Source organism: Bradyrhizobium sp. WSM4874, assembly GCF_055811835.1.
Genome location: NZ_JBVVPR010000049.1, coordinates 1 through 53,280 on the forward strand (window position 1 = coordinate 1; position 53,280 = coordinate 53,280).

52 protein-coding genes, 2 tRNA genes and 1 pseudogene are annotated in these 53,280 nt (G+C 64.3%); 29 read left to right on the forward strand and 26 right to left on the reverse strand.

What is annotated here, in order from left to right; translation table 11 throughout:
• Positions 1–199: 199 nt before the first annotated feature.
• The 3 genes from rpsA to aroA all read right to left on the reverse strand — a co-directional run bounded on the left by rpsA (position 200) and on the right by aroA (position 4,205).
• A complete protein-coding gene (gene rpsA, locus AC0L3P_RS33245; RefSeq protein WP_027566167.1) occupies positions 200–1,906 on the reverse strand; it encodes a 30S ribosomal protein S1 in 1,707 nt (568 codons plus the stop codon).
• 266 nt (positions 1,907–2,172) lie between these two features.
• Complete coding sequence (gene cmk / locus AC0L3P_RS33250; RefSeq protein ID WP_027514724.1) at positions 2,173–2,811, reverse strand: (d)CMP kinase; 639 nt, start codon at positions 2,809–2,811, stop codon at positions 2,173–2,175.
• Positions 2,808–4,205 (reverse strand): 3-phosphoshikimate 1-carboxyvinyltransferase, encoded by a 1,398-nt coding sequence (gene aroA / locus AC0L3P_RS33255; RefSeq protein WP_473308532.1) that lies wholly within the window; start codon positions 4,203–4,205, stop codon positions 2,808–2,810. The genes cmk and aroA overlap by 4 nt, the downstream gene beginning before the upstream one ends.
• A 112-nt stretch (positions 4,206–4,317) precedes the next feature.
• On the opposite strand from aroA, the gene AC0L3P_RS33260 reads away from it, so the two are divergent.
• The 3 genes from AC0L3P_RS33260 to AC0L3P_RS33270 all read left to right on the forward strand — a co-directional run bounded on the left by AC0L3P_RS33260 (position 4,318) and on the right by AC0L3P_RS33270 (position 5,261).
• Complete coding sequence (locus AC0L3P_RS33260) at positions 4,318–4,728, forward strand: TIGR02300 family protein (RefSeq protein ID WP_007598417.1); 411 nt, start codon at positions 4,318–4,320, stop codon at positions 4,726–4,728.
• A 66-nt stretch (positions 4,729–4,794) separates the two neighbouring features.
• Positions 4,795–4,870: transfer RNA gene (locus AC0L3P_RS33265), tRNA-Ala, on the forward strand.
• Between the two features lie 154 nt (positions 4,871–5,024).
• A complete protein-coding gene (locus tag AC0L3P_RS33270) occupies positions 5,025–5,261 on the forward strand; it encodes a GIY-YIG nuclease family protein (protein ID WP_275168852.1) in 237 nt (78 codons plus the stop codon).
• Positions 5,262–5,275: 14 nt separating this feature from the next.
• Here AC0L3P_RS33270 and AC0L3P_RS33275 read toward each other — a convergent pair whose 3' ends face one another.
• On the reverse strand, positions 5,276–5,737 hold the full coding sequence (locus AC0L3P_RS33275) for a MarR family winged helix-turn-helix transcriptional regulator (protein ID WP_473308535.1): 462 nt from the start codon (positions 5,735–5,737) through the stop codon (positions 5,276–5,278).
• A 152-nt stretch (positions 5,738–5,889) separates the two neighbouring features.
• Between AC0L3P_RS33275 and AC0L3P_RS33280 the strand changes: the two genes are divergently transcribed.
• From AC0L3P_RS33280 to AC0L3P_RS33315, 8 genes are all read left to right on the forward strand, one after another.
• A complete protein-coding gene (locus AC0L3P_RS33280; RefSeq protein WP_007598424.1) occupies positions 5,890–6,315 on the forward strand; it encodes an organic hydroperoxide resistance protein in 426 nt (141 codons plus the stop codon).
• A gap of 173 nt (positions 6,316–6,488) precedes the next feature.
• The gene (locus AC0L3P_RS33285) at positions 6,489–7,706 is read left to right on the forward strand and encodes a CaiB/BaiF CoA transferase family protein (RefSeq protein WP_473308537.1); all 1,218 of its coding nucleotides are present in this window, start codon (positions 6,489–6,491) and stop codon (positions 7,704–7,706) included.
• A 217-nt stretch (positions 7,707–7,923) separates the two neighbouring features.
• Positions 7,924–9,240, forward strand: a complete 1,317-nt coding sequence (gene ugpB / locus AC0L3P_RS33290; protein WP_275168859.1) for a sn-glycerol-3-phosphate ABC transporter substrate-binding protein UgpB — start codon at positions 7,924–7,926, stop codon at positions 9,238–9,240.
• Between the two features lie 47 nt (positions 9,241–9,287).
• Positions 9,288–10,169, forward strand: coding sequence for a sn-glycerol-3-phosphate ABC transporter permease UgpA (gene ugpA, locus AC0L3P_RS33295; protein ID WP_027566174.1), 882 nt, complete (start codon positions 9,288–9,290; stop codon positions 10,167–10,169).
• The gene (ugpE, locus tag AC0L3P_RS33300; protein WP_007598587.1) at positions 10,169–11,017 is read left to right on the forward strand and encodes a sn-glycerol-3-phosphate ABC transporter permease UgpE; all 849 of its coding nucleotides are present in this window, start codon (positions 10,169–10,171) and stop codon (positions 11,015–11,017) included. Before ugpA ends, ugpE begins: the two co-directional genes overlap by 1 nt.
• Positions 11,018–11,022: 5 nt before the next feature.
• Complete coding sequence (locus AC0L3P_RS33305; RefSeq protein WP_473308540.1) at positions 11,023–12,111, forward strand: sn-glycerol-3-phosphate import ATP-binding protein UgpC; 1,089 nt, start codon at positions 11,023–11,025, stop codon at positions 12,109–12,111.
• Positions 12,112–12,407: 296 nt separating this feature from the next.
• Positions 12,408–12,833 (forward strand): Hsp20 family protein, encoded by a 426-nt coding sequence (locus tag AC0L3P_RS33310; protein WP_007598583.1) that lies wholly within the window; start codon positions 12,408–12,410, stop codon positions 12,831–12,833.
• A 51-nt stretch (positions 12,834–12,884) separates the two neighbouring features.
• The gene (locus tag AC0L3P_RS33315) at positions 12,885–13,157 is read left to right on the forward strand and encodes a BQ00720 family protein (RefSeq protein WP_007598581.1); all 273 of its coding nucleotides are present in this window, start codon (positions 12,885–12,887) and stop codon (positions 13,155–13,157) included.
• Between the two features lie 233 nt (positions 13,158–13,390).
• Here the strand turns inward: AC0L3P_RS33315 and ptsN are convergent, their stop codons facing one another.
• From ptsN to AC0L3P_RS33360, 9 genes are all read right to left on the reverse strand, one after another.
• Positions 13,391–13,852: a PTS IIA-like nitrogen regulatory protein PtsN gene (ptsN, locus tag AC0L3P_RS33320; RefSeq protein ID WP_027514736.1), complete on the reverse strand. Its 462-nt coding sequence runs from the start codon at positions 13,850–13,852 to the stop codon at positions 13,391–13,393.
• Between the two features lie 238 nt (positions 13,853–14,090).
• Positions 14,091–14,705 (reverse strand): ribosome hibernation-promoting factor, HPF/YfiA family, encoded by a 615-nt coding sequence (gene hpf, locus AC0L3P_RS33325; protein ID WP_275168865.1) that lies wholly within the window; start codon positions 14,703–14,705, stop codon positions 14,091–14,093.
• A gap of 81 nt (positions 14,706–14,786) precedes the next feature.
• The gene (rpoN, locus tag AC0L3P_RS33330) at positions 14,787–16,400 is read right to left on the reverse strand and encodes an RNA polymerase factor sigma-54 (RefSeq protein ID WP_473308542.1); all 1,614 of its coding nucleotides are present in this window, start codon (positions 16,398–16,400) and stop codon (positions 14,787–14,789) included.
• A 91-nt stretch (positions 16,401–16,491) separates the two neighbouring features.
• Positions 16,492–17,490, reverse strand: coding sequence for an LPS export ABC transporter ATP-binding protein (lptB, locus tag AC0L3P_RS33335; RefSeq protein ID WP_354064309.1), 999 nt, complete (start codon positions 17,488–17,490; stop codon positions 16,492–16,494).
• A 265-nt stretch (positions 17,491–17,755) separates the two neighbouring features.
• Entirely contained in the window at positions 17,756–18,466 is a 711-nt protein-coding gene (locus tag AC0L3P_RS33340) for an LptA/OstA family protein (protein ID WP_354064307.1), read from the reverse strand.
• A gap of 5 nt (positions 18,467–18,471) precedes the next feature.
• The gene (gene lptC / locus AC0L3P_RS33345; RefSeq protein ID WP_473308545.1) at positions 18,472–19,200 is read right to left on the reverse strand and encodes an LPS export ABC transporter periplasmic protein LptC; all 729 of its coding nucleotides are present in this window, start codon (positions 19,198–19,200) and stop codon (positions 18,472–18,474) included.
• Between the two features lie 143 nt (positions 19,201–19,343).
• On the reverse strand, positions 19,344–19,958 hold the full coding sequence (locus AC0L3P_RS33350; protein WP_007603964.1) for a ribonuclease D: 615 nt from the start codon (positions 19,956–19,958) through the stop codon (positions 19,344–19,346).
• A gap of 119 nt (positions 19,959–20,077) precedes the next feature.
• Positions 20,078–21,511, reverse strand: coding sequence for a glycosyltransferase family protein (locus tag AC0L3P_RS33355; protein WP_473308547.1), 1,434 nt, complete (start codon positions 21,509–21,511; stop codon positions 20,078–20,080).
• Between the two features lie 83 nt (positions 21,512–21,594).
• Positions 21,595–23,118, reverse strand: a complete 1,524-nt coding sequence (locus tag AC0L3P_RS33360; RefSeq protein ID WP_473308549.1) for a hypothetical protein — start codon at positions 23,116–23,118, stop codon at positions 21,595–21,597.
• A 637-nt stretch (positions 23,119–23,755) separates the two neighbouring features.
• Here AC0L3P_RS33360 and AC0L3P_RS33365 point away from each other — a divergent pair.
• Entirely contained in the window at positions 23,756–24,217 is a 462-nt protein-coding gene (locus tag AC0L3P_RS33365) for a lysozyme inhibitor LprI family protein (RefSeq protein ID WP_473308551.1), read from the forward strand.
• A 220-nt stretch (positions 24,218–24,437) separates the two neighbouring features.
• Here AC0L3P_RS33365 and AC0L3P_RS33370 read toward each other — a convergent pair.
• A tRNA-Leu gene (locus AC0L3P_RS33370) sits at positions 24,438–24,524 on the reverse strand.
• A gap of 163 nt (positions 24,525–24,687) precedes the next feature.
• Between AC0L3P_RS33370 and AC0L3P_RS33375 the strand changes: the two genes are divergently transcribed.
• A complete protein-coding gene (locus AC0L3P_RS33375; RefSeq protein ID WP_275168881.1) occupies positions 24,688–25,653 on the forward strand; it encodes a complex I NDUFA9 subunit family protein in 966 nt (321 codons plus the stop codon).
• Between the two features lie 69 nt (positions 25,654–25,722).
• On the opposite strand, the gene AC0L3P_RS33380 is transcribed toward AC0L3P_RS33375, so the two are convergent.
• Positions 25,723–26,529 carry an undecaprenyl-diphosphate phosphatase gene (locus AC0L3P_RS33380; RefSeq protein ID WP_275168882.1) on the reverse strand — a complete coding sequence of 269 codons (807 nt, stop codon included), beginning with the start codon at positions 26,527–26,529 and terminating at the stop codon, positions 25,723–25,725.
• Between the two features lie 169 nt (positions 26,530–26,698).
• On the opposite strand from AC0L3P_RS33380, the gene AC0L3P_RS33385 reads away from it, so the two are divergent.
• From AC0L3P_RS33385 to AC0L3P_RS33395, 3 genes are all read left to right on the forward strand, one after another.
• Positions 26,699–27,391: a glutathione S-transferase family protein gene (locus tag AC0L3P_RS33385; protein ID WP_275168884.1), complete on the forward strand. Its 693-nt coding sequence runs from the start codon at positions 26,699–26,701 to the stop codon at positions 27,389–27,391.
• Positions 27,392–27,502: 111 nt separating this feature from the next.
• Complete coding sequence (gene queG / locus AC0L3P_RS33390; protein ID WP_275168886.1) at positions 27,503–28,654, forward strand: tRNA epoxyqueuosine(34) reductase QueG; 1,152 nt, start codon at positions 27,503–27,505, stop codon at positions 28,652–28,654.
• Between the two features lie 262 nt (positions 28,655–28,916).
• Positions 28,917–29,714, forward strand: a complete 798-nt coding sequence (locus AC0L3P_RS33395) for an acyl-CoA thioesterase domain-containing protein (RefSeq protein WP_473308554.1) — start codon at positions 28,917–28,919, stop codon at positions 29,712–29,714.
• A 16-nt stretch (positions 29,715–29,730) separates the two neighbouring features.
• Here AC0L3P_RS33395 and AC0L3P_RS33400 read toward each other — a convergent pair whose 3' ends face one another.
• Both AC0L3P_RS33400 and AC0L3P_RS33405 read right to left on the reverse strand, forming a co-directional pair.
• The gene (locus AC0L3P_RS33400; protein ID WP_275168890.1) at positions 29,731–30,198 is read right to left on the reverse strand and encodes a nuclear transport factor 2 family protein; all 468 of its coding nucleotides are present in this window, start codon (positions 30,196–30,198) and stop codon (positions 29,731–29,733) included.
• Between the two features lie 147 nt (positions 30,199–30,345).
• Positions 30,346–31,158 carry an alpha/beta hydrolase gene (locus AC0L3P_RS33405; RefSeq protein WP_275168892.1) on the reverse strand — a complete coding sequence of 271 codons (813 nt, stop codon included), beginning with the start codon at positions 31,156–31,158 and terminating at the stop codon, positions 30,346–30,348.
• Positions 31,159–31,405: 247 nt separating this feature from the next.
• On the opposite strand from AC0L3P_RS33405, the gene infC reads away from it, so the two are divergent.
• A complete protein-coding gene (gene infC / locus AC0L3P_RS33410) occupies positions 31,406–31,945 on the forward strand; it encodes a translation initiation factor IF-3 (protein ID WP_085349942.1) in 540 nt (179 codons plus the stop codon).
• A gap of 92 nt (positions 31,946–32,037) precedes the next feature.
• On the opposite strand, the gene AC0L3P_RS33415 is transcribed toward infC, so the two are convergent.
• A complete protein-coding gene (locus AC0L3P_RS33415) occupies positions 32,038–32,442 on the reverse strand; it encodes a hypothetical protein (RefSeq protein WP_473308557.1) in 405 nt (134 codons plus the stop codon).
• 270 nt (positions 32,443–32,712) lie between these two features.
• On the opposite strand from AC0L3P_RS33415, the gene rpmI reads away from it, so the two are divergent.
• Together rpmI and rplT are read left to right on the forward strand one after the other, a co-directional pair.
• Positions 32,713–32,913, forward strand: a complete 201-nt coding sequence (gene rpmI, locus AC0L3P_RS33420; RefSeq protein ID WP_007598540.1) for a 50S ribosomal protein L35 — start codon at positions 32,713–32,715, stop codon at positions 32,911–32,913.
• Between the two features lie 81 nt (positions 32,914–32,994).
• On the forward strand, positions 32,995–33,354 hold the full coding sequence (gene rplT / locus AC0L3P_RS33425; RefSeq protein ID WP_007598538.1) for a 50S ribosomal protein L20: 360 nt from the start codon (positions 32,995–32,997) through the stop codon (positions 33,352–33,354).
• A gap of 3 nt (positions 33,355–33,357) precedes the next feature.
• On the opposite strand, the gene AC0L3P_RS33430 is transcribed toward rplT, so the two are convergent.
• Complete coding sequence (locus AC0L3P_RS33430) at positions 33,358–33,768, reverse strand: hypothetical protein (protein ID WP_473308558.1); 411 nt, start codon at positions 33,766–33,768, stop codon at positions 33,358–33,360.
• A gap of 150 nt (positions 33,769–33,918) precedes the next feature.
• Between AC0L3P_RS33430 and pheS the strand changes: the two genes are divergently transcribed.
• The 4 genes from pheS to AC0L3P_RS33450 all read left to right on the forward strand — a co-directional run bounded on the left by pheS (position 33,919) and on the right by AC0L3P_RS33450 (position 38,862).
• Positions 33,919–35,001 carry a phenylalanine--tRNA ligase subunit alpha gene (gene pheS, locus AC0L3P_RS33435; protein WP_354064281.1) on the forward strand — a complete coding sequence of 361 codons (1,083 nt, stop codon included), beginning with the start codon at positions 33,919–33,921 and terminating at the stop codon, positions 34,999–35,001.
• Between the two features lie 215 nt (positions 35,002–35,216).
• On the forward strand, positions 35,217–35,663 hold the full coding sequence (locus tag AC0L3P_RS33440; RefSeq protein WP_473308559.1) for an endonuclease domain-containing protein: 447 nt from the start codon (positions 35,217–35,219) through the stop codon (positions 35,661–35,663).
• The gene (gene pheT, locus AC0L3P_RS33445) at positions 35,660–38,068 is read left to right on the forward strand and encodes a phenylalanine--tRNA ligase subunit beta (RefSeq protein WP_473308560.1); all 2,409 of its coding nucleotides are present in this window, start codon (positions 35,660–35,662) and stop codon (positions 38,066–38,068) included. Before AC0L3P_RS33440 ends, pheT begins: the two co-directional genes overlap by 4 nt.
• Positions 38,069–38,091: 23 nt before the next feature.
• Positions 38,092–38,862 (forward strand): sulfite exporter TauE/SafE family protein, encoded by a 771-nt coding sequence (locus AC0L3P_RS33450; protein WP_473308561.1) that lies wholly within the window; start codon positions 38,092–38,094, stop codon positions 38,860–38,862.
• 139 nt (positions 38,863–39,001) lie between these two features.
• Here AC0L3P_RS33450 and AC0L3P_RS33455 read toward each other — a convergent pair whose 3' ends face one another.
• The gene (locus AC0L3P_RS33455; RefSeq protein WP_473308562.1) at positions 39,002–40,390 is read right to left on the reverse strand and encodes a flavin monoamine oxidase family protein; all 1,389 of its coding nucleotides are present in this window, start codon (positions 40,388–40,390) and stop codon (positions 39,002–39,004) included.
• A 192-nt stretch (positions 40,391–40,582) separates the two neighbouring features.
• Here AC0L3P_RS33455 and AC0L3P_RS33460 point away from each other — a divergent pair, with 192 nt between their 5' ends.
• Positions 40,583–41,551, forward strand: a complete 969-nt coding sequence (locus AC0L3P_RS33460) for a C40 family peptidase (protein ID WP_275168903.1) — start codon at positions 40,583–40,585, stop codon at positions 41,549–41,551.
• Between the two features lie 106 nt (positions 41,552–41,657).
• Here AC0L3P_RS33460 and AC0L3P_RS33465 read toward each other — a convergent pair whose 3' ends face one another.
• Positions 41,658–41,933, reverse strand: coding sequence for a metal-sensitive transcriptional regulator (locus AC0L3P_RS33465; protein WP_354064271.1), 276 nt, complete (start codon positions 41,931–41,933; stop codon positions 41,658–41,660).
• A 50-nt stretch (positions 41,934–41,983) separates the two neighbouring features.
• Between AC0L3P_RS33465 and AC0L3P_RS33470 the strand changes: the two genes are divergently transcribed.
• Together AC0L3P_RS33470 and nikR are read left to right on the forward strand one after the other, a co-directional pair.
• On the forward strand, positions 41,984–44,419 hold the full coding sequence (locus AC0L3P_RS33470) for a heavy metal translocating P-type ATPase (protein ID WP_473308563.1): 2,436 nt from the start codon (positions 41,984–41,986) through the stop codon (positions 44,417–44,419).
• A gap of 51 nt (positions 44,420–44,470) precedes the next feature.
• A pseudogene (gene nikR / locus AC0L3P_RS33475) lies at positions 44,471–44,916 on the forward strand (nickel-responsive transcriptional regulator NikR).
• 45 nt (positions 44,917–44,961) lie between these two features.
• Here the strand turns inward: nikR and AC0L3P_RS33480 are convergent.
• Both AC0L3P_RS33480 and AC0L3P_RS33485 read right to left on the reverse strand, forming a co-directional pair.
• Positions 44,962–45,906, reverse strand: coding sequence for a beta/alpha barrel domain-containing protein (locus AC0L3P_RS33480; protein WP_473308564.1), 945 nt, complete (start codon positions 45,904–45,906; stop codon positions 44,962–44,964).
• Complete coding sequence (locus tag AC0L3P_RS33485) at positions 45,903–47,096, reverse strand: CaiB/BaiF CoA transferase family protein (protein WP_473308565.1); 1,194 nt, start codon at positions 47,094–47,096, stop codon at positions 45,903–45,905. The genes AC0L3P_RS33480 and AC0L3P_RS33485 overlap by 4 nt, the downstream gene beginning before the upstream one ends.
• A gap of 194 nt (positions 47,097–47,290) precedes the next feature.
• Here AC0L3P_RS33485 and AC0L3P_RS33490 point away from each other — a divergent pair, with 194 nt between their 5' ends.
• Positions 47,291–48,031: a sulfate transporter family protein gene (locus tag AC0L3P_RS33490; protein ID WP_473308566.1), complete on the forward strand. Its 741-nt coding sequence runs from the start codon at positions 47,291–47,293 to the stop codon at positions 48,029–48,031.
• Positions 48,032–48,037: 6 nt separating this feature from the next.
• On the opposite strand, the gene AC0L3P_RS33495 is transcribed toward AC0L3P_RS33490, so the two are convergent.
• The 3 genes from AC0L3P_RS33495 to nth are packed head-to-tail and all read right to left on the reverse strand — an operon-like array spanning position 48,038 to position 51,576.
• Positions 48,038–49,666 (reverse strand): MFS transporter, encoded by a 1,629-nt coding sequence (locus AC0L3P_RS33495; protein ID WP_473308567.1) that lies wholly within the window; start codon positions 49,664–49,666, stop codon positions 48,038–48,040.
• On the reverse strand, positions 49,653–50,789 hold the full coding sequence (locus AC0L3P_RS33500) for an HlyD family secretion protein (RefSeq protein ID WP_473308568.1): 1,137 nt from the start codon (positions 50,787–50,789) through the stop codon (positions 49,653–49,655). Before AC0L3P_RS33500 ends, AC0L3P_RS33495 begins: the two co-directional genes overlap by 14 nt.
• 34 nt (positions 50,790–50,823) lie before the next feature.
• Positions 50,824–51,576, reverse strand: a complete 753-nt coding sequence (gene nth / locus AC0L3P_RS33505) for an endonuclease III (RefSeq protein WP_473308569.1) — start codon at positions 51,574–51,576, stop codon at positions 50,824–50,826.
• 22 nt (positions 51,577–51,598) lie between these two features.
• Between nth and AC0L3P_RS33510 the strand changes: the two genes are divergently transcribed.
• The gene (locus AC0L3P_RS33510; RefSeq protein ID WP_473308570.1) at positions 51,599–52,132 is read left to right on the forward strand and encodes a DUF2244 domain-containing protein; all 534 of its coding nucleotides are present in this window, start codon (positions 51,599–51,601) and stop codon (positions 52,130–52,132) included.
• 56 nt (positions 52,133–52,188) lie between these two features.
• The gene (locus tag AC0L3P_RS33515) at positions 52,189–53,085 is read left to right on the forward strand and encodes a methylated-DNA--[protein]-cysteine S-methyltransferase (protein WP_473308571.1); all 897 of its coding nucleotides are present in this window, start codon (positions 52,189–52,191) and stop codon (positions 53,083–53,085) included.
• The last annotated feature ends 195 nt before the right edge of the window (positions 53,086–53,280 follow it).

The window sequence follows — 53,280 nt, forward strand, 5'->3', positions numbered from 1 at the left end:
CCCCCCCCCCCCCCCCCCCCCCCCCCCCCCCCCCCCCCCCCCCCCCCCCCCCCCCCCCCCCCCCCCCCCCCCGGCCCGCCCCCCCCCCCCCCCCCCCCCCCCCCCCCCCCCCCCCCCCCCCCCCCCCCCCCCCCCACGATAGCAACAAAAAAGCCCCGGCTCGCGCCAGGGCTTTGATGCAGTGAAACCTGCGTTTCGCTTACTTGGTGTCGCGGTTCTTGAGCGCGGTGCCGAGGATGTCGCCGAGCGTCGCTCCCGAATCGGAGGAGCCGTATTGCGCGATGGCTTCCTTCTCTTCGGCGACTTCGAGCGCCTTGATCGACACCTGGACCTTGCGGGCCTTCTTGTCGAACTGGATCACGCGGGCATCGACCTTCTCGCCGACAGCGAAGCGTTCGGCGCGCTGATCGTTGCGGTCACGGGCGAGCTCCGAGCGCTTCACGAACGTGGTGAAGTCGGTACCGGTGATCTTCACCTCGATGCCGCTCTCCTTCACTTCGATCACTTCGCAGGTCACGACCGCGCCCTTCTTGACATCGCCCGGCTCGGCGAAGGGGTCGCCTTCAAGCTGTTTGATTCCAAGAGAAATGCGCTCCTTCTCGACGTCCACATCGAGCACCACGGCCTTGACCATGTCGCCCTTCTTGTAGTTGTCGATCACCTGCTCGCCCGGCTGCTTCCAGTCGAGGTCGGAGAGATGGACCATGCCGTCGACGTCGCCCTCGAGGCCCAGGAACAGACCAAACTCGGTCTTGTTCTTGACCTCGCCTTCGACCGTCGAACCGGTCGGGTGACCTTCGACGAAGACCTCCCACGGGTTGCGCATGGTCTGCTTGAGGCCGAGCGAGATGCGGCGCTTGACGGAATCGACTTCCAGCACCTGCACTTCGACTTCCTGCGAGGTCGAAACGATCTTGCCGGGGTGCATGTTCTTCTTGGTCCACGACATCTCGGAGACGTGGATCAGGCCTTCGATGCCCGGCTCGAGCTCGACGAACGCGCCGTAGTCGGTGATGTTGGTGACGCGACCGGTGAAGCGGGCACCCAGCGGGTACTTGGCTTCGATGCCCTGCCACGGATCGTCCAACAGCTGCTTCATGCCCAACGAGATGCGGTGCGTCTCGTGGTTGATCTTGATGATCTTGACCTTCACGGTCTGGCCGATCGAGAGCACCTCGGTCGGATGGTTGACGCGGCGCCACGCGATATCGGTGACGTGCAGCAGACCGTCGATGCCGCCGAGATCAACGAACGCACCGTAATCGGTGATGTTCTTGACCACGCCGTCGATGACCTGACCCTCTTCGAGGTTCTGCACCAGCTCCTGACGCTGCTCGGCGCGGGTCTCTTCGAGAACCGTGCGGCGGGACACGACGATGTTGCCGCGGCGACGGTCCATCTTGAGGATCTGGAACGGCTGCGAGTTGTTCATCAGCGGCGCAACGTCGCGGATCGGACGGATGTCGACCTGCGAACGCGGCAGGAAGGCCACGGCACCGTCGAGGTCGACGGTGAAGCCGCCCTTGACCTGGTTGAAGATGACGCCGTTGACCTTCTCGTTGTTCTGGAAGGCCTTCTCGAGCTTGCCCCAGCTCTCTTCGCGGCGCGCCTTGTCGCGCGACAGCACGGCTTCGCCGAGGGCGTTCTCGATCCGGTCGAGGAACACTTCCACCTCGTCGCCGACCTTGAGCTCGCTGTCACGGCCGGGGCCGGAAAATTCGCGCAGGGCAACGCGGCCCTCGGTCTTCAGGCCGACGTCGATGACGGCCATGTCCTTTTCGATTGCAACAACCTTGCCCTTGATGACGGAGCTTTCCTGCAGGTTGCCGCCTGCGAAGGACTCGTCGAGCATCGCGGCGAAATCGTCGCGCGACGGGCTATAGGTATCAGCAGAAGTCGAAGCCATTTGTTCTCCAGTTGCGGATGTCGTGCCGGCCGTTGGGTTCTTGGGCGCATCGTACGCGCAGTGTCGGAAGGTCCGCAGAACCTTCGAGCGACCGCTCGCTGCTCCGACCTGGAGGCGGAACAGCGGGAGCGGGCCGGCTGAGGCCCGCGCGTTCGATACGTGGAAATCTTTTGTCCGGAGCCTGGATCGCGTCGGCCCCAAGCAGGGACCGAGAGTATCGACCTCAAAGAGCGGGAGCGGGCGCTTCCTCCAATGACGGCAGCGGCTTAACCCCGCGACCGGCCCGCTCGGACGGCCTCGATAATGTCGATGGCGGCCCGGACGCCGCCTTCTATATCCAGTTGGGAGTTATCTAGCAAGTAAGCATCCGCGGCCGGCTTCAGGGGCGCGATCGCCCGGTTCTTGTCGCGTTCGTCGCGCTGGATGATGTCGGCGAGCACGGCCGCCTCGTCAGCCTCCTCGCCCCGCGCCTTGGCCTCCATGGTCCGGCGGCGGGCGCGGACCTTGGGGTCGGCGACGACGAAGATTTTCACGTCGGCATGGGGGCAGATCACGGTTCCAATATCCCGGCCATCGAGCACGGCGCCGGGCGGGTCGGCGGCGAATTGCCGCTGAAAACTGACCAGGGCCTCGCGCACCCTGGGGATCGCCGAGACGATGGAGGCGCCCTCGCCGGCCTTCTGGGTCTTCAGGGCGGGATTGCCGAACTTTTCGGGATCGAGTTCCAGCGCCGCGGCGACCGCCGCCGCCTCGTCCCGGAGATCATGCCCGGACTGCATCAGGGAATAGGCCACCGCGCGATAGATCACGCCGGTATCAAGATGACGGTAGCCGTAATGATGGGCAAGACGCTTGCCGAGCGTGCCCTTGCCCGACGCCGCGGGCCCGTCGATAGCGATGATCATGAAAACTCGGCCCCAAGCGAACGCATCATCGGGATGAAATCCGGAAAACTGGTGGCGATGAAGGCGGTGTCATCGACGGTCACGGGCTGGTCAGAGGCGCAGCCCATCACCAGCGCGGACATCGCGATGCGATGGTCCATGTGGGTGGCCACAACGCCGCCGCCGGGCACATGGCCGCGGCCTTCGACGATCAAATCATCGCCGGAGACCTCGACCTTGACGCCGTTGACCCGGAGCATCGCGGCAGTAGCTTCGAGACGGTCGGATTCCTTGACGCGCAGCTCCTGGAGGCCGCGCATGATGGTCGTGCCCTCGGCGTAGGCGGCCGCCACCGCCAGCACCAGATATTCGTCGATCATCGACGGTGCGCGCTCTGGCGGCACCTCGACACCGCGCAGTTTCGAGGCGCGTACGCGCAGCTTCGCCATCGGCTCGCCGGCGTCGCCGCGAACTTCGCTTTCCTCGATCGAGGCACCCATTTCGCGCAGCGTGGTGAAAAGACCGGTCCGCAGCGGATTGGTCATGACATCGGACAGGACGATTTCGGAGCCTTCGACGATCAGCGCAGCAACCATGGGGAACGCCGCCGACGAGGGATCGGCGGGCACGATGACATTGGCGCCATGCAACTCAGGCTGGCCCACGAGCGTGATACGGCGGCCGTGCTGACCTTCCTGCACCGAGGTGATCTCGGCGCCGAAATGCTTGAGCATCAGCTCGGTGTGGTCGCGACTGGCCTCGGTCTCGATGACCGTGGTGATGCCGGGCGCGGCCAGGCCCGCGAGCAGCACGGCGGATTTGATCTGGGCCGAGGCGACAGGCGTCTTGTATGTAATCGGGAGCGGATCGCGCGCACCCTGGACAGTCAGCGGCAAACGGCCGCCCTCGCCGCCGGAGACGACCTTCGCACCCATCTTTTCCAGAGGGTCCAGAATCCGGCGCATGGGCCGGCTCCGCAGCGAGGCATCGCCGTCGAAAATCGCAGAGATCGGGCAGCCCGCGACGGCGCCCATGACGAGCCGGCAGCCGGTGCCGGAGTTGCCGAAATCCAGCGGCGCTTTGGGCTCCGCGAAGCCCGCGACACCCACGCCGTTCACCTTCCAGGCGAAATCTCCGGTGCGCTCGACCCTGGCGCCAAGCGCCTGCATGGATTTGGCGGTGTTAAGGACGTCTTCGCCCTCCAGGAGGCCCGAAATCCGCGTCTCTCCCACCGCGAGCGCGCCGAGGATGAGGGCGCGGTGGGAGATCGACTTGTCTCCGGGCACCCGTACTTTCCCGGTCAGGGGACCGCTGGCGCGCGACTGAAGCGGCGTCGGCTTGTCGGAATCGGTCAAGTTTGTGTCCTTGGATAGGCACGAGACGTCCCTGCGGGACTCGCGGGGCAGGTACCACATGGTCTCCCCGCCGTCACGGGCATGTCGTTCTCCCGCAATGCGCTATTGACAGCGGGCCGCCAACTAGCCAAGTGAAGCACCGCTTTTCAGACATTTCCAGGATTCCTCTGCCGTGGCCAAGTCCGAACTCGGAACTAAACGTATTTGCCCGACCACGGGCAAAAAGTTCTATGACCTCAACAAGAATCCGGTGATCTCGCCCTATACCGGTGAAGTCGTGCCGATCGCGCCCATCGCGCCGGCTCGCGCGCCCCGTGGCGCCGAAGCTCGCCACGCAGCCGCTGCCGCCGACGCCACGCCGGAGCCGGCGGAGGTCGAGGAGGTCTCGCTCGAGGAGGCCGATGCCGAGGAGAACACCGGCAAGGTCAAGGCCGTTGTGCCCGAATCCGAGGACGACATCGAAGTCGATGAGACCATCGAGGACGACGACGACGATGATTCGACCTTTATCGCCGACGACGAAGAGGGCGATGAGGACGTCACCGACATCATTGGTGATGTCGGCGGTGACGAAGAGACTTGAGATAATTCCAGAACTGTGGTTCTGGGTCTTTCCCGACGCGTCGCCCAAGGCGCGTCGGACGGTTAAGGGGCCATAGCTCAGCTGGGAGAGCGCTTGCATGGCATGCAAGAGGTCGGCGGTTCGATCCCGCCTGGCTCCACCAGCCTTCGCAGGCTGCGCCTGCTTCGGCTAGGCAAGCCCCCTCGTAGCGAAGGCTGCCCCGCCATAGCCCGCAAGGGCGGAGGCGGGCCTGGGCAAATTCCCAATCGCGTCGATAGACTGGTTTTGTATCCTGTCCTCGTTGGGGGGTATGGGCCATGAAATACGTCTACATTCTCGAAAGTCTCGACCACGAGCACTTCTATGTCGGCATCACCGACGACCTGCGGGCTCGTTTGACGAAACATAACGCTGGCGAGGTGCCGCACACCTCAAAATATGGACCTTGGCGAATTCGCACCTATTTCGCGTTCGATGACGCCGCGCGCGCCCTCGCGTTCGAGCGCTATCTCAAATCTGGCTCTGGGCGCGCGTTCGCGAAGAAACATTTTTGAGGGCCGAACTCCCCCTACTCCCCTATCACCGCATTCAACCGATCGCGCAACGCCACAATCTCGTCCTTCATCGCGACCAGTTCCGCGACCGAGCAATCCGACGCCGCCAGGATCGATTGCGGCACGGCGCGGGCCTTGTCCTTCAGGGCCTGGCCCTGCGCGGTCAATGCGATCAGCACCTGACGCTCGTCTTCGCTCGAGCGCGTGCGCTTGACGAGGTGGGCTGCCTCGAGGCGCTTGAGCAGCGGCGTCAGCGTGCCCGAATCCAGGTGCAGCTTTTCGCCGATGCTTTTGACCGGCACGTCGTCGCGCTCCCACAGCACCAGCATCACCAGATATTGCGGATAGGTCAGGCCGAGCCGGTCCAGCAGCGGCTTGTAGACGCGGTTGAAGGCATGCGCGGCCGAATAGACCGCGAAGCAGATCTGGTTGTCGAGGCGCAGCGGCGCGTCGGCTGCTGAATGTTTCCGGGGCATCGAGAATCTCACAGGACCAGCTCCATTCTGGGGCCGGCCGGCGCCACATTCAATTGCGAACAATTAAATGTGAGACGCCATAATTTCAATTGTGCGCAATCTAATTGTTTGCGATAAGGATCGCGCCCCACCCGAAACACAGGGAGACCAAAATGTCAGTGAATGTCCTCTACAAGACCAGCGCAAAGGCCACCGGCGGCCGCGACGGCCATGCTGCGACCCTCGACGGCGCGCTCGACGTCAAGCTCACCACGCCGAAGGAGCTCGGCGGCGGAGGCGGCGCCGGCAACAATCCCGAGCAGCTGTTTGCGGCGGGCTATGCCGCTTGCTTCATCGGCGCGATGAAGTTCGTATCCTCGCAGGGCGGGCCGAAGGTTCCGGCCGACGCCTCCGTGACCTCCACCGTCGGTATCGGCCCGCGCGCGGCCGGCGGATTCGGTCTCGATATCGACCTTGCCGTCTCGCTGCCGGGCCTCGCCCGCGCGGAAGCCGAGGCGCTGGTCGAGAAGGCGCACCAGGTGTGCCCGTATTCCAACGCGACGCGCGGCAATGTCGACGTTCGCCTGACGGTCGTCTGATCAGTTACGCGAAGCGGTTGGCCCGGGATCCCCTCGGGCCGGCCGCTTCCCTTGATTTGCCATCCCGCGGGATTGCGGCCACCCGCTGCATGACCCTCTACCCGGGAAGCCATTGCCGGCTCGGACGAACCTCGTTAGGCCTGTGATCACATCGACACAGGGGACGCGAAGGCATGACTGAAGCCGTCAGTTCTGGAGCTGCCACGGGCGCAATGAGCGGCCTGCGCGTCATCGATCTCACGCGCGTGCTCGGCGGTCCCTATTGCACCCAGATCCTCGCCGACCATGGCGCCGACGTGATCAAGGTCGAGCCGCCCGCAGGCGACGAGGTGCGCGACTGGGGCCCTCCCTTCCACGAGGAAGACGCGGCCTATTTCATCGGCATCAACCGCAACAAGCGCTCGATCGGCCTCGACCTCGCCTCCGAGGGCGGCCGGACCGTGCTGCTCAAGATGCTGGAGAGCGCCGACGTCCTGATCGAGAACTTCAAGCCGGGCACGCTGGAGAAATGGGGCATCGGCAACGAGGTGTTGCGCGAAAAATTCCCGCGCCTCGTGCATTGCCGGATCTGCGGCTTCGGCGCCGACGGCCCGCGCGGCGGCAATCCCGGCTATGACGCCATCATCCAGGCCATGACCGGCATGATCGCGGCGACCGGCTCGCCCGAGAGCGGACCGATGCGGATCGGCGTGCCGCTGGTCGATATCGGCACCGGCCTCTATGCGGCGATCGGCATCTTGATGGCGCTGGCGGAGCGGCAACGCTCGGGCCAGGGCCAGTTCTTGGAAACCACGCTGTACGAGACCGGTCTCGCCATCATGCATCCGCACACCGCGAATTATTTCATGCATGGCAAGCCGCCGTCGCTCACCGGCAACGAGCATCCCAACCTCGTGCCCTATGCGATCTTCCCGACCAAGACCGACAATATCTTCATCGGCGTCGGCAACGACGGCACCTTCCGCAAGCTCGCCAAGGAGATCGGCAAGCCCGAGCTCGGCACCGATCCGCGCTTTGCGCGCAACAAGGATCGCATCGCCAATCGCGAAGCGTTGCGCGCCGAACTCGCCGCCGTGTTCAGCCAGCACGAGGCCGAGCCGCTGTGCAATCGCCTGCTTGCCGCCGGCCTGCCCGAAGGGCCCGTGCAGAAGATCGACCAGGCGTTGACCAACCCGCACACAATCGCGCGCGGCGATATTATCGAGAAGGACTGGTACAAGGGCGTGGCGTCGCCGATCCGGCTCGATCGCAGCAAGCCGAGCCTGCGTCGCCTGCCGCCGAAATTCAGCGAGCACGCCGCCGAGGTGCTGGGCGAGTTCGGCTACTCCAGGTCCGAGATCGACGCGATGGTCGAGCAGGGCACGGTCTGCGGACCCGAGCGCAAGCGGTAGGGCCCTCCCCTCCAAATCCGACGGCAATGCCGCACTGCGGCGCGGGCGCTCTGTGCACCGCGAACGGAGGACGCTGCGCGCGCGGCATTCGCCTATTTGACGGCTTCCCTTTTGCCGCGCTTGCCGCTTTCGTTTCGGCCGCTTACACAGTCATGTGAACGTCATATGGCGCTGCTAGCGCAAGCGATCTTTTTGACGGCCAAGGGAGGTTTACTTGATGGCTCTTCGACACTTTGGAGCGGCTGCCGCTATTGCACTCACGGTTGGACTCTCGGCCTCGCCGGCCTTGGCCGCGACCGAAATCCAGTGGTGGCACGCGATGACCGGCGCCAACAACGACGTCATCGTCAAGCTCGCCACCGACTTCAACGCGTCGCAGAGCGACTACAAGGTGATCCCGACCTACAAGGGCAACTATCCCGATACGATGAACGCCGGCATCGCGGCATTCCGCGCCGGCAACGCCCCGCACATCATGCAGGTGTTCGAAGTCGGCACCGCGACCATGATGGCCGCGACCGGCGCCGTGAAGCCCGTCTACAAGCTGATGGCCGACGCCGGCGAGAAGTTCGATCCCAAGATCTACCTGCCCGCCATCACCGGCTACTATTCGACGTCGAAGGGCGAAATGCTGTCCTTCCCCTTCAACTCGTCCTCGACCGTGATGTGGGTGAACCTCGACGAGCTGAAGAAGGCGAACGTCGAGATCCCGAAGACCTGGCCCGAAACGTTCGAGGCTGCCAAGAAGCTGAAGGCTGCCGGTCATGACACCTGCGGCTTCTCCGGTTCCTGGGTCACCTGGGTCAATCTCGAGCAGCTCTCCGCCTGGCACAACGTGCCGCTCGCCAGCAAGGCCAATGGCCTCGACGGCTTCGACACCGTGCTCGAGTTCAACGGACCGCTTCAGGTCAAGCATCTCGAAACCCTGGTCGAGCTGCAGAAGACCAAGACGTATGATTACGCCGGCCGCACCAACACCGGCGAGGGTCGCTTCACCTCCGGCGAGTGCCCGATCTACCTGACCTCGTCGGCGTTCTTCGGTAACGTCAAGGCGCAGGCCAAGTTCGCCTTCACCGCCGTGCCGATGCCGTATTATCCGGACGTCAAGGGCGCACCGCAGAACTCGATCATCGGCGGCGCTTCGCTGTGGGTGATGGGCGGCAAGTCGGCCGAGGAATACAAGGGCGTCGCGAAGTTCCTGACCTTCCTCTCGGACACCGATCGCCAGGTCTATATCCACAAGGCCTCGGGCTATCTGCCGATCACCAAGGCTGCTTATGAGAAGGCCAAGGCCGAGGGCTTCTACAAGGATCAGCCCTATCTCGAAACCCCGCTGCTCGAGCTGACCAACAAGGAGCCGACCGAGAATTCGCGCGGTCTGCGCCTCGGCAACATGGTTCAGCTGCGTGACGTCTGGTCGGAAGAGATCGAGCAGGCGCTGGCCGGCAAGAAGACCGCCAAGCAGGCGCTGGATGCCGCCGTCGAGCGCGGCAACACGATGCTGCGGCAGTTCGAAAAGACCGCCGTCAAGTGAGGCAATGAGCGGCAGGCCGCGACCCGGCCTGCCGCTCTGCTGGCATCATGCAAAAGCAAGCCATTTTCCAGTCAAGGCTGTTGCCGTACGCGCTGGTTGCGCCGCAGCTCGCGATCGTCCTGATTTTCTTCTATTGGCCGGCCCTGCAGGCGGTGATCCAGTCCTTCCTGCTCCAGGATGCGTTCGGTCTGTCGACCACCTTTGTCTGGTTCGAGAATTACGTCGAGCTGTTCAAGGACGCAGCCTATTTCGAGGCGATCGTCCGAACGTTCTTGTTCTCATTCGCCATCGCCGTCTCGTCGCTGTCCTTCGCGCTGCTGCTCGCCGTGATGGCGGACAAGCCGCTGCGTGGCTCGATGCTCTACCGCACGCTCCTGATCTGGCCCTATGCGGTGGCGCCGCCCGTGGTTGGCGTGCTCTGGATCTTCATGCTGCATCCCTCGCTCGGCGTGCTCTCGCGCTATCTACGCAACATGGGCATCGACTGGAATCCGCTGCTCGATGGCGACCAGGCCGCGGCGTTGATCATCCTCGCCGCCGCCTGGAAACAGATCTCCTATAATTTCCTGTTCTTCCTCGCCGGCCTGCAGGCGATCCCGAAGAGCGTGTTCGAGGCCGCCGCGATCGACGGCGCCCGTCCGATGCGGCGGTTCTGGACCGTGACCTTCCCGCTGCTGTCCCCGACCATCTTCTTCCTGCTGGTGGTCAACATCGTCTACGCCTTCTTCGACACGTTCGGCATCATCGACACCATGACCCGCGGCGGTCCGGGAACGTCGACGGTCACGCTGGTCTACAAGGTCTATTCCGACGGCTTGCTCGGCGGCAATCTCGGCAGCTCGGCGGCGCAGTCGGTGATCCTGATGGTCATGGTCATCGTGCTCACCGGAATCCAGTTCCGGTTCGTCGAACGCAAGGTGACCTACTGATGGTCGAGGAAGAGGGCTTCCGGCGCTACATCGCCCATATCATCCTCTGGATCGGGATCGCGATCGTCGCCTTCCCGGTCTACATCGCGTTCGTTGCCTCGACCCAGGACAACGCGCTGATCGCCAACGGGCAGATGTCGCTGCTGCCGGGCGGTCATTTCTTCGAGGTCTACTACCAGACCATTTTCGTCGGCACGAGCGGCTCGACCCGCGAGCCCGTCGGCAACATGATGCTGAACTCGCTGGTGATGGCGCTGCTGATCGCGGTCGGCAAGATCGCGATCTCGATCATCTCGGCCTATGCGATCGTCTATTTTCGCTTTCCGTTCCGGATGCCGATCTTCTGGATCATCTTCATCACCCTGATGCTGCCGGTCGAGGTGCGCATCTATCCGACCTACAAGATCGTCGCGGATCTGCACATGCTCGACAGCTATGCGGGCCTGTCGCTGCCGCTGATCGCCTCGGCCACCGCGACGCTGCTGTTCCGCCAATTCTTCATGACCGTGCCGGACGAGCTGCTGGAGGCCTCGCGCATCGACGGCGCCGGTCCCCTGCGCTTCTTTTGGGATACGCTGCTGCCGCTGTCGCGCACCAACATGGCGGCGCTGTTCGTGATCCTCTTCATCCTCGGCTGGAATCAGTATCTCTGGCCGCTGCTGATCACCACCCGCGACGACATGCAGACCATCCAGGTCGGCATCCGCAAGATGATCACCACCACCGACGCGCTGACCGAATGGCCGATCGTGATGGCGACCGCCGTGCTCGCGATGCTGCCGCCGGTGTTCGTCGTCGTCGTGATGCAGAAACTGTTCGTGCGCGGACTCGTGGAGACGGAAAAGTAAATCCCATGGCTAACGTCACCCTGCGCAACGTCCGCAAGACCTATCCCGGCGGCTTCGAGGCCATCAAGGGCGTCAATGTCGATGTCGGCGACGGACAATTCTGCGTGCTGGTCGGTCCCTCCGGCTGCGGCAAGTCGACATTGCTGCGCATGGTCGCGGGCCTCGAGACCGTCACCGGCGGCGAGATCGACATCGGCGGCCGCATCGTCAACCAGATCGAGCCCGCCGACCGCGACATCGCGATGGTGTTCCAGAACTACGCGCTCTATCCGCATATGAGCGTCTTCAACAACATGGCCTATGGCCTGCGCAACCGCGGCATGAAGGAGGCCGAGGTCAAGACCCGCGTCGACGAAGCCGCGCGCGTGCTCGAGCTCACCTCGATGCTGGAGCGCAAGCCGCGCCAGCTCTCCGGCGGCCAGCGCCAGCGCGTCGCCATGGGCCGCGCCATCGTGCGCCAGCCGAAAGTGTTTCTGTTCGACGAGCCGCTGTCCAACCTCGACGCCAAACTCCGCATCGCGATGCGGGTCGAGATCCGCAAATTGCAGCGCCGGCTCAACACCACGTCGATCTACGTCACCCACGACCAGCTGGAGGCGATGACGCTTGCCGACATTCTCGTGGTGATGAACGGCGGCCAGGTCGAGCAGGTCGGCAATCCCTTGGCGATCTACGAGAAGCCGGCGACGACTTTCGTCGCCTCCTTCATCGGCGCGCCGCCGATGAATCTGATGTCGACGCGGCCCGAGGAGATCCGGTCGCAGCTCGCCGGCAGCGGCGCGGCTGACGCCGGAATCCTCGGCATTCGCCCGGAGGATTTCGTCATCACCGACCAGACCCCCGCCGACGGCGTCGTGTTGCCGCTGACCGTGGAAGCGATCGAGCGCGTCGGCGCCGAAACCTTCGTCTACGGCACGCGGGCCCAGGACGAGCAGCGCATCGCCGCCAACCCCGGCGAGCTGCCCCCTGGCGAGGTCATCGTCCGCATTCCCGGCTCAGAGGCGCCGCCGATCGGCGAGAAGATCCGCGTCGCAGCAATGCGCCAAAAGCTGCATCTTTTCAGCGGCGACGGCCGGACGCGGATCGAGGCCTGACCCGGTTCCGCGGGCCGTCGATTAAAAACCGCGAAAACAACCCCATGCACAGTAGAAGGGGGGGTCTGTTTTCGTTGAGAAAAATCGCGCCGCGATTTCGTCGTGCCGGGCTTGTCGCAGGCGTTTCGCGCCATGACGATAAGTCAGCCTTCGTGCATGGCAGAGTGGGTGAGCTGGCAATCCACAGCCTCCGCTACGTCCTTGAACCCACACGCGGATATGCCCATATTGCTGGTCAAGGGGCGCCTGTACGGGCCCTGATGCACCAAAGTCGCTTCGAGAGGACTTTGTAAACTATGTCTCGTGTTCCCACGCTTTCCAGTCCGTTCCTTCTGGGCTTCGACGAGATCGAGCGCGTGCTCGATCGGGTCGTCAAAGGCGCCGACGGTTACCCTCCCTACAACATCGAGAGGTGCGACCGATCGGAGGGCCAGCCCGAGCGTTTGCGAATCACGCTGGCGGTCGCCGGATTCACCCGCGACCAACTCGATGTAACCATTGAAGAAAACCAGCTCGTCATTCGCGGACGGCAGCAGGACGACAAGACCCGGCAATACATTCATCGCGGCATCGCCGCGCGCCACTTCCAGCGCACTTTCGTGCTGGCGGAGGGGATGCTGGTGCTGGGTGCGGATCTGAAGAACGGATTGCTGGCGATCGATCTTGCCCGACCGGAACCGGAGAGGATCGTTAAGACAATCGCTATCAATGAGCACGAATAATGGAACGAGTAGCGGACTCGACCGCTTAGTTTCTGTGAAGGAGTCGAGACCATGAGTGAAGGTCACGTTGCGTTCGAATACGAAGCCAAGAACGTCTCGCCAGAGACGCTGGCAACCCTCGGCGAAGGCCATATCGCCTATGTGAAGCAGATCCGCTCCGAGGATGTGCCGGGCCTGTTTCCCGAAGCGCCGAAGATCGCGCCGGGCCTCAAGCTCTTCGCGCTCCACGCCGCCGACGGCACGCCGATCATGCTGACCGACAGCCGCGAAGCCGCGATCGCCAACGCCTGGAGCAACGAGCTGCAAGCGGTGAGCGTGCACTGAGAACGCGCACGTCGCACGAATAGAGTTCTAAGCGGGCATGCCTTCGAAGGGAGGCGTGCCCGTTTTTATTTCGACGACGGATCGCTGCAATCTCCACGTCATTGCGAGCGAAGCGAAGCAATCCAGAATCTCTCCGCGGAGACATTCTGGATTGCTTCGTCGCTTTGCTCCTCGCAATGACGGAGTGTGAAGCTAAGGCGTGCCTAGCACTCGTGTCCCGGAAGCGGAGACGCTTACGCCGCGGTCGCCGGCGGCAGCGCGAGCACCGAATAGATCGCCTGGGCGTCGCGCGAGGCGCGGAGTTTTTTCGCGATATCCTGATCGCGCAGCAGGCGGGCGATGCGGGCCAGTGCCTTGAGATGATCGGCGCCGGCGCCTTCGGGGGCGAGCAGCAGGAAGACGAGATCGACCGGCTGGCCGTCCATCGATTCGAAATCGATCGGACGATCGAGGCGCGCGAACAGGCCGAAAATCTTTTCCAGCTTGGGCAGCTTGCCGTGGGGGATGGCGACGCCGTAGCCGACCGCGGTGGTGCCGAGCTTCTCGCGTTGCAGGAGCACCTCGAACACGGAACGCTCGTTCTGCCCGGTCAGCTCGGCGGCCTTGGCCGCGAGTTCCTGAAGCGCCTGCTTCTTGCTGTTGACCTTCAATGCCGGGAGAATCGCCTCGGGCGCGACCAGATCGGTAATCGGCATGGAAGTCTTCCGAGGTGAATGAAAACGTCAGGTTCCGAATTGGCCAGCCTGGACAAAGAACCTGGGCGGGCCGACGTCGAGAAGTTGAAGCAGGAAGCGGACTTAGCTCGCCCCTGATGTGGGGGGCTTCTACTCCAACGCAATCCCGGTGCCAACTCCCGCGTGCAGCTTTGCCCCGGTCATTGTTAAGGCCGAAAGGGGCCCCGGCGCGGAGCCCCAGGGGCGTCGCCCGACAGCCTCAGGCCTTGCCGTCCTTGCCGTCCGCCTTGGTGCCCGGGGGGTCGATCCAGCCGACATTGCCGTCCGCCCGGCGGTAAATGATGTTCACCCGACCCGAGGAACCGTGCTGAAACACCAGGCAAGGCGCCCCGCTGAGGTCGAGTTCCATGACCGCTTCGCTGACGGACAGCGGCTTCAGCGAGGTGGTGGCCTCGGCGATGATGACGGGGCTGTAGCCGGTGATCTCGTCCTCGTCCTCACCCTCGCCCGGTGCCTCCAGCACATAGCTGGTGGCATCCATGGCGGCCAGCGCCGCGGAGGCGACATGGGCCTTGCGGGCGGAGCGGTCCTTGAGCCGGCTCTTGTAGCGCTTGAGCCGCTTCTCGATCATCAGCAGCGCCTGGTCGGCACTGGCATAAGCGTCCGGTGCGTTCGAATCGGCCTCGAGCGTAATTCCCGAATCAAGATGCAGCGCACAGTCGGTGCGGAAGCCGAAGCCGTCCTTGCTCAGCGTGATGTGACCGGAGTAATTGCCGTCGAAATATTTGCGCAGAACCTCTTCAGTCCGGTCGGTGACGCGGCCGCGCAGGGCCTCGCCGACATTGACGCTCTTTCCCGAGATGCGGAGAGTCATGTGAACCTCGCTTGGTTCGTGCCTGGCCTGGATTTGGGCCCGATAGCAGATCGAGAGTAGCGCGATTTGGCGCCGGCGCAATCAGGCCGGTTCGGGATTGCGGGAGCGATCGGCCATGGCGGTGGAGAGGACGTTACCAAGAGCGCTCTGCTTGTCGCGACGGCGTTGCACCGAGGAAGGAATGCGCATGGCTTCGCGGTACTTCGCGACCGTGCGGCGGGCGATATCAATGCCCGAGCCGCGCAAGCGTTCCACGATGGTGTCGTCGGACAGGATCGCGGACGGCGCCTCCGCATCGATCAGCTGCTTGATGTGATGGCGCACGGCTTCGGCCGAATGCGCCTCGCCGCCATCGGCCGAAGCGATCGAGGCCGTGAAGAAATATTTCAGCTCGAACGTGCCGCGATTGGTCGCCATGTATTTGTTGGCGGTGACGCGCGACACCGTGGATTCATGCATCTGGATGGCGTCGGCGACGGCCTTCAGATTCAGCGGTCGCAGATGCGCCACGCCATGGGTAAAGAAGCCGTCCTGCTGGCGCACGATCTCGGTTGCGACTTTCAGGATGGTGCGGGCACGCTGGTCGAGCGCGCGCACCAGCCAAGTCGCGTTCTGAAGCGCGTCGGTGAAATAGGATTTGTCGCCGTCCTTGCCGATCTTCTTCGAGAGCTGCGAATAGTAGGTCTGGTTGACCAGCACGCGCGGCAAGGTGTCGCTGTTGAGCTCGACATGCCAGCCGCCGTCGGGACCCGGCCGGACATAGACATCGGGCACCATGGTCTGCAGCCGGGCCGAGCCGAACTTCATGCCGGGCTTGGGATTGAGCCGGCGGATCTCGCCGATCATGTCGGCAATGTCCTCGTCGTCGACGCCGCAGACCTTGCGCAAGGCTCCGATGTCGCGCTTGGCGAGGAGGTCGAGATGCTCGACCAGGGCCTGCATCGCGGGATCGTAGCGGTCGAGCTCGCGGAGCTGGATCGCCAGGCATTCGCTCAAATTGCGCGCGCAGACGCCGGGAGGATCGAATTTCTGCAGCACGGCAAGAACGCTCTCGACGTCCTGTTGCGACGCGCCCAGCCGTTCGGCGGCCTGGCCGAGATCCGGGGGCAGATAGCCGGCCTCGTCGACGAGGTTGATCAAATACTGGCCGATCATGCGCTGCGCGGCCCCGGTGAAGGCGACCGAGAGCTGCTCGGCGAGATGGTCGCCGAGCGTGATCTCGGCAGCGACGAAGGCTTCGAGATTGTAGTCCTCGTCACCGGAGGCGCCGCCGCCCCATTCGGTATAGGTGGTCGGCGCCGCATCCTGGGCGTTGCGGGCAGCCGCCTCGGCGGGTTCCTCGGAGAAGACGTTGTCCAGACCGGTGTCCATGGTCTGCTCGATCTCGGCGCGGGTGCCGAGATCCTTGCTCATCCACTCTTCCTGGCCGGGCTCGAAGGCTTCGCCCGGGCCGCCGCCGGGCTCGTCGTTGTGGCCGCCGTCGCTATCGTTGAACTGCCCGGTCTCGGCCGGGCCCTCGCCGGCGGGCGGCTCGTCATTAGCCCGTTCCAGCAGCGGGTTACGCTCGAGTTCCTCTTCGACGAACGTCGTGAGATCGAGATTGGACAATTGCAGCAGCTTGATCGCCTGCATCAACTGCGGCGTCATGACCAGCGACTGCGATTGCCGGAACTCTAATCTCTGCGAAAGCGCCATGAAGCAAGAACCGATCCCAAAAAGTTGGTCCGATTTTTGCTTATCCTAGTCCAAGCCCGATGTACACGTCTTGACGAAATGGAAAAACGGGCTAGAGGCGGAATTCCTCGCCAAGGTAAAGGCGGCGCACGTCCGGATCGGCGACGATCTCATCCGGGCTCCCCTCGGTGAGGATTTCACCGGCATAGACGATGTAGGCGCGATCGGTAAGGCCAAGCGTCTCGCGCACATTGTGGTCGGTGATCAGCACGCCGATGCCGCGGTTGGTGAGGTGGCGGACGAGGTCCTGGATATCGCCGACCGCGATCGGATCGATGCCGGCAAAGGGCTCGTCGAGCAGCATGTAGTTCGGGCGCGTCGCCAGCGCGCGCGCGATCTCGACGCGGCGCCGCTCGCCGCCGGACAGCGCGATCGACGGCGATTTCCGCAGGCGCGTGATGTTGAATTCGTCGAGCAGCGAGTCGAGCTGCTGCTCGCGCTTCTTGCGCGAGGGCTCGACCACTTCGAGCACGGCGCGGATGTTCTGCTCGACGGTAAGGCCACGGAAGATCGAGGCTTCCTGCGGCAGATAGCCGATGCCGAGCCGCGCACGCTGATACATCGGCAGCTTGGTGACGTCGTGGCCGTCGAGCTCGATCGCACCGCGATCGGCCTTGATCAGGCCGGTGATCATGTAGAACACGGTGGTCTTGCCGGCGCCGTTGGGGCCGAGCAGGCCGACCGCTTCGCCGCGGCGCACATAGATGCTGACGCCGCGCACGACCTGGCGGCTGCCAAAACTCTTTTCCACGCTATGCACAGCCAGGAAGCCCGGCCGCTTCAAGAGCTGAGGCCCGCCCGCGCCGTTGGGCCTGCCGGCGGCCCTCACGGGGTGAACCGCCTGGGCCCGGGGCTGCTCGGCCTGATAGTCGCCTTGGAACTGATCGGGTGCATGCATCGGCTGGTTACGGGCGATCGGCGGCGCGTCCCGTACGGGACTGGCCACGAGACCACCGACGCTGTCACCGAGTGCGGTGATGTCCTGGCGCGCAAATCCTGGCCGGCCGCGTTTGGCGGGGCGCCGACGGAACATGCTGAAGAGATCGACCATCCCCGCCTTCTAGCCTTTCGCGACGATCCTGCGCGGTCTTCGCGCGATCTGCCGCGCCGGCCTCAGGATTCGCCGACGCAGCATGAATGAAGGGATGTCTCATGCCCAGTGAAACACGCCCGAAGAGCGGCGGACCCCGCTTCGAAAGCCCTTCGCGCTAGATACAGTCTCGGCGGGCAAGCTTCAACCTCGGATCGGCAGCGCTCAACCCAACCGTCTGAAATCATTCTTCAAATTTACTTTGACTGGCTTGGGTTACTCTGACTCATTTGGGCTTAGTTGCGCCAGGCAATTGCAGAGGTCCCGCATTGGGCTTGGCCGCGCCTCCGGATCCGCAATCATTGCCGCCGCCCTGCGGCAGCAGCGCCTGCACCCGGCCGCTGTCGGATTCCACACGCGACACGCCGGTGGTCATGTCGACCGCCAGCCGGTCGCCACGCAGCACGTTCTTGCACTGCGTCAAGACGACGCCGCCAAGCATGGTGATGAGGTTGGTCCTGGTGTCGAACACGGCAGTCTCGCCCGTCACCACCTGGTCCTTCTGGGTGACGACGACATTGCCGCGCGCCTCCAGCCGCTTGATCGAGGAGTTCCCCCCCGGCCCCGGCGTCGCCGACTGCATCGGCGCCCCCTTTGCCGACTTCGCCGCAGGCTGCGGCGCGGCCGGCTTGTCGCCGCCCGAATCGTAAAACACCACCAGCGTCTTCGAGGTCATGGTGGTGTCGCCCTGGATGACCTTCACATTGCCGGAGAAGGTCGCCTCCTTCTTCTTGTCGCGCATCTCGAGCGAGGCGGCTTCGATCTGGATCGGCTGATCGCGGTTCTGCGAGAAGCCCTGCATCGCGTTGGGCACGCCTTGCATCGTGCTCTGCGCGCTTGCCGCACCTGTTGCGACCAGTGCGATGCCGACGGCGAGCGCGGCCGCACCAGGGATGACGCGCCGCTTGTCGTCGTTGCGCGGAAAAAACCTGATCATGAAAATCACTTTGAATTGGCGGACTTGTTCTGGGGCGTACGTGTCTTCGCTGGCGACGCGGGCTCGGCCGGCGCAGGCTGAGCGGCGGCGGGGTCGTCCAACTTGTCGAGGTGCATCACCACATTGCCTTCGAAGCGGATGACGTCGCCGCCTTCCGTGATCCGCAGCCGATCCGCGGTCAGCGTTCCGTTGGTCAGCTTGACGTTGACATGCTCATCCGAGGAGACCGTGCCCTTGCCCATGTCGACGAAAGCCGAGTTCAGCCGCGCCTCGTAACCTGTCGAAGTGCGCAGGAAGATGTCTTTGTGCAGGTCGAGCTGCTGCTGCTTGTTGTCGAACCTTCCGGTGCGGGCATCGAGGAACAGGGTCGATTGGTCTTCCATCAGCACCTTCGCGCGCAAATCATGGAGATCGACATGATCGGGATCGGTGATGTCCTGGGTCGCGGTCTTGGCCCAGAGCTCGTAGGGCCGTTGGTCCGGCGTGAAGCCGGACATGTGCGGCGATTCCATCGTGATCTTGGTGCCTGTCACCACGAGATTTCCGGAGTCGAGCTTCACGGGAATCTGGAACGGGTTGAAGATGGTCGAGATGAGGACGAGCAGACCCATTGCCGCAGCCACTGTCGCCGGCACCGCGATGCGCAGAATCCGCACCAGGCGGCTGTGGCGCGCCGCGCTGGCGAACTTCGCCGCAAGCGCGGCATCATAGGTGACATTATGGGCCGAATTCACCTGGGCTCCTGAGGTGTCGCTCGCCTTGTCCGGTTGGCGGGCGCCCCATTGTAGCCGGCAACGCCAAAATATGCAGCCCGCGACAGGCCGTTACGAAAGTGTCTGAAACGGGGCGACCGCCAATCCGGCCGCCACGCGAAAGCCTAGGAATGCGCGAAAATGTCCTCTTCGGCCCAGCCCTGGAGATCGAGCAAAGCGCGGGTCGGCAGGAAGTCGAAACAGGCTTTGGCCAGCGCGGTGCGGCCTTCCCGCACCAGCATGGCATCGAGCCGCTCGCGCAAGCCGTGCAGATGCAGCACGTCGGAAGCGGCGTAGGCGAGCTGCGGCTCGGTCAGGCTGTCGGAACCCCAATCGCTCGATTGCTGCTGCTTGGAGAGGTCGACATTGAGGACCTCGCGCACGAGGTCCTTGAGGCCATGGCGGTCGGTATAGGTGCGGATCAGGCGGGAGGCGATCTTGGTGCAGTAGATCGGCCCGGTCATGACACCAAACGTCTGGTACAGCACCGCGACGTCGAACCGCGCAAAGTGGAAGATTTTCGTGTTGGCGGGATTGGCCAGCAGGGCTTTCAGATTCGGCGCGTCGGTATGACCCTTGGGGATCTGCACCACGTCTGCGCTGCCGTCGCCGGGCGAGAGCTGCACCACGCAGAGCCGGTCGCGATGCGGGTTCAGGCCCATGGTCTCGGTGTCGATCGCCACCGCTCCGGTGTAGCGGGACAGATCGGGCAGGTCGCCGCGGTGCAGGCGTACGGTCATGGCGTTTCAAACCTCAATCGAATCGATGCGCCTAGGCAGGCTAATCCCCGGGACAGATGCTGGCGAGGGCCGGCCGCGATGTATCCGCTGGCAGCCGCCGGCGCAAGCGTCAGGCGCGGCTAGTAATTCAGGCGTACGAGTACGTCGTTGACGCCGAAGGGGCTGGCGGGCGCATCGCAAGCGCCGCGCCGCGCGAAGACGCAGGCCGGCTTGTCATCGCTCATTGTCGCGCAACTTCGTGGCGAGAAATCCGCCGGCAATTCGCTGGCCAGGCTCGCCGGGCCGATGATGCGGTTGAACGCGGCCTGGTGCATCTCCACCACAGCCGGAAGTCGTCCCTTGGCCACGGGGTCGTCCCGATAAAAGGAATAGATCGGCTTGCGGGCCGCGAGCTGCCCACGTCCGGGCACAAAGGGATAATTGATAGCGTACAGGGCCAGACCGCAGACTTCAGGATCGGCCTCGAGCTCCGCCATCAATTGGGCTACGCCGATGCCGCGCATCCAGTTGTCGCGCATGATGAGCGTAGCGCCCGACAGACCGAGCGAGAGCAGCAGCCAGCCGCCACATACGACGGCAAGTGCCCGGGAGCGCCACGCGCTTTGCCCGCGCATCATCTGGACCCAATCGGCGGAGCCAAGCGCCGCCGCGATGATCAGCAGCACGATCGACAGGAAAATGAAACGGTATTCCTTGTGCACGATCATGCTGTGAAACGCGACGTTCACGACGGCCGCGACGATCAGCAGAGGCGCGTGTCGCCAGCCGCGCCAGAGCGCCAGCAGCATCAGCAGCGTCGTGCCCGACCACAGAATTGAAGCCTGCAGAACGTACGCGGCCGCCGGCGCGTCACCGAATTCCGATGCGCGGTCATGCAGGAGGTTTTGCTGAATATTATGGACGAGCCACGCAAACGGCGCTGAGCCGTGAACCAGGTCGAGGGCGCCGGACAGCACCAGGACGACGCATCCGCCCGCGACCAGGGCGATCGCGTTTCGCGGGTCGCGCCAGCACGCCGCCAACGCAAACACCGCGCAAGCCGGCACATATTGAAAGCGCCAGACACAGGCGAGAGCAAGCAGTGCGCCTGCGGTGAAGAGCCGGTTTCGCGCCAGTTCGCCCGTCAGCAGATAAGCCGCCGGCAGGATCACGGCCGTCGCCAGCGGTTCGCTCAGCGTGTGGGGCGCGTAGTAGACCAGCTCGAACCAGACCGCGGCGGCAAACGCCGCCACGACGGCATGCGACCTGGAGATGCGTTCGCCGAAATGCCAGGCGGTCGCGACGATCGACAGCGAGGCAAGCCCGACCACCAGGCGAGGCACGACGAAGGCGCCCCACCCGCCCGGCGCAAGCCAGTCGCCGAGAGCGACAGGCCCTGCGAACAAGGTCGGCAGAAACCAGCTCCGGATGCCGTCGCGCCATTCCCAGGTGACGACCCCCTGGTTTCCAAGCAGGCGCCAGGCCGGCTCCAGATATTGATACAGCTCGTCGACGTGAACGATGTTCGGCCAAAAGGCGAGCGGCAGCCGGACTGCCGCGGCCAGCAGCAGCAATGCGCACAAGGCGCCGTACCGCATCGCGAAGCTCTCGGCTTTGACGGCGGGCGCGATGGCGGGCAGAGCTGCGGCGCTGGTCGTCATTGTGTTTTGGCTTCGCCGGCCAAACCGGATTGCGGCCTGACGTAAACGATCTCGTAAGCGCCGGCGTATTGCTCGCGCCAGCCTCGCCGCTCCACCAGGAACTGCCGCAGCTGTTGGTGCGCATTGACCCACAGCACGGCATCGATCCGGTATTTGTCGAGGACCATGTCCCACGCGGCTTCGTCGACCTCCCAGCTCACCAGCTTGAAATAGTCGCGCAGCAAATCGTCCGGATAGGCGGTCGCGGCGCGGCCATCGACGAACAGGGGAACGGTCCCGTGCGTCGCGAAAATCAGATAGCCGCCGACGTTCCAATTGTTCAGGACCCGCCGGCCTTCGAGATGCCTTTGCAGATAGCCGGCATCTTCGCTCGACAGCATCGGCGGAAGTGCGAGCGCCGGCGCCACGCGCAAGTAAGCCATCGGGAGGGTGCCGAGACCGACGATGCCGGCGGCCAGCAACGCTCCCCGCACGTCGCGACCAGTGAGACGCTCAGGCAGCAAGCGGCTGAGGTGAAGCGCCATCGGCGCGGTCGAGAAGATGAAGAAGAAGGCGATGTACCTGAACTGATACAGTCCCAGAATCAGGAACAGCCAGGACATCAATCTCGGCTCGAGCGGGATGGGCCTGGAGTTTCTGTAGCGAAGCTCGAGCGCGACGAAGGCCAGCATGTACAGGATGCCGGGAATGCTGCCCGGCATTTCCATGTTGTGATAGTAGGACAGCCATTCGCCGATATTGCCCTGGACGAAGTGCCCCATCGTCGCGGCGGCACCGGCATAGATAGTCCAGCCGAGCGGATTGACGAATGTCGCGGCAAGGCACGCGATCGCCGCGAGAGCAAGGACCCTGAGGTCGGCCCAGGCCCCTCTGAGCAAGGCGGCGCCGCAGAAGACGCCAATCACGAGAAAGCCGAGCAGAAAACCGCCGTGCAGATTGGCCCAGAGCACCATCAACACGGGAAGCACGAACCATCGCGTTCGTCTCAGGCATTCGCGATAGAAGACGACGCAGAACAGCATCGTGCATGTATTCGGCGAGACCGCGAGATACATGTTCGGCGAAGCTTCGTAAGCGGGATAGAGCAGGCAGGCCAAGAAGACCGAGACGCAGACTGCGATCGCCGACGCGCCGTAGCCGAGAGAGATCGCAGTCAGGATGCCGGCGATCGCCGCGCCACAGGCCACCGTCGACAGCACGAGGCCGCCGAAGCCTGTGTATTGAAACGTCGCACTGGCAAGCGCGTCCCAGAGCCAGGACAGATTGAGCCATGGCTTGTCGCCGTGGGTGAACGACCACGGATCCTGGAGCGGGATGGCGTTGCGTTCCCGGATGAGATCTCCGGCCGCGAGATGCCAGCCCAGATCGTAGTGACCGAGCAGAAGCGGTGCGTTCAGGACGTAGAACAGGCAAATGAACGAGATCAGGAACAGATAAATTCCCGATCTCAGGAAGAACGGGCTGATCGCGTTCGCAACCTTGTCGAATGCCGGCTCGTGCCAGACCTGGTGCTGATCCACCGCTTCCCTCACGACAAAGCGAGCCCGATGGCTCCGCGCTCGCCGACGGCCGGGTGCGAGCCTGCCCGCTGACTTAGGGCCAGTTTGTCTAAAGTGGGGTAAATTCGGACGGTGCAATCGAGGGAGTTTGGCGGAATGAAGTTTGGCGCGACGGCGGGCTTCCGAGGCCGCTAAGCAGCTGTTTAGACTTGAAAGTTTCAGCGCCCAATAGAAGTTATTAGACATTGAGCGGAGGGTCCGGCATGGCCGTGAGCGCCGATTTGGGAGAGACGCTCGAGAGCGTGATGAACGAACTCGTGGCGTCCGGCCGGTCCCGTCGTCATTGTTCGTCAGCGTCGCTCCTGTTCCACATTCAGGTGAACCAACGCTGAGCCTTCGATGACCAAAGTTGCATGTATCACCTATTGGTCGAAAATCTCGTAAGTCAGGTCAAGGCGCATTCAGAGGCATTGATTGGAGAGGGCGTAGCCGAAGCCGCATACCCCCTCGTGTTTCCTTCGCACTCGCCGTCCGGCCCTTCCGCCACACCCGCCGGTCTACCGTCTCGCTCAGCTTCATGCGCTCGCAGTGGTATTGTGTTTCATATCTTCGATGCGCCGAACGGAGATCTCCAATGAAGCTCAAACTTGCCGCCGCGATGCTCGCCGCAAGCCTCCCGCTCGCATCGATGGCTTTCGCCCAAGGCATCGCGCCAGCCGAACTTGCGGTGATCGATGGCTGCCTGAAGGCCGCGGAGAAAACCGGCGGTTTCGGCGGCGCGTGCGTCGGGCTCGTCGCCGACCCCTGCATCAAAGCGGCAGAGGGCGCGAATGACGATGTCGCCAAATGGAAAGCCTGCGCGGCGCGCGAACTCGCCATTTGGACGCAGAAAACCAATGAGGCGCTAAAGAAGGTTCAGGCCGGCGGGTTCGCCGACGTGATCAAGGCGGTCAATGACTCGCAGAAAACTTTCGCCGCGTCGCGTGATCGCTTCTGCGCGGTCTTCGACAAGGTCGAGCCCGGCATGTACCCGGGCGACGCGAGCTACTGCCGCCTGCGCGAGACCGCGAACCGCTCGCTGAGCCTGATCAAGCTCGGCGCTGCAGTCAACGAGCACTGAGACCTCTTAGGCGCTTGGGGTCATCAGCTTTGCCGACCTTTCGGCACGTAGCGCTTGCCTGAGCGACTGAAGCCAGCCGCCTCCAGATCGCCTGCGATCCGAGCCGACCCGACGAGCGATGTAGGCCATTCGGTACGCCATGAGTGCCGTGCCTCGGTTTTGTGTACCGGTCAGCAGCTCAATTCCCTGCAAAAGCGATTTCAATCGCTTGAGTAGGAGATGGTGCCCAGGAAAGGACTCGAACCTTCACGGCCGTTAAGCCACTGGCACCTGAAGCCAGCGCGTCTACCAATTCCACCACCTGGGCATGCCGGTTAGGCACGGAGGCGGTTACTACGGTTCGGTGACGCGGTTGTCAATTCATGCTTGAACCCCGCTTCGGGATGCGGATTGCGCATCGCAAACCGGCCCGATACAAGCCTGACGAGACGCACTCTTCCCGCAGGATATGGACCCCAGGAATGGATCCCATGGCATCGAATCTGGACACGCTCGTCACGGTTTTCGGCGGATCGGGGTTTTTGGGCCGGAATGTCGTCCGCGCGCTGTGCCGGCGCGACTACCGGGTCCGGGTCGCGGTGCGGCGGCCGGAGCTGGCCGGGTACCTCCAGCCGTCCGGCAAGGTCGGTCAGGTCCACACCGTCCAGGCCAACGTCCGCTATCCGGCCTCGATCGAGGCGGCGCTGCGTGATTCGCAGGTCGTGATCAATCTGGTCGGCGTCCTGACCGAAGGCGGCGCGCAGAGCTTCGATGCCGTCCAGGCCAGGGGCGCCGAGACCATCGCCAAGGCGGCCGCGGCCGCCGGGGCACAGCTGATCCATGTCTCGGCGATCGGCGCCGACGCGGAATCGCCCTCGCGCTATGCCAGGGCCAAGGCGGCCGGCGAAGCCGCAGTCCTGGCCGCAGTGCCGTCGGCGACAATCTTCCGCCCCTCCGTGATGTTCGGCCCCGAGGATCAGTTCACCAACCGCTTCGCGGCACTGGCGCGGATGTCGCCGGTGCTGCCGCTGATCGGCAGCGACACGAAGATGCAGCCGGTCTATGTCGGCGACGTCGCCACCGCGGTCGCGGATGCCGTCGACGGCAAGGCCAAGGCGGGCGCGACCTACGAGCTCGGCGGCCCGGAAGTGCTGACCATGCGCGAGATCATCGAGGCCATTCTCGAGATCGCCGATCGCAAGCCGATGCTGATGCCGCTGCCGTTTGGCCTCGCCCGCTTCAAGGCCAACTTCCTGCAATTCGCGCCGGGCGCGCTGAAGCTGACGCCGGACCAGGTCACGCTGCTCGCGCGCGACAATGTGGTGTCGGATGCGGCCAAGGCCGCCGGCCTGACGCTGGAAGGCCTCGGCATCACGCCCGACTCGCTGGAAGCGATCGCCCCGCAATATCTCTGGCGTTTCCGCGCCGCCGGGCAATTCCAGCGCAAGAGCGCGTAACCATCCCCGCCGTCATGGCCGGGCATGACGAGCTTCAGTGTCCGGACTGCAGTCGTTTGACGTTCGGGTTTACCGCCCCAGCGCCAGCGCGATCAGGCCGAGCGTGCCGACGATCACGCGCCACCAGGCGAACACCACGAAGCCGTGGCGGGTGACGTATTCCAGGAATGTCTTCACCACGATGATCGCGGTGACGAACGACACCACGAAGCCGATCGCGACGATGCCCATGTGGTCCATCGTCATCTCGGAGCGGTTCTTGTAGAAATCGTAGGCGAACGCCCCGATCATGGTGGGGATGGCGAGAAAGAACGAGAACTCCGCCGCCGCGCGCTTGTCGGCCCCCAGGAACATCGCCGCGACGATGCTGGCACCGGAGCGCGAGACGCCCGGGATCATCGCGATGCACTGCGCGATGCCGATATAGAGATACATCAGCAGCGGAAACCGGGTGGCGTCGTGCTCGCGCGCCTTGAGATCGAGCTTGTCGACCCAAAGCAGGATGGCGCCGCCGACGATCAGCGAGAAGCACACCACCCACGGATTGAACAGCATGCTCTTGATGTATTTGCCGGCGACGAGACCGACGATGACAGCGGGCAGGAACGCCACCAGCACGCCGATCACGAAGCGGCGTGCATAGGCGTCGCCCGTGAACATGCCGATCGCGACGTCCCACAATTTCTTGAAGTACAACACGACGATCGCGAGGATCGCGCCGAGCTGGATCAGGACCGTAAACGAATCCCAAAACGCGCCCTCGCCGAGATGGAAGAAGCGCTCCGCAAGCAGCAAATGGCCGGTCGAGGATACGGGAAGGAACTCGGTCACACCCTCGATGATGCCGAGGATCACTGCCCGTATTGCATCTGACATATTTACGGTCCATTTCGGCTGGAAAAGCGGGGCTCTTCTCGCCCATCCGCTCCCTTGCTGCAATCGCAAAATGCGGCGGCGCGCCCTTGCTTCGCGGTTTTGAATGACTAGTGTGGCGCCGCACAAACATTGATGGATTCTTAAGCACCATCACATAGTCAAAGGCTTCATGTTTACGCTGTTTCATCATCCGTTCTGCCCGCATTCGCGGTTCATCCGCCTGATCGCGGGAGAATACGGGCTTGAGCTGAAGCTGATCGAAGAGCGCAGCTGGGAGCGGCGCGAAGCATTTCTGCTGCTCAATGCGGCGGGCATGACGCCCGTCCTGGTGGACGACGAGCAGCCTCCGATCCCGGGCGCGGCGATCGTCGCCGAATATGTCGACGAGGCCTATGGCTCCGAGATGGGACTGAAGCGCCTGATGCCGGACACGATCGGCGAGCGCGTCGAGGTCCGCCGGCTGATGGCCTGGTTCAACGAAAAGTTCTTCGAGGAAGTCTCCCACCCGCTCGTCACCGAGCGCATCTACAAGCGCTTCATGAGCGAGGACAACGGCGGCGGCCCGCCCTCGGCCGACGTGATGCGCGCGGCCAAGGCAAATGTGCGCTATCATCTGGCCTATATCGGCTGGCTGGCGCAGACGCGTAATTTCCTCGCCGGCGACCGGCTCAGCTACGCGGATCTCGCCGCCGCGGCGCACCTCTCGGCGATCGACTATCTGGGCGACGTGCCATGGAGCGAGGACGACGCGGCAAAGGCGTGGTACGCACGGGTGAAATCCCGCCCGTCGTTCCGTCCGCTGTTGAGCGAATGGCTGGCCGGCGTGCCGGCGTCGCGGACCTACGTGGACCTGGACTTCTGATGGTGAACGTCATGCCCGGGCTTGTCCCGGGCATCCACGTTCTTTCTGTTATGCGACGCAAGGACGTGGATGGCCGGGACGAGCCCGGCCATGACGCGCGTGGATGCATCGATGATCAAATCCAGCATCGACATTGATGAGCTTCGTACGGCGCTTGCAAACGAGGCACGCGCGCTCGGCTTCGACTGTATCGGCATCACGGAGCCCGGCACGATCGAAAGCGCCGGACAGCATTTTCTCGAATTCATCGCATCCGGAGGCCATGGCGACATGGATTGGCTCGCCGCGCAGCCGGAGCGCCGGGTCGATCCGCGCGGGCTGTGGCGGGACGTGCGCAGCGTCATCATGCTCGGCGTCAATTACGGCCCCGATCAGGATCCGCTCGCGATCCTGCAACAGCGCACGCGCGCGGCGATCTCGGTGTATGCGCAGGGCGACGACTATCACGACCTCATCAAGAAGCGCCTGAAGGCGCTGGCGCGATGGCTGGTCGCGACCGCACCTTGTGAGGTGAAGCCTTGCGAAGTGAAAGTGTTCGTCGACACCGCGGCGGTGATGGAGAAACCGCTGGCGCAAGCCGCGCATCTGGGCTGGCAGGGGAAGCACACCAATCTGGTCTCGCGCGAGTTCGGCTCCTGGCTGTTTCTCGGCGCGATCTACACCACGCTGGAGCTGCCGCGCGACGATTCCGAGATCGATCATTGCGGCTCGTGCCGGGCGTGTCTCGACATCTGCCCGACCGCGGCCTTCCCCGCGCCCTACAAGCTCGATGCGCGGCGCTGCATCTCGTACCTCACCATCGAGAACAAGGGACCCATCCCGCAAGAGTTTCGTAAAAGCATCGGCAACCGCATCTATGGCTGCGACGATTGCCTCGCCGCCTGTCCTTGGAACAAGTTCGCGCAGGAGGGCCGTGAGGCAAAGCTTGCCGCCCGTGACGCTTTGCGCGCGCCAGGTCTTGCCGAGCTTGCACGGCTCGACGACGCGTCGTTCCGTGCGCTGTTCACGAAATCCCCGGTGAAGCGCATCGGCCGCGATCGGTTTCTGCGCAACGTGCTGATCGCGATCGGTAACTCCGGCGATGCGGCACTGGCGGACGAGGCGCGGCGATTGCTGGAGGATGAGAGCGCGCTGGTGCGCGGGGCTGCGGTGTGGGCGCTGGGGCAGTTGATGCCGCGGGATGAGTTCGAGGCGATGAGAGCAACGGCAATCGCGAGCGAGCGCGATGAGAGCGTGCGTGAGGAGTGGCGCACCGCCTCCTAATCCTCCGCTGTCATGCTCCGCGACCCGGCTATGCCAAGGCTTCGCCGGGGTTGAGATCCAGGGGCGCCGAAGCTTTAGCGTAGGCGGCAAGCGGGGCATCCAGTACGCCGCGGCCTCTCGATTGAACCACAGCCGTCTCGGAGTACTGGATCGCCCGGTCAAGCCGGGCGATGACACCGTTGTTGTGAGAGCGCTTCGCGCCTCCTCACCGTGAGGATTGAGCATCTTGATTTCCCCACACGTTCCTTCAAGCTCGCGCGTCATGACAAACATGCCTTTCTTCACCCGCGACGGCGACACATTCCATCCGACGGAAGTCGCCAACGGCCCGTGGGATCCGAAATCGCTGCACGGGCGCGTCATCGTCGGCCTGCTCGGCTTCGCCATCGAGGAGCGCCATTCCGGCCCCGAATTCGTGCCGGCGCGGCTGACCGTCGACATGTTTCGGCTGCCGACCATCGACAAACCGATCGAGGTGACGACGCGTCTCGTGCGCGACGGGATGCGCATCCGCGTCGTGGAAGCGGAGTTTGTCTCCGGCGGCGTCGGCATGGCGCGCGCCTCGTGCCAGCTGTTGCGGCGAACGCAGAATCCGGACGGCAATGTCTGGTCGCCGCCGAATTGGGACGTGCCGAAGCCGGCCGACATTCCCAAGCCGACCGATCCCAGGCTCGGCATGAACGGCAAATGGACCACGCGACCGATCGTCGGCCAGATGGGCTCGCTCGGGCCACGAAAACTCTGGATGAGCGAGGTGCGCGAGCTGGTCGCGGGCGTGCCGATGACGCCGTTCGTCCATGTCGCCACCGGCGCGGACTTCGCCAGTCCGTTCGCGAACGCCGGCGACAAGGGCCTCGGCTACATCAACAGCGACGTCACGATCTATCTGCACCGCCTGCCGGTGACGAACTGGATCGGCTTCGAGGTGGTGAACCACCAAGCCACCGACGGTGTGGCGATCGGCGAATGCTGGCTCTATGACGAGCAGGGCCCGATCGGCACTGCCACGGTCGCGGCGCTGGCGCAGCGCAAGCCGATGGTAAATCCGTCGAAGCGGTAAGGACGCGGAATGACGGCTAGGCGAGATGCCGCTTCATCTCGGGACGCGCCCTGAGCTCCGCGCCCTGCCTGGCGACGATCTTCGCGATCCGTTCCGGCGCAAACTTCAAATCGACAAACGCCGGCGCGGTGTTGGCGACCTCGTGATAGCTGACGATCCTGCCGTCGCGAAGTATCATGATCGCCACGCCCTCGAACATCGCCCGCGCGCCGTTCGCTTCCGGCAAGGTCGAGCGATAGCTGAACGTGTAGCGCGCGTAGAGCGTGGTGCCGTTCGAGACTGGATCATGCATGTCCCAGCGGAAGTCGGTTGCCGTACGATAGAACCAGTCGTCGATCATTGCGGCGATCTTTTCGGGGCCGGCGAAGGCGCCATAGAACACGTCGTGATAGACGCCGTCCTCGGTGAAGAGATCCGCGAAGGCTTTTCCGTTGCGTTGTTCGACGGCGTCGCAGAAGGCGCGCAGCATGGCGATAGTGGTCATCGGCGATTCTCCCCTCCCTTTCTCAGTCATGCCCCGGCTTGACCGGGGCATCCAGTACGCCACGGCTTCTCGGCTTGAGCACGAGCGCCTGGAATACTGGATCGCCCGATCAAGTCGGGCGATGACACCGAGTGCTAGGTCGCGATTTCACCCGATCTCGGCCACCGCGGCAAGAATGCGGGCGATGTCCTGCGGGCGCGAGAGGCGGTGATCGCCGTCCTGGATCATCGTCAGCACGACGTCGTCGGCGGGCAGGCGATGGGTCAGTGCGAACGCATGCTGCCAAGGCACGTCAGGATCCTGAGCACCTTGCAAGATGCGGACGGGACAGCCGAGATCGATGGCGCTGCCGAGCACGAGGTGGTTGCGCCCCTCCTCGATCAGATTCCGCGTGATCGGATAGGGCGAGCCGTCGCCATAATCCGACGGTCTCAGCCAGACGCCCTTGGTCTCGATCTCTTTCTTCACTGCGGCCGGAAAATTCTTCCACATCAGCTCCTCGGTGAAGTCGGGCGCCGGCGCGATCAGCACCAGGCCCGCCAGCGAGGCTTTGGCTTGCTGTTTCTGTTGCCGCTTTTTGATTTCGCGCGCGAGCAGGAGCGCCATCCAGCCGCCCATGGACGAGCCGATCAGGACTTGCGGGCCGTCGCAGAACCGCTCGAATACCGCGACGCTTTCCTCGAGCCAGCGCCCGATGGTTCCGTCGGCGAAATCGCCACCGGATTCGCCATGGCCGGAATAATCGAACCGGACCACGGCACGGCCGTGATCACGAGCCCAATCGTCCAGCGCCACAGCCTTGCTGCCCCGCATGTCCGATTTGAACCCGCCGAGCCAGACCAGTCCCGGTCCTTGACCAGATTTTTGGCTGGCGCGGCGGCGCACCGCGATCCGGCGTGCGGACGGGCCCTCGCCCACATCGATGAAGTCGAGCACGGCATCGGGAATTGCAGGGGTCATGGAACGTTTACTCTGGCTGTGCAGTTTGAGCTGTCCGGACGTGCTCCGCAGCAGCCGGACGTCGGCATTTGCCCTTTGGGACGCTTGCGGAACAGAAGCAAGGTGTCTATGTCGGTCTGCGTGCCCCGCCGTGGCCAAAATGCCTCGCATTTGAGGCTTTTTCGACCGCCGCACGAGCGATTGCTTGCCGGCAAGCGTATCTTCCTGCAAAATAGCCGCCTCTTTTCATAACTTTGGAGAACCACCCATTCGCCGTCCCAATAAAGCCCCGCCCACTGCCGCCAAAGACGGGCCGCGCATCAATGACGACATTCGCAATGCGCAGATCCAGCTGATCGATCAGACCGGTGACAACAAGGGCACCATCGAGACCGTCGCGGCTATCCGCCTGGCCCAGGAAGCCGGCATGGATCTGGTCGAGATCTCGCCGAACGTCAGCCCTCCCGTCTGCAAGATCATGGACTACGGGAAGTATAAATATTCCGCGCAGAAAAAAGCCGCCGAAGCCCGCAAGCGGCAGAAGATCGTCGAGATCAAGGAGATCAAGCTCCGCCCGATGATCGACGACCACGACTACGAAGTGAAGATGCGCGCCATGCAGCGGTTCTTCGAAGAGGGCGACAAGGTCAAGATCACCCTGCGCTATCGCGGCCGCGAAATGGCGCACCAGGAGATCGGTACCAAGCTGCTCGACAAGATCAAGACCGACGTGGCCGAGCTCGCCAAGGTGGAGCAGGACGCGCGGTTCGAGGGCCGTCAGGTCGTCATGGTGCTGGCGCCGCGCTGACGCGAGTTGTTCAGGATTGAGAGTTCAACGGCCCGTCCGGATGTCCGGCGGGCCGTTTTGTTTTCCCTGGGCACCCGTCCTGTTGGCGATAGTTACGTCCTCGTCGCCTGCCAGGTGCCGCTGCACTGATCGCCGGAGATGATACCCCTCCACGAACCGGCGCCCTTCACGCCGGCGAGCCGGCCGCCGCCGCTGGCATGGGACGCCCCGACCGAAACCTGGACCGCGACGGCACCGCTGCGATTGACCTTGCCGGAGACCCGGCCACCGCCTGCGGACGACACCCGGCTGCCGGCGACGGTGAAGGGAACGCTGTAGCCGGAGCTGCAATTGCCGCGGGTGGTGGCGAAGGTGACGTTCCAGACGCCGTCATAGCCGCGGATGCGCGCATCGGCAGTCGAGGGAAACGCAGCCATGGCGAGCACGGCCAACAGCGCCAGGCAGCGCAGACGAGCGACATCCGTCAAAGACGGAAGCGATTGGGAAAAATAGGGCATGTTAATCCTGCTCCGGGCGACACGGCTCGGACATGAAGATAGCAATCCCGGATAGTCGGCGGCTAGGTTCCACCGGTTCATCGTTGCCAATTCGCCCGTCCTCTGTCATAAGCCCAGCCTTCATTGCCCGGCTGATTAAGGGCTGCCGTGGCGGTGTCCGTGCGGGTTTCGCGCTAGTTCGTAAAACCTGAGCACAATCAACGCTCTAACGAGCATTTTGACGGCCAGCCGCCTTTGCGGGCGGATTTCTATGGCCATTAGGAGAGCCAAATGCCCAAGCTGAAGACCAAATCGGGCGCTAAAAAGCGCTTCAAGGTGACTGCCACCGGCAAAGTGATGTTCGCGCATCGTAGCAAGCGTCACGGCATGATCAAGCGGACGAAGAAGCAGATCCGACAGCTGCGCGGCACCGCCGTGCTGTTCAAGACCGACGGCGACAACGTCAAGAAGTACTTCTTGCCCAACGCCTGATCGCGTCCACGATCATTGCCACCCGCGCCGCAGCTTTCGCGGCGATCCGAACATCAAGTCATCTTTCGAAGGATTTTTGTCATGGCTCGCGTCAAACGCGGTGTGACCGCCCACGCCAAGCACAAGAAAGTCTACAAGGCCGCCAAGGGTTTCCGCGGCCGCCGCAAGAACACGATCCGCACCGCCAAGCCGGCGGTCGAGAAGGCTCTCGTGTATGCCTTCCGTGATCGCAAGCGCAAGAAGCGGACGTTCCGCGCACTCTGGATCCAGCGCATCAACGCTGCCGTGCGTCCGTTCGGCCTGACCTACAGCCGCTTTATCGACGGCATGGCCAAGTCCGGGATCACCGTGGACCGCAAGGTGCTGTCGGATCTCGCGATCAACGAGCCCGCGTCGTTCCAGGCGATCGCCGAGAAGGCCAAAGCCGCTCTGGCGGCCTGAGGCCTAACGGCCGGCCCCGCCGGCCTTCAGCGCGCGTTGCGAATAGCGCTGGGCGATCTCCGCCCGGCAGAATGCCGTGAATGACAGATGCATGGTGCCGGATTTATTCCGGTACTTCCGGTCGCACACGCGCATCTCGCGTTGGTAAGCCTGTTTCCGCGCAGTGTTGAGGCCGGGCATGAAGTCCGCCTCGCATTTCTTCTCGACGGCGGCGCCGAGCTGGACATCGCCGCTCGCGGTCAATTGGCAATCCTGAAACATTTTCATCGCGCTTTCGCAGCCCTTCTGGGCAGCGATGGCGTCGACGACCTCGTCCAGCGTCATCGACTTCTCCATGCAGACCATGGCGCGCGCCGGGGTGCTCGCGACGGAGAGAACGACGGCGAGAGCAGCCAGACAGGATCTTGAGAGCATCGCGAAAGCCTCCTCGCTTTCCCCTTGGTGCCAGCCTCCGCGCGAGGTTCAACCCAGCCGCTCGTCAGCCCGAAATGACCGGCTTTTCGCTTGACGTTACGGCCTTCGGGCGGCGACAACCCAGCCGAATTTGGCAGCAGGGATTTGACCGTGTCCGACCTCGCAATGCTCGAAACATCCATCCTCGACCAGATCGCCGCCGCCGGCGACGAGGCCGCCCTCGAAGCGGTGCGCGTCGCTGCCCTCGGCAAGAAGGGTTCGATCTCGGCGCTGCTTGCCACGCTCGGAAAAATGTCGCCGGACGAACGCAAGACGCAAGGCGCTGCGATCAACCAGGCCAAGGACAAGGTCACCGAGGCGCTCGCCGCGCGGCGCGACGTCTTGAAATCGGCGGCGCTCGACGCGCGGCTTGCGTCGGAAACCATCGACGTCACCCTGCCGCTGCGCGATGCGCCGGCCGAGGCCGGCCGCATCCATCCGCTGAGCCAGGTCTGGGACGAGCTGACCACGATCTTCGCCGATATGGGATTCTCGGTCGCCGAAGGCCCCGATATCGAGACCGACGACTACAATTTCACCAAACTGAATTTTCCGGAAGGCCATCCCGCGCGCGAGATGCACGACACCTTCTTCTTCCATCCGAAGGAGGACGGCTCCCGCATGCTGTTGCGCACCCACACCTCGCCGGTGCAGGTGCGCACCATGCTGAGCCAGAAGCCGCCGATCCGCGTGATCTGCCCGGGCCGCACCTATCGCATCGATTCGGACGCGACCCACACGCCGCAATTCCACCAGGTCGAAGGCCTCGTCATCGACAAGCACTCCCATCTCGGCCACCTCAAATGGATCCTGCACGAGTTCTGCAAGGCGTTCTTCGAGGTCGATCACATCAACATGCGCTTCCGCCCCTCGTTCTTCCCATTCACCGAGCCGTCGCTGGAAGTCGACATCCAGTGCCGCCGCGACAAGGGCGAGATCCGCTTCGGCGAGGGCGAGGACTGGCTCGAGATTCTCGGCTGCGGCATGGTGCATCCGAACGTGCTGCGCGCCTGCGGCATCGATCCCGACGAGTACCAGGGCTTCGCCTGGGGCATGGGCATCGACCGCATCGCCATGCTGAAATACGGCATTGCCGACCTGCGCCAGCTGTTCGACAACGACGTCCGCTGGCTGTCCCATTACGGCTTCAAGCCGCTCGAAGTGCCGACGCTCGCGGGAGGGCTGAGCTCGTGATGGGCTTGCTCGGACGCACGAAGACTCTCTCCGTTCCCTTCGCGGAGAGAACCTTCTCCCTGCCGCTCCCCCGCAAGCGGGGGAGGGAATGGATGGAGCGCGTGCGGGGCGTCCGTCTCATGGATACGTATTCTCGCTCCACCCGAGAGGTCGGACTCCCTCCCCCGCGTGCGGGGGAGGGTTGGGGTGAGGGTTTCTCCGCAATGGGGCTGCCGATGGTCGATCCCAAGCATCCGGACTGGAAAGTATCGGCCAAGCTACGAGCCAATGCGCGCGCGCTCAGACGCAATTCGACCGATGCGGAGCGCATCCTCTGGTCGGAGCTGCGCGCCGGCCGATTGAACGGCACAAGTTTTCGCCGCCAAGTACCGATCGATAATTACGTCGCCGACTTCATCTGCCACGCGGCCAAGCTCGTTATCGAGCTCGATGGCGGCCAGCACTTCTCTGATGAAGGCGAGCGCGCCGATACACGGCGCTCTGCCGTGATCGAAGCGGGAGGCATCAAGGTGCTCCGTTTCAGCAACCTCGACATCATGACCAATCGTGCTGGCGTTCTCGAAACAATCGCTGCTGCCGTTGCGGAGAGAACCCCCACCCCAGCCCTCCCCCGCAAGCGGGAGAGGGAGCAGACCGTCGTCGCGGAGAAAAAGCAGCCATGAAATTCACTCTCTCCTGGCTGAAGGAACATCTCGAGACCGACGAGCCGCTGGACAAGCTCGCCGAGAAGCTCACCATGATCGGGCTCGAGGTCGAAAACATCGAGGACAAGGCGAAGGCGCTGAAGCCTTTCACCATCGCGAAGGTGATCTCGGCCGAGCAGCATCCGAACGCGGATCGGCTGCGCGTCTGCATGGTCGACACCGGCGACGGTGGCGCGCCCGTGCAGGTGGTGTGCGGGGCGCCGAATGCGCGGACGGGTCTCGTCAGCGTGTTCTCGCCGCCGGGCACCTACATTCCCGGCAAGGACATCACGCTCGGTGTGGGCACCATCCGCGGCGTCGAGAGCCGCGGCATGCTGTGCTCGGCGGCCGAATTGCAGATTTCCAACGACCATGACGGCATCATGGAATTGCCCGCGGATGCGCCGATCGGCGCTGCTTACGCCGCATGGGCCGGCCTCGGCGATCCCGTGGTCGAGATCAATCTGACGCCGAACCGGCAGGACTGCACCGGCGTGCACGGCATCGCGCGCGATCTTGCTGCCGCGGACATGGGCAAGTTCAAGGACCCCACCATCAAGCCGATCAAGGGCGAATTCCCGTGTCCGGTGAAGGTCACGGTCGAGGACGCCGCGCTGTGCCCGGGCTTTGCGCTACGCCTCGTGCGCGGCGTGAAGAACGGGCCCTCGCCGGAATGGCTGCAGAAGCGGCTGTCCGCGATCGGGCTTCGCCCGATCAACGCGCTGGTCGACATCACCAACTTCATGACCTACGACCGCGCACGGCCGCTGCACGTGTTCGACGCGAAGAAAGTGAAGGGCAATCTCGTGGTGCGCCGCGCCCGTGACGGCGAGACGCTGCTCGCGCTCGACGGCCGCACCTACAATCTCGATCCAGCGATTTGCGTGATCGCGGACGAGTATGGCGTCGAGTCGCTCGCCGGCATCATGGGCGGCGAGGCCTCGGGCTGCGACGAAGGCACCACCGACGTGCTGATCGAATCGGCGCTGTGGAACGAGATCAACATCGCCCAGACCGGCCGCAAGCTCGGCATCAATTCGGACGCGCGCTACCGTTTCGAGCGCGGTGTCGATCCGGCCTTCATGGTGCCGGGGCTGGAGCTCGCGACGAAACTCGTGATGGAGATGTGTGGCGGCACGCCGTCGGAGAACGTCGTGGTCGGCAAGACCTTCGGCGACGACCGCGTGATCGATTTTCCGGTCACCGAGGTCAAGCGACTCTCGGGCATCGAAGTACCGATGCCGGAGATGAAGCGCATCCTGACCCATCTCGGCTTCATGATGGCGGGCCCGGGCCCCGTCGTGAAGGTCGCGGTGCCGTCATGGCGGACCGATGTGCACGGCAAGGCCGACATCGTCGAGGAAGTCGTCCGTATCCACGGCGTCGACAAGGTGCCGATGACGCCGTTCGAGCGGGGCGAGGACGCACGAAAATCCGTGCTGACCCCGCTCCAGCTCCGCACCCGCCGCGCCAGGCGGGCGCTCGCGAGCCGCGGCATCATCGAAGCGGTGACCTGGTCCTTCATCACCAAATCTGCCGCACAGCTGTTCGGCGGCGGCCAGCGCGAACTCGAAGTCGCCAACCCGATCGCGTCGGATTTGTCCGACATGCGCCCGACCCTGTTGGCCGGCCTGATCGCGGCGGCGCAGGCCAATGCCGATCGCGGCTTTGGCGATGTCGCCCTGTTCGAGGTCGGGCAGGTGTTCAAAGGCGACCGCCCGCAGGATCAGTTCATGGCGGCGAGCGGCGTCCGCCGCGGTTTTGCATCATCGCAGGGTCTCGGACGGCACTGGTCGGGTTCGGCGCAGGCTGACTTGTTCGACGCCAAGGCCGATGCGCTCGCGGTGCTCGCGGCTGCCGGCGCTCCGATGCAGGCCCTTCAGATCGTCGCGGGCGGCCCGTCCTGGCTACATCCCGGGCGCTCCGGCACGATCCAGATCGGACCGCAGAACGTGCTGGGTTATTTCGGCGAGATGCATCCGCGCGCGCTCGATGCGCTCGGCGCCGGTGGCCCGCTGATGGTGTTCGAGGTGATCCTCGACCGCATCCCCGAGGCGAAGAAGAAGCCGACCCGCGCCAAGCCCGTGATCGAGCTGTCGGCATTCCAGCCGGTCTCACGCGATTTCGCCTTCATCGTCGACCGCACCGTGAAGGGCGGCGACATCGTGCGCGCGGCTCAGAGCGTCGACAAGAAGCTGATCACCGCCGTGAACGTGTTCGACGTCTACGAAGGCAAGGGCATCGACGACGGCAAGAAGTCGATCGCAATCGCGGTGACGATCCAGCCGCGCGAAAAGACCTTGACCGACCAGGAGATCGAGGCCGTCGCCGCGAAGATCGTGGCGGAGGTGACGAAGAAGACCGGCGGCACTTTGAGAGCATGATCATGCTCGAGAAATAATAGAGCATGAATCTCACTGACCTTCTTCCGAAGGACGTCAGCCTCACCATTGCGATGGCGCTCTGCGCCGTCGCTTTCGTTTCGGGCACCGCGCGCGGCTTCTCCGGCTTCGGCTCGGCGCTGATCTTCATGCCGCTGGCGAGCAGCATCGCGGCGCCGCGTCTCGTTGCCGCGCTGCTCCTCGTGATCGATTTCGTCGCGGCCGCGCCGCTGCTGCCCGACGCCTGGCGCAAGGCGGATCGCAAGGCCACCGCGGTGCTCGTGCTGGGCGCGCTGGTCGGCGTCCCCGTCGGCACCTATTTCCTCAGCGTGCTCGAACCCGTCACGACACGATGGATCATCTCCTGCTTCGTCGCCGCGCTGTTGCTTCTGCTGCTGTCGGGCTGGCGCTATCGCGGCAAGGACCACGCCTGGCTCTCGGTTGGTATCGGCAGCCTCTCCGGCTTCTGCAGCGGCCTCGCCCAGACTGGCGGCCCGCCGATCGTCGGCTATTGGCTCGGCCGCCCCATCGCCCCGATCGTCGCGCGCGCCAACATCTTGCTGTTTTTTGGAGCGTCGGATTTTTTCTCGATGGTCAGTTACGCAACCACAGGCCTGATCTCACGCGAGTCGCTGGTGCTCTCGCTCATTGTTGGTCCGGTCTATGCGATCGGCGTCGCCTTCGGCGCGTCGCTGTTCGGCCGTGCGAGCGAGAAAGTGTTTCGCGCCATCTGCTACGCGCTGATCGCGATGGCCGTGATCGCCGGGCTGCCGATGCTGGATGGGATTTTGCGCTGAATCATCCACGTCGTTCCGGCGAAGACCGGGACCCATAGTCCCGATCGGCTTTTGTTACGCGAACTGGTAACTCCGAGTCCTCGCCAAACCACATCCTGTGGTTATGGGTCCCGGCCTTCGCCGGGACGACGAGTTAAGCTTATTGCGGCCTCGCCCTGCGCTTCTTCGTCGACTGCGTCGGCACGTCGGCCGGCTCGTCCTTCAGCGCGCCGATCTTGCGCAAGGCTGCGTCCGCGGCGCGCTCGCCGCTTTCCCAGGCGCCGTCGACTGTGCCCCACAGCGTCTCGTGCGTGGCTTCGCCGGCGAGGAACATGTTGGCGATCGGCTCGGCGAGGATTCTTCGCGAGAGCTGACCGCCCGGGGAGGCCGCCGACATCGCACCCATCACGAAGGGCGAGGCGTTCCAGCGCGTCACGCTGGCTTTCTGCACGGCGGCGGCGACCTCGCTGCCGAACAGCTTCGTGATCCATTCCCTGGCGAAGGCCATCATCGCCTTTTCACCTTGCTGGGTGAGATCGCGGCCGAACGAGCCGCCGACATCGATCGAACATAGCGAGGAACCGCCGATATTGGCGAACATCAGCGCCGTGCGCGTCGAATTGCTCTGCTCGATCAGGATGTCGTCGCGCGACAGGCCCAGCGGATTGCCCGGTAGCTGCAGCACGATGTGATCGTAGCTTCCGAGCGTGAGCTTCGATGCGGCATCGAGCGTGCGCTTCGGAATGTCGGGCCCAAACTTGATCGCGCCCGAGGTCAGCACATTGGTCGAGACCGTGATGATGGCGGCGCGGGCGGCGATCCTGCCGGCCTGTGTCTCCACGCTGACGTCGCGATTGCTCCAGACGATCCGGCTCGCCGGCGTCGACAGCGCGACCGGCGCCTGCTCACCGAGTTTAGCGATCAGGGTCCCCAGGCCCTGCCGGCAGGCGATCGCGGCGTTGCGATCCTGTGCACGCGCCTTGTCGATCGCAGACAGCTCCTTCAGGTCCTTGCCGGCGAAGCTCGCGCCCAGCATGAACTCGGCCGCGCCGGCCCAGTCGCCGAGATCCTTCGGCAGCACCGAGGCGCAGGCGGTATCGAGCTTGCCACGCGCGGCCTCGTCGATGGCGCGGTTGGCACGCACCAGCGCCGCCAGGAACTCCTCGGTCTCGCCGGCCCGTGCGTTGCGGCGGCCGATGCGCATCTTCTGGCCTGAGGGCGCCGGCAGAACGTCGAGCCCGGCGCTGCGCGCCAGCCGGATCATCGGATTGGTATCGGGATTGTGCATCCAGCGCGCGCCGCGATCGAACGGCGTGTCGAAGGTCGTCATATCCGTGATGCAGCGCCCGCCGATCTCGCCCGCAGCTTCCACCACCACGACCTTGCGATTGGCCGCCATGATGCGCCGCGCCGCGGCAATTCCGGCCGCGCCCGCGCCGATCACGACAATGTCAGCCTCGCGCGGAAGGGGCGCGGCGGTTGCGCGCAGGACCGGCATCGCGGCAAGGCCCGCCGATGCCGATAGGAAGCTGCGGCGCGTGATTGTCATGGCATGGTTTCCGGAGACTTGCAGCAAACGGGAACAGCTAGCGAACCTTGCCGTATCTGATGTTGCGCGGCAACCATCATGGTGAAGCAATCGTGCTTGATGTCACAGATCGATGAACCGAATTGCAACACGTTCCGACCATGGTAGAGAAGAGAAAAAGACGGCCGGAAAAGGCCGTGGGGGAGTTTTGAAATGGGGACGGTCCTGGATTCAGTCGGCAAGCTGATTGCCGCGTACCTCTCGAAGGAGGTGCCGGGCTATGAGCCGTTCACGCCGAGCGACCCCGAGCATCTGCGCGGCGTCATCGAGCCCGGCGACGTGCTGCTGGTCGAGGGCAACAACCGCATCTCGGGCATCATCAAATATCTGACGCAGTCGACCTGGTCCCACGGCGCACTCTATGTCGGACCGATCGAGGGTGCGGAAGAGCCCGACGGCGAGCCGCACGTGCTGATCGAGGCGAATATCGGCGAAGGCGTCACCTCCGCGCCGCTGTCGAAATATTTCCCCTATCACACCCGCCTCTGCCGCCCGGTCGGGCTGTCCTATGAGGACCGCACCACGGTCTGCCGCTATGCGATCAACCGCATCGGCTTCGGCTACGACACCAAGAACATCGTCGACCTGATGCGCTTTCTGTTTCCGCTGCCGATTCCGCAGCGCTGGCGCCGCCGCATGATCTCGATCGGCTCCGGCGATCCGACCAAGATCATCTGCTCGGCCCTGATCGCGCAGGCTTTCGACGCTGTGCGTTACCCGATCCTGCCCAAGATCACCAAGGCCGGCAGCCGCGCCGCCCGCCGCGAGATCCTTCACATCCGCGATTCCTCGCTCTACATGCCCCGCGACTTCGACATCTCGCCCTATTTCGAAGTCGTCAAACCCACCATCGTGCACGGCTTCGACTACACCGCCTTGCACTGGGCCGACAAGCAGAAGCCGCTCGAGGAGGTAGCCGGCACATTCAGTGTGTTTCCAGAAACGTTCAGTGCGCCGCCGCTCGTTCCTGAAGCGATTGACGAAGAGGCGCCGGTTTCGGTTGAAGAAGTGATGCGTGAGGCGGCTGCGGAGATGAGCGTTGCCTTCTCCGAACATTTTGTGCTGCTGAACGATCTCGCAAAGTACCGCGCACGGGGACACGCGCTGGAGATGGCGGCGTAGCCGTTCCTCCAGCATCGTCATTGCGAGCGCAGCGAAGCAATCCAGACTGCCTCTGCCCGAACAGTCTGGATTGCTTCGTCGCTACGCTCCTCGCAATGACGGCGACCTACCGCTCCGCTCGCCCGATCACCGCCATCAGCTCCGCGATCTTCTCACGCTGGTCGGCCTTGTCGCCGCTCGCGATCGCATGTTCGACGCAATGGGCGACGTGGTCCTTCAAAACCTCTTCCTCGACCCGGCGCAGTGCGGCGCGGACCGCCGAGATCTGCGTGACGATGTCGATGCAATAGCGGTCCTCCTCGACCATTTTCGAGAGGCCGCGAACCTGCCCCTCGATCCGGCCGAGACGTTTTCCGAGCGATGCCTTGATGTCCTTGCGCATGCGGACTATATACCCCCCTAGGGTATAACTTGCAAGGCCGGAGCGTGGCAATGAACGACGCCGAACACGAACACCATCACAAGCCGGAAACACATTCCGGATGCGGCTGTTCCAGTAAAGCTGCCCCGGTCGACAAGCCCGCCGCTGCCTCCTGCTGCGGCGCGCACGGCGATCACGCGCATGACCACGGCGCCGCGGCAAAAGTCCGCGATCCCGTCTGCGGCATGACCGTCGATCCCGCGACTTCAAAGCACCGCTTCGACCATCACGGCGAGACCTTCCATTTCTGCTCGGCCGGCTGCCGCACCAAATTCGCCGCCGATCCCGCAAAGTACCTCGCAAAGGACAAGACGCCCGGGCCCGAGATGCCCGCAGGCACGATCTACACCTGCCCGATGCATCCGCAGATCCGCCAGGCCGGACCCGGCACCTGCCCGATCTGCGGCATGGCGCTCGAGCCGGAAGTGGCGAGCCTGGAGAGCGGCCCCAATCCCGAGCTTGCCGACATGACGCGGCGGTTCTGGATCGGCGGCGCGCTGGCTTTGCCGGCGGTGGTGCTGGAGATGGGCGGCCATCTCGCGGGCCCGCACAACTGGATCGATGCGACGCTGTCGAACTGGATCCAGCTCGTCTTCGCCACGCCCGTGGTGCTGTGGGCCGGCTGGCCGTTCTTCGTCCGCGGCTGGCAGTCGCTGCTGACGCGCAACCTCAACATGTTCACGCTGATCGCGATGGGCACGGGCGTTGCCTATGTCTACAGCCTGATCGGCACCATCGCGCCGCAGATCTTCCCCGCAACGTTCCGCGGCCACGAAGGCGCTATCGCGGTGTATTTCGAGGCCGCGGCCGTCATCACCGTGCTGGTGCTGCTCGGGCAGGTGTTGGAACTGCGCGCCCGCGACGCGACGTCGGGTGCGATCAAGGCGCTGCTGCAGCTCGCCCCCAAGACAGCGCGCCGCGTCGATGCTGACGGCGGCGAGCACGAGGTCGAGATTGACGCACTTCATGCCGGTGACCGCTTGCGCGTGCGGCCGGGCGAAAAAGTGCCGGTCGACGGCGTCATTCTGGAAGGCCGTTCCTCGCTCGACGAGTCGCTCGTAACAGGCGAATCCATGCCGGTGACCAAGGAGACGGACGCGAAGGTGATCGCCGGCACGCTCAACCAGTCCGGCAGCTTCATCATGCGCGCCGACAAGGTCGGGCGCGAGACGCTGCTGTCGCAGATCGTGCAGATGGTGGCCGACGCGCAGCGCTCGCGTGCGCCGATCCAGCGCCTCGCCGATCAGGTCGCGGGCTGGTTCGTGCCGGCCGTGATTGCGGTCGCGGTCGCTGCTTTCGCGGCCTGGGCCTGGTTCGGGCCGGAGCCGCGGCTGGCCTTCGGCCTCGTTGCCGCCGTCAGCGTGCTGATCATCGCCTGCCCCTGCGCGCTTGGCCTGGCGACTCCGATGTCGATCATGGTCGGCGTCGGCCGCGGTGCGCAAGCGGGCGTGCTGATCAAGAACGCCGAGGCGCTGGAGCGGATGGAGAAGATCGACACGCTGGTGGTCGACAAGACCGGCACCCTGACCGAGGGCAAGCCGAAGGTGGTCGCGATCGTGCCGGCCGCCGGTTTTGCGGAAGATGACATCCTCCGCTTGGCCGCCAGCGTCGAGCGCGCCAGCGAGCATCCTCTGGCCGACGCGATCATGCGCGCGGCGAAGGAGAAGCAGCTGGCGCTGGGCCAGGTCGAACAATTCGATTCGCCGACCGGCAAGGGCGCCACCGGCAAGGTCGACGGCAAAACCATCGTGCTCGGCAATGCCAGATATCTGACGTCGATCGGCATCGACACCAAAGCGCTCGATGGCGAGGCCGAACGGCTGCGCGGCGATGGTGCGACCGTGATCAACATGGCCGTCGACGGCCGGCTTGCCGGCCTGTTCGCGATCGCCGATCCGGTCAAGGCCTCGACCCCGGAGGCGCTGAAGGCACTCGCGGCCGAGGGCATCAAGGTCATCATGCTGACCGGCGACAACCGCACCACCGCTGAGGCCGTTGCGCGCAGGCTCGGCATCGCCGACGTCGAGGCTGAGGTGCTGCCGGACCAAAAGAGCGCGGTGGTGACAAAGCTGCAGAAGGCCGGCCGCAGCGTCGCGATGGCCGGCGACGGCGTCAACGACGCGCCGGCGCTGGCAGCTGCCGAAGTCGGCATTGCCATGGGCACCGGCACGGACGTGGCGATGGAGAGCGCCGGCGTCACGCTGCTGAAGGGCGACCTCACCGGCATCGTGCGGGCGCGAAAACTGTCGCAGGCGACGATGAGCAACATCCGGCAAAACCTGTTCTTCGCCTTCATCTACAACGCAGCGGGCATTCCGATCGCGGCCGGAATCCTCTATCCGACCTTCGGCGTCCTGCTCTCGCCGATCATCGCCGCGGCCGCGATGGCGCTGTCCTCGGTGAGCGTGGTTGGAAACGCGCTGCGGCTGCGGGCAACGCGGCTGTGAGCGTCGTTGAATCCGTGTAAAACGGCATCGAGCGCGCGAGGGAGCATTCTGATGCAGCGAATTACGATCACGATCGAGGATGATCTCTTGGCGGAGATCGACGCGGCGGCGGAAGCGCGCGGTTACCAGAACCGCTCCGAGATCATTCGCGACCTCGCCCGCACCGGCTTGCAACAGAGCAGCGAGGACACTGCCCAGACCGGGCCCTGCGTCGCCGGCCTCGTCTATGTCTACGACCACGCCGCCCGCGATCTCTCAAAGCGCCTGGTGCAGGAATTCCATGGCCACACGACCTCGCGCTGGCGACGCTGCATGTCCATCTCGACGATAACAATTGCATGGAGATGACGGCACTGCGCGGCGACGCCGGCGAGGTCAGACATTTCGCCGACCACATCATCGCCGAACGCGGCGTCCGCTACGGCCGCGTCATGATGATCCCGACCGGGGACGGCAAGCAGGCGAAAGCGCGCAAGCAGGCGCACCGGCAGGACTGATACTTCTCCCTCTCCCCGCAAGCGGGGCGAGGTGAAGAAAGAGCCTCAGGCTGCCTTCGCACTCCCACCCGGCAGCCCCGCCCGCGCGATGCCGCCATACAGCGTTTCGTTCGGCATCTCCTCGCGCAGGATCCTGCGCACTGCGATCAACTTCTCCAAATCGATGCCGGTCGCAAAACCCTTGCTCTCGCACAGGAACACGAGATCCTCGAACACGACATTGCCGGTCGCGCCGGGGGCGAAGGGGCAGCCACCGAGGCCTCCGAGCGAGCCGTCGAGGATACGCGCGCCTTCGTCGAGCGCGGCGGCCGCGTTCGCGATACCCATGCCGCGGGTGTCGTGGAGATGGATGCAGATCGGCTTTGACCCTGCGAGCTTCACCGCAGCACGCGTCAGCTCCGCCACCTGCTTCGGCCCGGCATAGCCGACGGTGTCGGCGATGCCGACGAAATCGACACCGGCCTCGAGGCACTTGTCGCCCAGCCGCAGCACTTCTGCGGGATCAACCGCCCCCGTGATCGAGCAGCCCAGCGCCATCGAGATCGCCGCGTTGACGAGCGGCTTGTGGGGGCTCACGTCACGCATCTCGCACAGACGTCTCAGATTGGCGATCGCGGATTCGCGCGAGCGGTGCGCATTGGCCTGGCTGTGCTCTTCCGTTGCCGAGACCACGGAGGCGATTTCGCCGACGCCGGATTCCAGCGCCTCGTTCACGCCGCGTTCGTTGAGCGCAAGCGCGATGCCATACGCGCCGGGCAATGAAGCGACGGTCGCGACAACGTCACGGACATCGACGAACTGCGGAAACGTCTTTGCCGGCAGGAACGAGCCGACCTCGAAGTGCCGCACGCCGGCGGCATATTCCTCGCGCACCCAGCGTTGCTTGGCGTCGGTCGACGGAATTTTCTTCACAAGCTGGAGCCCGTCGCGCAAGCCCACCTCGCGCAGGCTGACGCGCTCCGCGGGGTAAATCTCCTGGATCCGGCTCATGCGCGCCTCCCCGTTGTTTTTGACGTGACGTCTTCATTTTCGTTGTCGATCTCGGCGCGAACGGCCGCAGTGTCGGCACCGAGCGGGGCCACCTTCAGGCCTTCGCCGATATTGCTGCCGTTCCATTCGATCGGCAGCGCCGGGACCCGGAACGGCTTGCCGTCGGCGGTGACATTGTTGACGAGCCCACCCGGCCGCAGCACATGCGGATCGGCGAAGAGATCCTCGGGCCGATTGATCGGCGAGAAGCAGATGTTGAGCGCATCGAGCCTCTGCGACAATTTTGCCCCGTCCCACTGCCTGATGATGTCAGCTGCGCGCGGAATAATCCGCCCACGCGCCAGGATGCGATCGGTCGTGGTGCGCAAGGCGGGATCATCGAGGAATTCAGTCAGCCCGAACTCGCGGCAAAAGCTCTGCCAATGGCCTTCGGTGACGACGCCGATGAAGATGCGCTCGCCGCCGGCGGTCTCGAAGATGTCGTAGATCGGCCAGGCATGCTCGCGCTCCGGCATCGAGCGCGGCTTGTTGCCGGTCATCTCGTATTCGACCATGTGCTGGGCGACCAGGAACAGGCAGTTCTCGAACAGGCCGATGCGAATATCGGCGCCGTCGCGTTCTCCCCCGCGCTTCTGATAGAGCGCCGCGAGGATCGCGATCACGCCGAACATGCCGCCCATGATGTCGTTGGCGGACGAGCCGACACGCTGGGGCTTTTCGCTGGTGCCGGTCATGGCGGCAAGGCCCGCCATCATCTGCACGACCTCGTCGAGCGCGGGGCGGTGCTCGTAGGGACCGGAGAGGAAACCCTTGTGGCCGGCGATGATCAGACCCGGATGCCGGCGACGCAATTCGTCCGCGCCGAGCCCCTGCTTCTCGAGCTGGCCGTCGCGAAAATTCTCCAGGAACACGTCGGCCGTCGCCAGCAGCCGGTGCATGGTGTCGCGATCCTCAGGCTTCTCGAAATCCAGCACCACGCTGCGCTTGCCGCGGTTGAACAGCGGAAAGAAGGCGGTGCCCATGCCGCCCAGGCTCCGGGTCTTGTCGCCCGCGGGCGGCTCGACCTTGATCACGTCGGCTCCGAGCTGCGCCAGGATCATGCCGCAGGCCGGGCCCATGACCATGTGGGTCATCTCGACGACGCGCACGCCTGCAAGCGGCAATCCGGCCGCCGGTTCTTCCATCGCCATATGAGCCTGTTCCTTTGCCCGGCTGGTTCCGCTTGTTGTCAAGCGGGTTGATGAAGCAACAGTCTTGCCGAATTCATCGTGGCTTCGTTGATGCGAGCGGTCAATCCGCCACTGCGCTGGTGCCGCCGATCTCTCTTGCCGAACGGGCCTGCTGTGTCTACCTCTCGCGGGTGGTTTTCCCGAGAGGTGCTCCCATGCTGGATGCCGCCGTCAAGGCGCTGTCGCAAATGATCTCGCCGCCAATGCGCTCGATCCTGTGGCGGTCGATCGGCGTCGCACTGGTGCTGATCATCGTGCTGGCGGTCGGCTTGCAGCGGCTCCTGAGCTGGTTTGCGACCTATGGCGAGGCGTGGCTGGAGGGCCTGCTCGGTCCGGGCTGGCACTCATCGCTCGAGGTGTTGTCCTGGATCATTTCGATCGCCGCGGGCCTCGGCGTCGTGTTCGGGGCTGTGTTCCTGATGCCCGCGATCACCTCCCTGGTGGCGAGCCTGTTCGTCGACGACGTCGCCGACGTCGTCGAGCGCGAGCACTATCCGGCGGAGCGGTCGGGCGTCGCGCTGCCGTTCAGCCAGGCGATCTACGAGGGCGTCAAGACCGCGCTGCTGACGATCCTGGTCTATCTGGTCGCGTTGCCGCTGGTGCTTTTCGCCGGCGCCGGTTTCCTGGTCTTCTTCCTCGCCACGGCCTGGCTGCTCGGCCGCGAATATTTCGAGCTCGCAGCGATGCGGTTTCGCTCGCCGGAGGAAGCCAAGGCGATGCGGCGCGACAATGCCGCGACCATCTTCACGGCGGGCCTGTTCATCGCAGCCTTCGTCTCGATCCCGATCGTCAATCTGGCGACGCCGATCTTCGCCATGGCCTTCATGGTCCACATGCACAAGCGGCTATCAGGCCCGCGGCCCGAGCTGATCGAATCGGCGCGGCAAATGCGGTGAGGGTGTCTACGTCACCTTGACCCCGCACTTCCGCAACAGCATCCTGGCGAAGCCGAACGGCGCCGGCGTGAACGGGCCGGGCGGCGCACGGGTAACCAGCGCGACCACGCCGAGCGCGGCCATCGCGACCCAGAAGCACAGCCAGAAGCCGTCGATATAGGCCAGCACATTGGCCTCGCGCTGAACCAAGCCCGCGAGCGTACCGACCGCGCGTGCCTGTGCCGAGCCGGCACCATGGGCCGCAAAATGGTCGGCGAGCTGCTTCAGCATGCGGACCACATCGACGTCGCCGACGCCGAGATTCTGGCCGAGATAGAAGGAATGGATCTGCTCGCGGACGCGCAGCCACGTCCCCATCAACGCCACGCCGATCTCGGCACCGCCGAGCCGCATGATCTGAATATAGGCGGCAAACGAGGTGGCACGGCTCGGATCGGAGTTGGACAGCAGCGTGATGATCAGCGGCAGCAAGGTCAGCGACTGCCCGATCGCCTGGAGCAGCACGATGCCGGCGAAATCCTCGCGCGCCCAATCGTGGCTGAGCTGCGTGCCCCAGAGATTGGCGGCGGCGAAGCAGGCAAATCCCATGACCACCACCGTCCGCGTATCGAAATGCCGCAGCAGCCAGATCGACAGCGGCACCAGGACGAACATCGGCAACGCGCCGTAGGTAAGCAGCAGCAAGCCACTCTGCTCCGGCCTGAGCAGGGCGATGGTGGCGAGGAAATTCGGCACCAGCGACGCGTTGGACAGGCTGGTCAGCGTGTAGAGCAGGATCAGGACCAACCCCAGGCCGATATTGCGCGAGAACAGCACGTTGATATGCGCCCATGGCTGTCGCACCAGGGCCTCATTGACGAGGAAGCCCGCGACCAGCACCGCGCCGACAGTGATCAATGCCATCACCGTCCCCGACCCCAGCCAGTCCAGCCGGTTGCCCTGGTCGAGCCCGGCATAGATCATCGAGACGCCGGCGCCGAGCAGCAGCATGCCGCCCCAATCGGCGTCGCGCAGCAAAGCGCGATTCACCGGCTCGTTCGGCGTGCCCCAATAGACCATCAGGCCCATCAGGGGCGCGATCACGACGCTCTGCCAGTACAGCCATTGCCAGCCGAGATGGTCGACATAGAAGCCGACCAGAGAGCTCGAAGTATCAAGCGCGAAGCCGACCCGGATCGAATAGATCGAGATTGCCGGGAGCCACCAGCGGATCGGCAGATTGCGGAACACGATCATCAGCGTCGCCGGCACGAAGGTGCCGAGCAAGAGGCCATGCACGACGCTGAGCGCGAGCAATGTCGGATAGTCGTGCACGAACGGGATGATCAGCGAGACCGCGGCATAGACGAGGCTGGGGATGCCGAGCACGCGGCGCAGGCCGAATACGGTGGCAAGCCAGGCCACCGCAGGCGCAATGAAGATCTGCGAGCCGATGCCCGCAGTGGAGAGCCAGGCGCCCTCGTCGAACGAGAGCGAGAACGCGCCGCGCAGGTCCGGCAGGCCTATTGTGGTCAGGCGGCTGTCGAAATTGGCGAGGAACGAGCCGAGCAGCACCGCCGCCACCGCAAACAGCGGCTGCGGGGCGACGCCGCCGCGCGAGAGCGGCCCGCGGCTGGAATCGTCATTTTCCGCCATTGCCGGCCTTGGTGTCGATGCTCGTGACGACCGACATGCCCGGCACCAGCCGCGCCAGCAACGGCTGGTTGTCGTCGAACTGGATGCGCACGGGAATGCGCTGCACGACCTTGGTGAAGTTACCGGTTGCGTTGTCCGGCGGCAGCAGCGCGACCTGCGCGCCGGTCGCGGGCGCAATGCGCTCGACCCGGCCGCGCAGCTTCTCGCGCGGGAAACTGTCGACGGTGATCTCGACCGGCTGGCCCGGTGCGACGTGGGTAAGCTGGGTCTCCTTGTAGTTCGCGATCACATAGACCTTCGGCAACGGCACTACATTGATGAGGTTGGTGCCGATGTTGACGTAGTCGCCGGGCTGGACCTGCCGCTCGCCGACGACGCCGTCGAACGGCGCCGATATCCTGGTGTAGCCGAGCTTGAGCTTCGCACTCGCCAGCGTCGCCTTGGTCGCTTCGAGATCGGCGGCGCGCTGCTTCCTGTTGCCTTGCAGGACTTCGAGCTGGTGCTGCTGGGCCGCGATCACGGCACGGCTTGCGCGCACATCGGCCTGCGCCTTGGCGTAGCCTGCGACCGCCTGCTCGAAGCGCTGCCGCGTGCCGGATTCGGTCTGCGACAGCGACTGCTGGCGCTCCTGCTCCTGCCGCGCCTCGACCTCCGTGGCTTCGGCCGAGAGCCGCGCGGCTTGCGCCTGCGCGATCGTCGCATATTGCAGCTCGATCTGGTTGGCCAGATTGTCGAGCACGGCTTGCGCGGCGGCGACCGCCGCTTCGGACTGCGCGACTTGCGCTTCATAATCGGCAGGATCGATCTGGATCAGGAGATCGCCGGCCTTGACGCGCTGGAAGTCGGTGACCCCGACGGTCAGCACTTCGCCGGAGACGCGACTGGCAAGCCGCGTCAGCTCGGCGCGCACATAGGCGTCGTTGGTGGTCTGGACCACCGAATTGCCGACCCATTCGTCGAAGCGCTGGGTTGCCAGCGCGACGAAGCCGAGTGCGACGATCACCGCGAACAGCGGAATCGCGAGCCGACTCCAGAGCGAGCTCGCCGGTGGCTGCGTTGGCTTCGGTGGCGGCGCCGGTGTGGCAGCAGGTGGCGACGACGGGATTTGTTCCTGCTGACTCACGATAGACTCCAAAAACACTCTCCGAACGCCAGTCTCAGACCGTCTTCTCCGGCCACCGGCAGAGATCGTTGATCAGGCATACCTCGCATCGCGGCTTGCGCGCGATGCAAGTATAGCGGCCATGCAGGATCAGCCAATGATGGGCATGCAGCATGAACTCGGCCGGGATCACCTTTTCGAGACCGAGCTCGACCTCCAGCGGCGTCTTGCCGGGCGCAAGTCCGGTCCGGTTGCCGACGCGGAAGACATGCGTGTCGACAGCCATGGTGTGCTCGCCGAAGGCCATGTTGAGCACGACATTGGCGGTCTTGCGACCGGCGCCGGGCAACGACTCGATCCCGGCGCGCGTGCGCGGCACCTCGCCGCCGAACTCGCTGAGCACCTTTGCCGACAGCGCGATCACGTTTTTCGCCTTGGTGCGGTAGAGGCCGATGGTCTTGATGTACTCGCGCAGGCGTTCCTCGCCGAGGTCCAGCATCTTCTGCGGTGTGTCGGCGATCGCAAACAACGCGCGCGTCGCCTTGTTGACGCCGGCGTCAGTCGCCTGTGCCGACAGCACCACGGCAACCAGCAGCGTGAACGGATTGACGTGCTCGAGCTCGCCCTTCGGCTCGGGGTTGGCCTTGCGGAAACGGCTGAAGACCTCGTGGACCTCGGGCGGCGTCCAGGGCTTCATGGCTTTAAGCGATTTCTTCGCGGCCGCCTTCGGTTTTGCCGCGACCGGCTTTGCCTTTTTCTTCGGCAACGGCGCTTTGCGCGGGGCCGGCTTGCGGGTGATTTTCGCCATGATCGGGATATACTGAGGGACGATGAGCACAGGCAACGAAATTGCGCGCGAACAATCTGGGAGCGAAGCCGAGCCTCAGATCTTTTCCGCGCGGCTGACGCCGCACCGCTCGCTGAACCGCACCGGCTTCCTCGCCGTGATGCTGTTCCTGAGCGCCGTCAGCTTCGTCACCGGCCTCGTCTTCCTGATGATGGGCGCGTGGCCGGTGTTCGGCTTCTTCGGCCTCGATGTGCTGGTGATCTGGTGGGCCTTCAAGGCCAATTTCCGCGCGGCGCGGGCCAGCGAGGAGATCGTGGTCACAACATCCGAATTGCGCGTCCGGCGCGTCAGCCAGCACGGCCAGGTCGTCGAATGGACCTTCAATCCGCTCTGGGTCCGGCTCGACATGGAAATCGACGAGGATTTTGGCATCGAGCACCTCTATCTGATTTCGCGAGGTCACCAGATCCAGATCGCCCGCTTCCTGGGACCGGACGAAAAGGCAAGTTTCTACAAAGGCTTGGTTGAAGCCTTGAATGCCGCCAGGCGCGGACCGACCTACAATCCGGTCACCTGATTTGCGGATCGGAAATCGGGTGGTTTCGCACCCCGCCCTCTCCTACATTTGTGGTCATGATGACACTCGCGATACATGACCAGCGCCTGGCCGGGCCGGGCTCCCAGAACGCCGCGTTGCGCGACTATGATTCCGTGCGCCGGGCGATCGCCTTCATCTCCGAAAAATGGCGCACACAGCCGACCATCGAGGCGATGGCGGATGCGGCCGGCGTCACCCCGGATGAGCTCCACCATCTGTTCCGCCGCTGGGCCTCGATCACACCGAAGGCTTTTATGCAGGCGCTCACGCTCGATCACGCCAAGGGCCTGCTGCGGGACTCCGCGAGCATCCTCGACGCGGCGCTCGACTCCGGTCTGTCGGGTCCGGGCCGGCTGCACGATCTCTTCGTCACCCATGAGGCGATGTCGCCGGGCGAATGGAAGAACGGCGGCGCGGGGCTCATCTTGCGCTACGGCTTCCATCACTCGCCGTTCGGCACCGCAATCGTGATCGCGACCGATCGCGGACTGTCGGGCCTCGCTTTCGCCGATCCCGGTGAGGAACAGGCGGCATTTGCCGACATGACGCGGCGATGGCGAAACGCAACTTACGTCGAGGATCACGAAGGTACCGCGCCATTGGCGCAGCGCATCTTCGACACAAAACTGTGGCGGCCGGATCAGCCGCTGCGGGTGGTGATGATCGGCACCGATTTCGAGGTCCGGGTGTGGGAGACGCTGCTGAAGATCCCGATGGGCCGCGCGGTGTCCTATTCGGACATCGCCTGCAACATCAACAGCCCGAAAGCCTCACGCGCCGTCGGCGCCGCCGTCGGCAAGAACCCGGTCTCCTTTGTCGTGCCCTGCCACCGCGCGCTCGGCAAGAGCGGCACGCTCACCGGCTACCACTGGGGCATCACCCGCAAGCAGGCGATGCTGGGCTGGGAGGCCGGGCAGCTGGGGATGCAGTAGATCATTTGCAATTGCCTCAACGTGGTCGTCCTGGCGAAAGCCAGGACCCATTACCCCAGGGAGATGTTTTGGCGCCGACTGCCAACCACCAGTCATCGCAAAACCAACGACGGTGGTTATGGGTCCTGGCCTTCGCCAGGACGACACCGAATGTTTAGCCGGCTCCGTCGCGCGCGAACGTTTTTAACCAGCCAG

Excerpts from the sequence above, each read along its gene's own strand:
- AC0L3P_RS33270 (WP_275168852.1), top strand. The coding sequence starts at position 5,025 with ATGAAATACGTCTACATTCTCGAAAGTCTCGACCACGAGCACTTCTAT.
- rpoN (WP_473308542.1), bottom strand. The coding sequence starts at position 16,400 with ATGGCGCTTTCGCAGAGATTAGAGTTCCGGCAATCGCAGTCGCTGGTC.
- AC0L3P_RS33450 (WP_473308561.1), top strand. The coding sequence starts at position 38,092 with ATGAATCTCACTGACCTTCTTCCGAAGGACGTCAGCCTCACCATTGCG.
- ugpA (WP_027566174.1), top strand. The coding sequence starts at position 9,288 with ATGCAAAAGCAAGCCATTTTCCAGTCAAGGCTGTTGCCGTACGCGCTG.
- queG (WP_275168886.1), top strand. The coding sequence starts at position 27,503 with ATGATCAAATCCAGCATCGACATTGATGAGCTTCGTACGGCGCTTGCA.
- AC0L3P_RS33430 (WP_473308558.1), bottom strand. The coding sequence starts at position 33,768 with ATGCTCTCAAGATCCTGTCTGGCTGCTCTCGCCGTCGTTCTCTCCGTC.
- cmk (WP_027514724.1), bottom strand. The coding sequence starts at position 2,811 with ATGATCATCGCTATCGACGGGCCCGCGGCGTCGGGCAAGGGCACGCTC.
- AC0L3P_RS33470 (WP_473308563.1), top strand. The coding sequence starts at position 41,984 with ATGAACGACGCCGAACACGAACACCATCACAAGCCGGAAACACATTCC.
- ptsN (WP_027514736.1), bottom strand. The coding sequence starts at position 13,852 with ATGCCGATTACCGATCTGGTCGCGCCCGAGGCGATTCTCCCGGCATTG.
- AC0L3P_RS33480 (WP_473308564.1), bottom strand. The coding sequence starts at position 45,906 with ATGAGCCGGATCCAGGAGATTTACCCCGCGGAGCGCGTCAGCCTGCGC.
- AC0L3P_RS33280 (WP_007598424.1), top strand. The coding sequence starts at position 5,890 with ATGTCAGTGAATGTCCTCTACAAGACCAGCGCAAAGGCCACCGGCGGC.
- AC0L3P_RS33455 (WP_473308562.1), bottom strand. The coding sequence starts at position 40,390 with ATGACAATCACGCGCCGCAGCTTCCTATCGGCATCGGCGGGCCTTGCC.
- AC0L3P_RS33485 (WP_473308565.1), bottom strand. The coding sequence starts at position 47,096 with ATGGCGATGGAAGAACCGGCGGCCGGATTGCCGCTTGCAGGCGTGCGC.
- ugpE (WP_007598587.1), top strand. The coding sequence starts at position 10,169 with ATGGTCGAGGAAGAGGGCTTCCGGCGCTACATCGCCCATATCATCCTC.
- AC0L3P_RS33380 (WP_275168882.1), bottom strand. The coding sequence starts at position 26,529 with ATGTCAGATGCAATACGGGCAGTGATCCTCGGCATCATCGAGGGTGTG.
- AC0L3P_RS33400 (WP_275168890.1), bottom strand. The coding sequence starts at position 30,198 with ATGACCACTATCGCCATGCTGCGCGCCTTCTGCGACGCCGTCGAACAA.
- aroA (WP_473308532.1), bottom strand. The coding sequence starts at position 4,205 with ATGTGGTACCTGCCCCGCGAGTCCCGCAGGGACGTCTCGTGCCTATCC.
- rpmI (WP_007598540.1), top strand. The coding sequence starts at position 32,713 with ATGCCCAAGCTGAAGACCAAATCGGGCGCTAAAAAGCGCTTCAAGGTG.
- AC0L3P_RS33365 (WP_473308551.1), top strand. The coding sequence starts at position 23,756 with ATGCTCGCCGCAAGCCTCCCGCTCGCATCGATGGCTTTCGCCCAAGGC.
- AC0L3P_RS33440 (WP_473308559.1), top strand. The coding sequence starts at position 35,217 with ATGGTCGATCCCAAGCATCCGGACTGGAAAGTATCGGCCAAGCTACGA.
- rpsA (WP_027566167.1), bottom strand. The coding sequence starts at position 1,906 with ATGGCTTCGACTTCTGCTGATACCTATAGCCCGTCGCGCGACGATTTC.
- AC0L3P_RS33350 (WP_007603964.1), bottom strand. The coding sequence starts at position 19,958 with ATGACCGTACGCCTGCACCGCGGCGACCTGCCCGATCTGTCCCGCTAC.
- AC0L3P_RS33415 (WP_473308557.1), bottom strand. The coding sequence starts at position 32,442 with ATGCCCTATTTTTCCCAATCGCTTCCGTCTTTGACGGATGTCGCTCGT.
- AC0L3P_RS33395 (WP_473308554.1), top strand. The coding sequence starts at position 28,917 with ATGACAAACATGCCTTTCTTCACCCGCGACGGCGACACATTCCATCCG.
- AC0L3P_RS33305 (WP_473308540.1), top strand. The coding sequence starts at position 11,023 with ATGGCTAACGTCACCCTGCGCAACGTCCGCAAGACCTATCCCGGCGGC.
- lptB (WP_354064309.1), bottom strand. The coding sequence starts at position 17,490 with ATGGTCGATCTCTTCAGCATGTTCCGTCGGCGCCCCGCCAAACGCGGC.
- AC0L3P_RS33315 (WP_007598581.1), top strand. The coding sequence starts at position 12,885 with ATGAGTGAAGGTCACGTTGCGTTCGAATACGAAGCCAAGAACGTCTCG.
- AC0L3P_RS33385 (WP_275168884.1), top strand. The coding sequence starts at position 26,699 with ATGTTTACGCTGTTTCATCATCCGTTCTGCCCGCATTCGCGGTTCATC.
- rplT (WP_007598538.1), top strand. The coding sequence starts at position 32,995 with ATGGCTCGCGTCAAACGCGGTGTGACCGCCCACGCCAAGCACAAGAAA.
- pheT (WP_473308560.1), top strand. The coding sequence starts at position 35,660 with ATGAAATTCACTCTCTCCTGGCTGAAGGAACATCTCGAGACCGACGAG.
- AC0L3P_RS33405 (WP_275168892.1), bottom strand. The coding sequence starts at position 31,158 with ATGACCCCTGCAATTCCCGATGCCGTGCTCGACTTCATCGATGTGGGC.
- AC0L3P_RS33310 (WP_007598583.1), top strand. The coding sequence starts at position 12,408 with ATGTCTCGTGTTCCCACGCTTTCCAGTCCGTTCCTTCTGGGCTTCGAC.
- AC0L3P_RS33340 (WP_354064307.1), bottom strand. The coding sequence starts at position 18,466 with ATGATCAGGTTTTTTCCGCGCAACGACGACAAGCGGCGCGTCATCCCT.
- ugpB (WP_275168859.1), top strand. The coding sequence starts at position 7,924 with ATGGCTCTTCGACACTTTGGAGCGGCTGCCGCTATTGCACTCACGGTT.
- hpf (WP_275168865.1), bottom strand. The coding sequence starts at position 14,705 with ATGACTCTCCGCATCTCGGGAAAGAGCGTCAATGTCGGCGAGGCCCTG.
- AC0L3P_RS33490 (WP_473308566.1), top strand. The coding sequence starts at position 47,291 with ATGCTGGATGCCGCCGTCAAGGCGCTGTCGCAAATGATCTCGCCGCCA.
- AC0L3P_RS33375 (WP_275168881.1), top strand. The coding sequence starts at position 24,688 with ATGGCATCGAATCTGGACACGCTCGTCACGGTTTTCGGCGGATCGGGG.
- AC0L3P_RS33285 (WP_473308537.1), top strand. The coding sequence starts at position 6,489 with ATGACTGAAGCCGTCAGTTCTGGAGCTGCCACGGGCGCAATGAGCGGC.
- AC0L3P_RS33460 (WP_275168903.1), top strand. The coding sequence starts at position 40,583 with ATGGGGACGGTCCTGGATTCAGTCGGCAAGCTGATTGCCGCGTACCTC.
- AC0L3P_RS33275 (WP_473308535.1), bottom strand. The coding sequence starts at position 5,737 with ATGCCCCGGAAACATTCAGCAGCCGACGCGCCGCTGCGCCTCGACAAC.
- AC0L3P_RS33515 (WP_473308571.1), top strand. The coding sequence starts at position 52,189 with ATGATGACACTCGCGATACATGACCAGCGCCTGGCCGGGCCGGGCTCC.
- AC0L3P_RS33510 (WP_473308570.1), top strand. The coding sequence starts at position 51,599 with ATGAGCACAGGCAACGAAATTGCGCGCGAACAATCTGGGAGCGAAGCC.
- nth (WP_473308569.1), bottom strand. The coding sequence starts at position 51,576 with ATGGCGAAAATCACCCGCAAGCCGGCCCCGCGCAAAGCGCCGTTGCCG.
- AC0L3P_RS33495 (WP_473308567.1), bottom strand. The coding sequence starts at position 49,666 with ATGGCGGAAAATGACGATTCCAGCCGCGGGCCGCTCTCGCGCGGCGGC.
- AC0L3P_RS33465 (WP_354064271.1), bottom strand. The coding sequence starts at position 41,933 with ATGCGCAAGGACATCAAGGCATCGCTCGGAAAACGTCTCGGCCGGATC.